The sequence below is a fragment of the Paraburkholderia sp. GV068 genome (assembly GCF_003058125.1).
Taxonomy (GTDB): Bacteria; Pseudomonadota; Gammaproteobacteria; order Burkholderiales; family Burkholderiaceae; genus Paraburkholderia; species Paraburkholderia graminis.
On the sequence record NZ_QBUB01000018.1, the window covers coordinates 57,672 to 106,116 of the forward strand.

The window sequence follows — 48,445 nt, forward strand, 5'->3', positions numbered from 1 at the left end:
AATGGGCTCGTAGGTGAATGTCACGGGTACTGCAGGATGTTGATGATCGTACCGTCAGGGTCTCGAACCATCGTCGACCGCAAGCCGTCCGCAGAAAGAGGCTTGAGTTTCCATTCGAAGACTGCGCCTTCATTCTCGAGGTGCGAAGTGACAGCTTCGAGGCGCGATGTACGAAAAACGATCGCCTTCGCCCCGGTCCGGTCGATGTGCGGCCCCGGCACGATATTCGCGTCGGGATTGCGAACGGTCGTTGCACGCGAAAGAAGTTCGATTCGCATGTCGTCTCTTTCGAGTATCTGGAAGTCGGCCTCGAGTGGTTCTATGTAGGTCGAGTATCCTCGACGAAACCCGAAGAGGCGTCCGTACCACTCTGCGGATCGATTGATGTCAGTCACCGAGACAGCGACGTTATCGAATTCAATCAACTGCTGCGTCGGCAAGTTGGATTTGCTTAGGTCCGTCATTCGTGTTTCTCCACAGATCGTGCGACGCAATCACGCCTTGAAGGCGAGCCAACGCTCTGGCGGCTGCATCGCCACGTCGCGTCGCGTCACTCGCCGCCGCGCACGCTACGAGTCGGTGTGTTCGCGGTGGTCCTGGTTTTCGATTTCGTCGTTCGACCACTCGAGGGTTTGGCGACGCGGCCTTCAGGCTCCTTCGATCGTACTTTGGTACCTGTTTCGTTGCGGACCAACTCACGTATGCCCGCCGCCGCGAAGCGGACGAGGTCGGAATAGTGCGCCGTCGACTTCCTGGCGCGGTCCCGTGCGCCCAGTCGCATCGCCCGGCCATTGAGTGCATGGGCCTGCTGCCTCGCTCCCACAGAAAACAGATACGCCCATACCGCCTGCTCGCGTGCGATGCCAGGCACGACCGTATGCAGGGCGTCAATGAATCGCTCCGCGATCGGGTCATAGTAGGTTTCACGAATGCGCCGTGAACGCTCGTCGCTGCCGAGACTGACGGACGCAACGAGTTGCACGTAAAGCGCGAGATTCACAGCATCCTCGCCATGAAAAATCTCCGATAGTGGGGTGAAGGCGATCGTCAGCACGTCTTCGACGGTCGCGGTGCGTTCGCTCGCGAACAGGGCGTCGAGCAACTTGCCGCGGTGCTGATTGATTGCCGACGACCGTCGCTCGAACACGGCCTCGTAGAGCTTGTCCTTGGTCGCGTAGTGATAATGCACGAGCGCCTGCGCGACGCCCGCTGCCTCTGCGATGTTTCGCATGCTCGCGCCGGCGTAGCCGTGCTCGCCGAACACCCTTTCGGCCGCATTCAGGATCGCGGAGAGGCGGGTACCGGGCGCGTGGTCTAATTCCTGAGCACCGTTGCCCGTGCGTGCGGACGCCTTCTTTTCGCGTTCTGTCTTCATCTAAGCGACTCCCTCACCGTACTATTCGATCGATCAGTCAGTATATCGCGATCCTCATATGACGCGATATACCGGGCAGCGCACGCTGTTACCCCAGAAATTCCGGCTCGGGCAGTCCTTTCACGCCGGGACGTACCGCGAGCACATTGCCAGCGAGCGGTTGCTGCGCGAGTTCCTTTTCGCTCATGCGCCGGCGCGCCGTAGTGATAAAGAGGGTGTCGAGATCGGGACCGCCGAAGCACAGGCTGCTCACGCGCCGCACCGGGAGATTGATGACCATGTCGATTCGTCCGCGCGGGTCGTAGCGCGTGACGCACCAACCGTCCATGTTCGCGCTCCAGAAGCACCCGTCGGCATCGACGGTCGAGCCGTCGCAGATGCCACGTCCGAGCGGAACTTCGGCGAACTTGCGGCGGTTGTAGATGGCGCCGTCGACGGAGTCATAGTCGAACACGTCGATCTGGCAACTGAACGAGTCGGTCATGTACATCAGGCGGTTATCCGGGCTAAAGCTGAGCCCGTTGATGCATGTGATGCCTTCCATGATGAGTTTCGGCCTCAGATCGGGATCCAGCCGGAACAAACGTCCGCGCGGGGTGTAGGCGGCCGCTTCCACGGTGCCAGACCAGTAGCGGCCGTGCCTGTCGCACTTGCCGTCATTGAAACGGTTCTTCGGACGCTCGGCATCGGGACGCGCAACTTCGGTCAGCTCACCGGTTTCGGGCAAGAAGAAGTAGAAGCCCGAGCGCATGCCTACGATCAGGCCGCCTTTGGCGCGCAGGCCGATGCTGCCGATCTCTTCCTGCATCGGCCAGCTCTTCTTGACGCCGCTTGAAATGTCGAGGCGATGGATCGATTGACCGATCCCGTCCACCCACCAGAGAAGTTGCGTTTTCTCATCCCAGATGATCGACTCGCCGAGCACATCGGGCGTGGAATCGACCACATCGATGACCGAACCTACCATATCGATCGGTTTGGTAATACTGCTGACAGTCATGCTGCCTCCTTGATTTGTGAAGTGATGCAGATAAGAAGAGTCGGGTCCCGCTCAGGCGGCCACTTCTCTCATGCGGGCGATGCCTTCCAGCGCGAGTCCGTATCCGAGCACGTCGTGCAGTCGTGCTTTCAGTTCCTGGTTCAGGCAGGTGCGTGTATAGCGTCGCACGAGACGCGGCTGCTTGAGCATCAGCCTGGCGAGTTCGCGGGCGCGCGGCAAAAGCTCGGCCGACGGCAGCACTTCGTTCACTAATCCCATTTCAAGCGCCGCGCTTGCGGGAATGCTCTGACCTGTCAGAAGAAAGTAATGGCCGCGCGCGCGTCCCATCAGCAGCGGCATGATCAGATGCATGCCGTCGCCCGGCACCATGCCTCCCTGGAAGTGCGCGGTGTCCTGGATCGTCGCGGTGTCTGATGCGAGCACGATGTCGCCGAGCAGCGGAATCTCTGCATGCCGCACGGCCGGGCCGTTGATGACGCTGATCACCGGCGCTTCGATATTGAGCAGGTTGATGAGCAGATGCTTCGCTTCCCAGTAGATCGGGTCGTAGACCGTGGGCGTCATTGAATTGCGGTTCTGATGCATGCCGGGCGCAATGGACGGGCCGCTGAAGGCATCGCCCGTGCCGGTCATGATCACGACTTCGTTGTCTCGGTCGCGTCCCACATCGAGAAAAGCCTGCTCGAACTCGCGATGGGCTGTCAGATTCCATACCAGTGGCTCGCCGTGCGTGTGGAAGTGCATCTCCAGTACGCCATCGGTACGTGTCATGCGGATGGTCTCGAATTTGTCTGAGTACTCGTTGAAGGTGCTCACGGCTCTTTCCTCTGATGAAGGTTGAAAAAGTCCCTCGGACGCCTGTCGCAAACGTGTCGCTGTTCGCGAGGCGATCTGCTCAGCCGCCGATACTAGTCCTGACTGATCGATCAGTCAACAAGGGAAAGTCCCCGGCTGAATCGGCCGTGTTTCGGGTTGACCGGAAGTTGGCTCGTCGGCTACTGTGCTGACTGTTCGATCGATCAGTTTTCGGCGCGAACGTTCCGCCGCCTTCGGGTGCGCCCCCAAAAAGAGCAGAGGCCGCCGGACCATGTGCGCGCCGACAGGCTCAAGGAGACAGCCTCATGAAACGCTTTCCATCATTCACGTGCCGTTCCGTTCCACTTCATTGAGAGGGTCATCATGTCGCGCAAAATCGCTCTCGATGTACACGCCCCCGCTCAGGTAACGGCCCCGGAAGACGCGCAGCGCGCGCTTTACCTCAAAGTCGCGATGCGACTCGTGCCGCTTCTGATCGTGTGCTATGTGATCGCGTATCTGGACCGCATCAACGTCGGCTTCGCGAAGCTGCAGATGCAGGACGCGCTCGGCTTCAGCGATGCCGTGTACGGACTAGGCGCGGGAATATTCTTCATCGGCTATTTTCTGTTCGAGGTGCCGAGCAATCTGCTTCTGCAACGCATCGGCGCACGTAAGACCATCACGCGCATCATGGTTCTATGGGGTTTCACCGGCTGCGCAATGGCGACCGTATCGAGCCCGACCGCGTTCTACGTACTGCGCTTTCTGCTCGGCGTGTTCGAGGCGGGCTTTTTTCCCGGCGTCGTCTACTTCCTGAGTCAATGGTTCCCGCGCAACCGTCGCGGGCAGATTCTCGGTCTCTTCATGACCGGATTCCCGATCGCGGGGATGATCGGCGGCCCGGTGTCTGGTTGGGCGATGTCGCGGCTCGCGGGCGTTGCGGGTCTGGCGGGCTGGCAGTGGCTCTATATCGTGGAAGCGGCGCCGGCGGTGCTGCTCGGCATCGTGACCTGGTTCACCCTTTCGGACGACATCGAGCGAGCGAAATGGCTCACCGAACCGGAGCGCGACACCTTGCGCCACGCATTGCGCGACGACGGCCGCGAAGCCGGCGCGGAACACGCCGGGCAGTTGCGGCAGGTCATCGCCGACCCGAAGGTGTACGTGATCAGCTTCGCCTATTTCACCTTTATTTGCGGCACTTATGCGCTGAGCTTCTGGGTGCCGACGGTACTGAAGAGCGCAGGCGCGACGAGCGTGGAGCGCATTGGCTGGCTCTCGGCCATTCCGTACGGCATCGCCACGATCGGCATGGTGCTGATCTGCCGCAACTCGGACAGGCTTCTCGAACGTCGCTGGCACGGCGCACTGGCAGCCCTGGCAGGCGCGACCGCTCTTTCACTGCTACCGCTTCTGGCGCATGATCTGACTGCGACCATCGTGCTCCTGACGATCGCCTCGACCGCGGTGTTCGTCACGATTCCGCTGTTGTGGTCGCTCGCGTCCGACTATTTCGCCGGGTCACCCGCCGCTGCTCCGGCGATCGCATTCGTCAACAGCCTCGGTCTGCTTGGCGGTTTCGCCAGTCCGTTCGCGATGGGCTGGCTCAAGACGCTGAGCGGCACACTCAACAGCGGACTTTTTCTGATGACGACACTGCTGGCGCTCGGCGCATGCGCGATGATCTGCGTGCGTGTGGGACGCCAGGCGAGCCGATGAGCAACCAACGAACGGCGAGGTCCGGGCAATCGGGCCGTCGCGCGACAAACATGGAACAGACTTTCAAGGACGCGTCGCCGGGCAGCCTGCTCGGGGAGAGCGTGGCGCGTCTGGACGCAACGCGCTTCGTTTCGGGGCGGGTCGATTACAGTGCGGATTCCATTCCCGAAGGCGCGCTCCATCTTGCCATCCTGCGCAGCGCGCACGCGTGTGCGACGATCGTCTCCATCGAGCTGTCAGATGCGCTCGCCATGCCGGGTGTCGTCGCTGGCCTCACGGGGGAAGACGCCACGCGCATGAGCGACGCAATGCCGCCGGCAATGGATCTCCCCGCGCATGGTGCACGTGGTCCTCTACAGAGTCGGTGCCTTGCACTCAGACACGCGACGTATTTTGGCCAACCGGTCGCGGCGCTCGTGGCGACGTCGGTGCACGACGCGCAAGCCGCGCTCGCGAAGATTCGCGTCGAATACGAGGTGCAACCGGCAACCGCCGACGCGCGTGACGCCCTGCGCGAAGGTGCGCCGGTGGTTCAGCCCGGCTGGGATACGAACCTGTTCGTGCGCGACCGCATTCGTTCGGGGGACGCCGACGCCGCATTCGAGCGCGCGGCGCACATTGCACGAGGGGAACTGACGGTCGGCCCGTCGACCAGTGCACCAATGGAAACTCTGTGCTACGTCGCCCAGTGGGACCCGCGCGGCGAGCGGTACACGTTGACCGGCACGTTCCAGAACCCTCATACGAGCCGCTGGCTGATTGCAGCGGCCTTGCGCGTCAAGGAGTCGCAGGTCCGCGTCATCGCGCCGCGCATCGGCGGTACGTTCGGGCTGAAGATGGCTGGGCATCCCGAAGAAGTGCTGGTCGCGTTGTTCAGCCGGATCACGAAACGTCCGGTCGCCTGGGTCGAGGAACGGCGCGAAACACTGCTCGCCGGTGCGCGTTCGCAGCATCACAGCTATGAGATCGCGGTGGATGAGCAAGGCAGGCTCATCGGCTGGCGTGACCGCATCATGGTGGATGTCGGCATCATCGGCGCCGGTCATAGCTGGGCGATGGCGCTCGTCACGCCGGCCGTGTTTCCGACCGTCTATACGATTGAGCACTGCGACGTCGAGTGCTGTCTCGCGATCACCAATCGACCGCCCTGGCAGGCCATACGCGGTTACGGCAAAGAGATCGGCAACCTCGTGCTGGAACATGCAATCGATCGGCTGGCCCGGCAAACCGGCATGGATCCAGTCGAATTGCGCTGTCGCAATCTGGTCGCACGGGACGCCTTGCCGCGTTTGCTGCCGTCCGGGCTGAACGTGGATAGCGGCGACTATCCGGGCGGCCTTGAGCAGTTGCTGACGATCTTCGATTACGAGCAATGGCAGGAGCGGGCAAGCGCGGCGCGTACCAGCGAGCGTCGTATCGGTATTGGCATTGCGTTCGAACTGACGCCGGAAGGCGGCGCGCGGCCCGGTAACTTTCCCAATGGATACGAGACGTCCACCGTTCGCATGATGCCGTCGGGCGACGTGCAGGTGCTGACGGGCGTGACGTCTCCGGGCAGCGGCAGCGATACCGGCATTGCGCAGATGGTCGCCGGTGAGCTCGGCCTGCGCGCGGACCAGGTCAGCGTGATCGAAGGGGACACGGACGTGACGCCGCTCGGCACCGGCAACGCGAGCAGCCGTGCGCTGATGTACGGCGGGACCGCCGCGTATCTCGCCGCGCAGGAGTTGCGCGCGCGGCTCTCTCAGTGCGCCGCCAACCTGCTCGGCGGTGCGCCCGGAGACATTTCACTGCGCGACGGTCATGCGTGGCGCGAGTCGAACGGCAGGAGGATCGCAGTGGCCGAACTCGCGCTCGGGGCGCATCTGCGGCCATTCACCGTGGCAGCCGGCGTGACGCTGCCGCTCGAAGTGACGCGCAGCTTCGCGCCGCAGAATGTGCGCGTGGAGCCGGACGCGCAAGGCCGCATCGCCACGTACCCGACGTTCTCGTATTCCGTGCATGCCGTGGCGCTCGAGCTCGACATGGCGACCGGCAACAGCCGGCTCCTCGACTATGCCGTGGTGCACGACTGCGGCGCGATGATCAATCCGGCGCTCGTCGAAGCGCAGCTCAGGGGCGCGGTCGTGATGGGCATCGGTGTCGCGCTGTGGGAACTGATCAAGTTCGATGAACATCAACGCATGATTACCGATCGCTTCAAAAGTTATTTACTACCTCGCGCTAACGATCTTCCGTCCATTCGCGTCGGACATCGCGTGACGCTAAATCCGTTTCATCCGCTCGGCATGAAGGGCGCAGGCGAATCGGGGCTGGGCGGTGCGCTCTCGGCGGTGACCAACGCCGTGGCGAATGCACTCGGTGACGACGCGCGCCTGACGCACGTGCCGGCGACGCCGGCGCGCGTGATGGCGTCCCTCGAGGAGCGACGCGCGTGATCGGCCATTACTTCGATTTTCACCAACCGAGGGACCTCGACGAAGCGGCTGCCTTGCTAGCCGCCTTTCGCGAGGATGCCTCGGTGCTCGGTGGCGGCACGATGCTGGTGCCGTCGATGTCGGCGAATCTCGTGTGTCCCGGACATGTCATCAGTCTCGGTGCGCTCCGTCTGGATGAAATCGCGCTCGACGATACGCATCTGCACATCGGCGCGATGACGACCTATGCGCAATTGCTCGCTTCACCGCTCGTGGCACGCCATGCGCCGCTACTTGCGGCGATGGCCGCGCAGGTCACCGGTGGTGCATCGATCGTCAATCAGGGCACGCTCGGGGGGGCAGCAAGCTTCGCGAATCCTTCGTCCGACGCACCGGGATGTCTCGCGGCGCTCGAGGCAGAGTTCGAATTGCGCTCGTCGCAGGGCGTGCGTCATGTCGCTGCGCGAGAGTTTTTTATCGACGCCTTTTGCACCGCGCGCCGCGCAGACGAGTTTCTCATTGGCATACGCGTGCCGCGCGATACGACGCTCGTAGCCTGGGAGTATCAGAAGTACAAGGCGAGCGCGAGTTCGTGGCCCATCGTGACTGTCGCGTGTTCGCTGCATCGGGGCGAGCAGATCAGTGTGCGGCTTGCCGTCGGCGCGGCCGGCCGACGACCGGCCTATCGCCGCTTCGCGATCGACGAACAGGTTTTGCTCGCGCCCGATGCGTTTATCGAGCATGCGGCAACGAGTGCGCGAGATCTTGTCGGCGAAGGCTGGAGCGATGAACTGGTGGACGCGGACTATCGACGCGCTGTTGTGCCTGGCGTCGTGAAACGGCATTTACGCATCCTGCTCACGGGAACGAAGACATGAAAGGAACGATCGAGGTGCGGCTCACGCTTAATGGCGAGCCGCGTTCTGAACGAGTGGACTCGCGACTGTTGCTCGTCGAACTTATCCGCGATGCACTCGATGCGAAAGGCACGCGCATCGGATGCCTTACCGGCGATTGCGGCGCGTGCTCGGTGTTGATCGACGGCGAGGTAAGGAAGTCCTGTCTTGTCCTTGCCGCGTCGATATCTGGAAACGACGTGCGGACGATCGAAGGCCTCAGCGGAATCGAGGCGCTGCAGGAGGCGTTCATTGCGGAGAACGGGTTTCAATGCGGATTCTGCACGAGCGGCATGCTGATCGCGGCGGCGGACCTTCTGAGGCATAACTCGTCGCCGAGTCACGAAGAGATACGTCACGCGATCAGCGGCAATCTGTGCCGGTGCACCGGCTACGAGAGCATCGTCAATGCGATCCATCGCGCGGCGCACGGCGACAAGACGTGCGCCCCGGCCGACGACCCGGGCTAGCAGCGTTCTCGCGTTCTACATCACGATGCCGAGCGGTCCGCCGCGATAAACGGTGACGTCGCGAGACCCGCCTGAATCTGGTTTCGGCGCCCGCGCGCGGCATCACCGGTGCGATGCATCCGAATGATGCCAACTTTCACGCCTTAGTCACTGGAGAACAGCATGTCGAGAGATGCCAACGTCACGATCTATGTCACCTACGAAGGCGAGACCGGTGCGCGCTTCGATCGCGCGTATTACGTCGACCGTCATTTGCCCCTTGTGATGCATCACTGGTCACGCTACGGCCTTGTCGGGGTCGCGGCCTTTTTCCCGGCCGAGCAGCAGGCCGGAACGCTTGCGATCTGCGAATGCAGGTTTCGTGACGAAGCGTCGGTCGATGCGGCCTTTACGTCGCCTGAAGCGCCCGCCGTGATGGCCGACGTGACAGGCTTCACGCATGTTGCGCCGCGCCGTCTGCGTGCGACGGCGCTATAAAGAGGCACCTGCGAAGAAAGCTCAGACGCAGCGCGCACTTCTTTCCTCGAATGGCTCATCTGGCACTCTAGGCGACGCCAGACACGCGCATTGGCTAACACAGTTCATCTTAAATGCCGGAGAAACGACATGGAAATTGGCATCATCGGACTTGGCGTGATGGGACGCGCGATGGCTCGCAACCTGGCGCGCGCGGGACATGAGGTGAAAGCGTGGAATCGTTCAGGCGGATCGGTGGAAGGCGTCACGATGGTCGCATCGCCGATTGAGGCGGTCCAGGGCGAATGCCGTGCTCACAATGCTGTCCGACGACGACGCAATCCGCTCGACGCTCATCACGTCGGGCGTGCTCGGACGCCCCGACGTGGCGGCGAAGGGCGAACTCAATGTGCTCACGGCCGGCGCCCCTGAAGCCGTGGCAACGGTACGTCCGTTGCTCGAAGTGATTGGCGGACGCATCTGGGATATGGGCGATGAGGCGCCCACTGCAAATGCCGCCAAGATCGCGTCCAACATGATGATCACGATGGCGATCGAGGCGATGGCGGAAGCGGTCGTACTGACCGAAGCGAATGGCTTGCAACGCGAGCGCTTTTTCGACGTAATCTTGAACACGCTGTTCGGCAGTCGTAGAGCGAAGCGGGTAAGGACGCGCCGTTACCGGCGCGTCCTCCCCTAAGAACTGTACGTGCGAGTTTCCCCGCATACAGCTCAAGCCCCCGCGAACTGCACAAGCGTGCAGCCGGTCCGCTCAGCTTCAAACGAACCTACGCTTCGTTCAAAGTCGTTGTTCCGCGCAAAAGCGCAGAGGGCGCAGACACCGTTGCCGGTGCTCTCTCATGCTCTCCCTCAATGAACTCAGATCATGACTCTGCGTCCAGGGACCGAGCGGAAGTCTGCTCGCTTTCGCGCGAGGCAATGTTGCAGCCTCTATCCGTGCCATTACAGTACGGCCTTCGCTTTTTCCGCCTTCTCATACCCGCACGACCAACAGCGTCCCTTGCGGTTCGCCTGCCACGGGGGCAGTCGTTCGGGCTTACCACGTTCCCATTCCATCACACGACCGGTTCAGGGTTCGCCTTTTCGCCGGTGGACACATGCGACGACGTGCTCTGAATTACTAGCAGGGCAACCGTCCACCTACCTTTTGGTCAATGCCTATCAGCAGCTTTGGCATCTCTGACATGACGACGTTTATCAGCGATTCACCTACGTTACCCATGCCGGCCAGCCTAGCGTCTCAGCCCCATCGCTGCTCGGAGCGTCTATGCCACGTCTCGCGACGGGGCACACTTTCGGACTACGTTGTCGGAAGGGCTTCAACCAACGTCGTTACCAACGATGATTGCCTTCCTAGGCTACCGCTGGTCGTACAGCGGGTTCACTGTCATGCAAATCCTCCTGCATGATCGAACAATGATGCAATGAGCATGCACTGCGCTCGGCGACGCCGAGCCTCATGCTTCGTGTCGCACAGCAATGTTGTCACTGGCCCATGCCCGACACGACAGGGCCGGAAGGTCCACGGTGACGACATTACTTCGTTCGGCAGCGAAGTAATGTCGTCACCTCGCATCAGCGCGAAGTAGAACTGTCAATTCCCGTTCGGCCTCGACTTGTGGACACTGTCACATTTGTGCCCTCGGGAAGCATGGCGTCGCATTCATCAGGCCTCTATACGGTCAGGGTCGGACGGTTTCGGCGAATCTGGTGAAGGGAGCTTTTCACCACTATTCACATTGCACGGAAATGGGAGAAGCGACAGTAATTCCCTTGAAACAGTTGCTCGCTCATCCGCGCCTGTGGAGCAGACCACGGAACTCGCGGCACACTTCATCGCTTGCCTGCTGAGCAGCGTTGCAAACTTCAAACATCCCAAAAAATTGATGCAGCATGCTTGGGAAATCCAGTGTCTTGACGTCCACACCGGCCCCGGATAGTGCGTTTGCATACTGCAGTCCTTCCTCGTGTAGCGGGTCGTGCCCCGCAAGCGCCAAGATTGTTGGCGGGAGGTTGCTAAGATCAGGTGCCCTGGCTGGCGAGGGAGGACAAAGGTGAGCCTCGTTGTAGCGGTCGGCCAGATATAGATGGCCTATGTCTTCGAGGTCGTCGGGGGTAATCATCGGAAAATTTCGGCGGTGCGAGCGTATTGCATGGAGGTCGCGCGCAAAATCAACTCCGGGAACCACCAAAAGCTGAGCCCAAATAGGAATTTTCAGGCAGTTATCCCGTATGGCCTGGCTGGTAGAAGCGGCGAGCGTCGCGCCCGCGCTTTCGCCGGCCAATGCGAGCTTGTCTGGCAGGCCTCCTAGTGCACAGATGCTTCCCGCTGCCCACTCAGTGACTGCTAGCGCGTCGTCATGAGCACTTGGATATACATGTTCTGGCGCCAACCTGTAATCGGCAGACACGACCACCGATGTCGTGTCCCTACACAACTTCCGTGCGATATGGTCCATCGATTCAACATCGCCCATAACGAAGCCCCCACCATGAAAGAAGACTACTGTGGGTAGTGGCTTCTTATCGGACGGCCTATACACCCTAACCAGCACGTGGCCTTGACTGGTCGGAACCAACGCGTCTTCGATAGAACCAACAATTGGCAAAGTCGAGACATCTCTCGTCAGAACGGACTCTGCCAATTTGCTGCGGCCGCAAGCAATCATGTCTCTGAATCGGCGGCCTTGATCGGTCACGCGGCGTCGATCGGCCATGAGCGCCAATTGTGGGTCCAGACTTTCGTCGTCGATGAAGCGATGAGAGGTATTGTTCACGGGAGCTCAGAATGAGTGACGCATCGAGATATTGACAAGTTGCTGAGTCTGGGACGTCGACGGAGCCGGTGCAGCATAGAACTGAGGGTTCGTCCCAGCCGATCCACGAAGGAACCCATAGACCAAGGCAAGATCGGTGCGTTTCGACAACAGATAGTCGACGCCGAGCGATACCTCATTGAAGTGTGCGCCGTTGATCAAGTAATAGTTATACCCGCCCGAAAGGGTTATAGAAGGCGTCACGAACTTGGCAACGCCAAACTCGAGCATGCGGAGTGCCGCTGCCTGTCCGTTCTTTTTATAGTCTGTCAGCGACGCGATTGCATGCGTGTCGAAGCTTGCGACATTCGCCTCCACGCCCAGACCGACAATGTCGATGCGATCGAATATCTGGGCATTCGCTGACTTCCCAAAAACGTCCACTCCGATTCCAAACGCCTGGGTAGCGTTTCGCACGGTCGTGTACGCGGCGCTCACCTTTGCAATCGATGCCGTATAAGACACGGTGAAGCTCTCAGCGCTGTTCTGAGTGATTGATCCCGGAACTCCGCCAAACGAGTACATCGCGCCGAATTGAATTCCAGCAAGCAAAGGCGATACGTACTTCACGCTATTGGCCAACCGTTCACCAGCAATGCGGTCCGCGTCGCCCATCTTGAACGCGTAGCCGTTAAAGGTGGAAGTACCGTTCGCGACACCAACAAAATCGTCTCTCATGAAATCGTACTGGTAGCCTATGGTCAGCCCGCCCCAGAGGTTGTGCTGCAGCCCGACGTACGCCTGACGGCCGAAGAGGCGACCGCCTTGCCCAGCGGTTCCATCATTCACATTGAAGCCGTTTTCCAAACGAAACACAGCCTTCAGCCCACCGCCAAGGTCTTCTGAACCAAGAAAACCGAATCGGCTCGGTTGTGTGACGCCAGAGACCATTAGGTAATCTTTATTGCCAGACGCATTTGTGAGATAGGTAATGCCGGGATTGATGATTCCATAAAGCGTCACAGAAGATTGCGCCATTGCAGTTGTGCAAAGGCAAGCAATCGAAACACTGATGAACGAACGACAGACGCTCCGGGAGCCGAACTTCATTTGGGTTACTTTCATTTTCGTTTTCATATCGGGATTTATGTGCCTACGGCGATTGCTGTCGAGGTGCGGCATCAGGTTGCCGACCGTGGCTCCGAAAGGATCTCTCGCGTCTGAACACGTCTGCGGTTCCAAAGGCCGAGAATCACGAGCACCACCATTAAAGCCATTGCAACTGCTGCAAGGATGTAGCAGCCAAAGAAAGACCGGGTGGCTTCCAGCAACTTGCCACCGCCCATCAATGCGAGCATGCTGCCCGGAAGACCCATCGCGGTAATCAAGGCGATCGAGGCCGGCCGCGTGCAATCAGGGACAAGCAATGATGGAAGCGTCCAAAAAACACCGAGTGCCGCGTAGGTTCCTGCATATCCAATAGAGGTCGCTATTGTGATGAGCGCGACGTCACGGGAGTAGATCGCGGCCAGCCCCCATCCGAAAGCGGACACAGCGGTCGGAAGTAAGAGATGCCAGTAACGCTCTGCGCGGCGGTCTGAACGCGAGGCCCATGGAATGATGACAAGTGACGCAGCAGCCGATGGAACTGCCGCAAGCAGTCCTTCAGTCATGCCCGATTGGCCCGACGCGTGCAGTGAGAGCGGGATCCACGTCGTAGAGGCAAGGGGCACATTGAGGAGAAAATACAGACCTCCGAGCAGGTACACTGCCGGGTTCCGAAGGGCAACGGCCACGGAGCTGAGCTTCTGGGAGGTATGGCGATCCGCTTGCTCTGGCGTGCAGAGGGTGGTCAATTGTTGCCGCTCATCCGGCGCGAGCCATGTGGCTTTTTCAGGATAGTCGGTAAGTATGCGAAACAGAAGTACGCCGAAAATGACCGCTGGCACCCCCTCCACTAAAAACGCCCACTGCCAACCAGCCAAGTTCATGATGCCGTTCATCGACAAAAGCGCGGCGGTCACGACCGCCGTGATACTGCCACTCAGAGGGCCGATGAAAAGGGCCCACGCGCTGAATTTTCCAATGTCTGTTCTGGGTATCCAAAAACTAAGGTAGAGCATGACTCCCGGAATCAGGCCGGCTTCAGCAATGCCGAGAAAGAGCCGGAACGCATAGAAACTCTGCGTTCCCGATACGAACGCTCCAAGGCAGGAGACGAGTCCCCAGGTAATCATGATTCTCGCCAGCCAAATACGAGGTCCAAACCTCGCCATCAGAAGGTTACTCGGTACCTCGAATAGCAAGTAGCCGACGAAGAAGAGGCTTGCCCCAATCCCAATCTGGGTGGCAGTGATGTTCAGGTCACTTTTCATGTATGGCGCGACGAAGCCAAGATTTTGCCGATCCATGAAACCAATGAACATCACTGTCAACAAGACCCACTTCAGTCGACGACTAACCTTCGCGATCAGACCGCTGTAATCCAACGTCGTCGATGATTTCATGTTTCCGTCTCCTGTTTTGTTTATATGCATAACTAAAGTATCTACACGGTGCATTGGCTTACCTATGCAATGTTCCCGTTGCGCCGTCTCATTGCGGCCCTTAACGTCTCACACCCCGGAGGCTGCGAGGAGCCAATCTCTAGATTCACGCGCTCTTCGACGGACAGCGTCAAAGTCAACACCGACTAACGATCCGTCGCGCTTTCTGAATTCGCCTCGAACCAGCACTGATTCAACGTTGCCCGGATGTGCGGCGAGCACGATAGCTCCATAGGGATCTGTTACCGGGTGTAGATTCAAGTCATCGGCGCGCACAATGATGATGTCGGCGTCTTTGCCGGGGACCAGGCTCCCTGTTCTGTCCTGTAAACCGCATGCTTCGGCCCCACCGAGCGTTGCGTAATCGAGCACGTTTCGAACCATCACCTTCGGCACTGGGGTCGATACAAGCTTGTTGCCGGAGAGCAGTTTTTCGCACGAGAAGGCGAACTTCATCTGAGTAAAAAGGTCACCCGACCCTGCGGTTTCAGTATCACCGCTCAGACTCGGTCGAACGCCAGCGGCGAGCAGGCGGCCTAATGCCGGAATGCCTGCGCCGCTCATGTTCATTTCAACCTGTGGTCCGATGGATGCCGTTACGCCGTTATCTGCCATCATGCGAAGTTCGTCATCGCTGGACGCACAGACATGAATTAACGTCAAGTCGGGGCCAAGCAGTCGAGAGCCATTCATTTTCTCGATAGCTCGATATTTGTCAGCGAAAACTTTGACACCAGCATGCATGCTCATCCTGATGCCTAGCTCTCGGGCGAAGCGGAAGTCTGATTGCACTACCTCCATGCTCGTCATCTCGGGACCTCTGGCCGCCATTGCGAGCGTGACGAGTGCTGAGTCGGAGTGAAGCCGCTCCTTACGGATGCGCCCAATGTCTTCGGGATGGCCAAGCTGGCTGTTTTGAGTCCAGTTGCGATTGTCATTGCGCGACCACCCGTATGCGAACACCGCGCGTATGCGGGATCCCGCAAGAGCGTCAATAGCAGCGTCGGCATGACCAGGTGTGTTCAGGGCGTGAGACCAGTCAAGCAACGTGGTCGTTCCGGCGTCCAGGGCGGAAAGCGCGCCAAGAAGATTGCCGATGTAGATGTCCTCTGGTCGATACAGTGGTGCCATCCCGCGCAACATCGCGCAGCCATATCCCAGAAAGTCTTCGTCACCAAGACGGTGCCGCAGCGACGACTGCCAAGTATGGCGATGCGTATCGACGAGCCCCGGCATGACGATCCGGCCACGCGCATCAATCACCTCCGCATCCGGCGCATCGATAGACGGTGCGACTGCGGATATCTTGCCGCTCTCGATGAGTATGTCACCGCTGATGAAATCTCCGATCCTTGCATCCATCGTTATCACCAGTCCACCGCGCAGCAGGAGTGATCTATTTCCAGATTGCATGAGGGGCTCTTGAGTAAGTTCTAGACGATGTACCTCGAGGCCGCCGCTTGCTCGGCGAGCAAGCGGTACTCAAAGAATGTAGCGGTCCAGTTCGCGCGGCATTCCGGTTTCGCTCAGCGAAGATTCGCTTACCCACGCGGCGTGTCCATCAGGGCGAACGAGCAGCGCCTGGATACCGCTTAGCTTGCTCGCGGCGATCGGCGTTCCAGAGATGTACTCCACCACCCCATCAAAGCGTTCCGGAAGAGAGAATTGTGCCTCCCCCGTAAGGTCAAGAAGCACAAAGCGCTGACGCCTGAGAGTCAAGTGAAGCGAGATCTCATTGCCACGGACATTCATCAGAAAATCCCGCACCCGCCGCCCGACCAGTGGGTGATTCCCCGGTAGATCATATTTCGCAGCGAACCCCGCGAGATCGTTGGCGATGTGCAGATTCACGTTGGCCATCGGGATGAGATCTTTTTCAATGAATCTTTTAAGAGCCACCATGTCCTCAGAGTAGTTAAACTGGATGGCGGTCTGTGATCTCACGTTGTCGAGATGAGCCTGGACTGTAGGCCGACGCTCGTCTTCGTAGCTTTGGAGCAGCCAGTCGGGTGCACCCCGCTTCACCGCAACTGCCAGTTTCCAACCCAGGTTGAATGCGTCCTGCATGCAGAAATTCATGCCAACGCCTGATGCAGGGTAGTGAACTCGCACAGATTCGCCAACGAGAAATACTCTACCCTTTCGCATCCGGTCCGCGACGTACAGGGCGTCGTGGAAGCGTGCTGTCGACACCGTCTCAGTAAATTCGAAAGACCGCCCAAAAATGCGCTCGATGCTGCTCCTCGCCTCGTCCAGGTCGACCGGTGCGTCTTTCGGTTTCCGAAAGTGCAAAGAGTCGATAAGTCCGAAGCGTGTCACCCCATCGCGAAGCGGGTAGGCCATACCCCAGCCGTGAATGTTGTTCGTCACAACCAGCGGGGTCTCTGGCCATGGAAAATCGAGCTTGGCGTCGACGTTTATTGCGGTTCCTCGTGAGTCGTGTCCTTTCCATCCGATGTCACAAGCGGATCGAACGCGACTGCGAGCCCCATCCGCCCCGACTACGTATTGACACTCAATGGCATAGTTCCGACCGTCTTCGCCGCGGACCTCGACAATAACCGAGGCTTCCGAATCTATTACGTTCACAACTTCTGACTTGCGACGGATTTCGGCATTTAGCGCAATAGCCCGGGCGGCCAGGATCCTCTCAACCTCGATCTGTGAAAGCAGAAGGATGAAGGGATAAGGCGTATCGAGCCTGGTGTAGTCAATACCCTCGAACCCACCCCAAATTCCGCCAGTAATCTTTGGAAGCGTGTGCAGCTCGTGGGCACGCTTCAACACATCGTCAAGCAAGCCCCGGGAGTCGAAAATCTCCATGACGCGAGGCGCGATTACACCGGCTCTTGAGAGAGCTGGTTCCCCCCGTCGTTCCAAGACGAGCGTCCTCACTCCGGCAAGCGCGAGTTCGTTCGCAACCATCAGTCCCGAAGGGCCAGCGCCAACTACGACAACGTCAAACTTTTCGTGGTAAGTCATGACAATCCCGATTCCTATGCGATCGCTTCAGATTTGATATGGAACTACAGTCTGGGATATCTTCCCGAAGATCGACTGTCCTCGCTCCGAAGGAGTGACAGATGCGAGCCAGACGCAAATGCGCGCTTGGCGGGCACGCCGATCGTATTTTTGACGCGAATCTCAGAACCGGTGTCTGATACCAGCGAGCACAATTGCTTGCGTGTGCGTGCTTGACGGAGCGTTGAGCCAAATCGCCGCCGGCGCAAGGGAGAGAGGTCCGCTCGACCGCATGTAATCCGTAAAAACGTAGACATCCGTGCGCTTTGAAAGCGCATAGTCGGCGCTCACCTGCAAGGTGTGCCAGTGAGGATTCGCGTCGATTCCACCATAGTGGCCGTTCGTATATACATAAGCTACTGACAGCAGAGTTGCAGGCGTGAGACGGTACCCGACGGTGGTGTCGAAGTTCAACAAATGGAGGCTCGTCGCATCGAGATAGGAATATCTCACGTCGGTGAAGACCGCGTTTACGGTGAAGCTCCCGACCGTATAGCCACCGCCAACGCCGAACTGGCGCTGACGTTCAACGCCAACGTTCGCGCTCAACGGGCTTCTGTGGAAGAGCTGGAACGGAGCGCCAGCGTAGTCATCGCTTACCGCCCCGTTAGGATTGGCAACCCCTGGTCGATCGATGTTCAGGTAAGCGGCCGCAATATTGAAGGAGCTGTTGGCGTATTGAACCCCCGCGCTAACTGCTCTATTCTGAGAGAAATCACCCGCCTTATTGCTAAACGCGTAAAGCGCCTCGCCCTTTAGTCCTCTGTAAGTCGGACTGACATACTTCAAAGAATTGCTGTACCGAAATCCGCCAAAGATGTTGTCGTTGTCGCCAACCGAAATCGCTAACCCGTTCATTGCCGCTGGCACAAGCGGCAGATAAAAATCCCAAAACATATCGTATTGGCGACCTGCCGTGAGGGTGCCGTATGTTGCGCTGCTCAGTCCAACCCAGGCTTGCCGTCCAAATTCGCGGCTCCCTTGTTGGAACTTGCCCGTCATTAAATCAAAACCATTTTCCAACACGGCAACGGCAGACAGGCCCGCGCCGAGGTCCTCATTGATGCGCAACCCCCACCGTGAGTTTGAATTGGGGCCGCTGAGCATCTTGATGTTGTGGGATCCAGCTTCGTTCGAGACATACTCGACACCGGCCGAGATGATCCCGTACAACGTCACGCTGCTTTGCGCCCATGCTCCCACCGACGTGGTGGAAAGCGCGAGACATATTAATGTTTTCAGGCTTTTCATTGAAGTCTCCAATTCTGAATGTGTAGCAGTGCTTATTAGAATGTTTGGACCTGCTAAATTCGTAGGCATATTCTCAGCTAGCGGTATATGGGATACGCATGGAGTGGCCTGGCAGGGTACCGATGCTCCTGACTCTTGTCAGTTTCGTCTAATGTTCCCGACCTAAATTTCCAACTAGGGATTTGGTGCTGTTTTTGCCGGCGCGTGCGACCAGAGCGGCGAAGATCATCCCGCATGCAGCCATATACATTCCGCCTTGGTAAGTGCCGGTGAGCTCCTTCAGGTGTCCTGTAATGGTCGGCGCCGCGAAGCTGCCGATGAGGCCCACGCACGTCACCATTGCTATCCCAATCGGTCGCTCCTCGACGCGGAGGACGGTCGTCGGCAGCGTCCAGAAAACGACCAGAGACGCGTACATTCCGACGAGTGCCAGAACGACCCCGAACGAAAGCAACGACACATTGTCAGCCGCATAACCACATAAGAACCACCCCACAGTCGCCACAGCGGCGGAAACGAGCAAGTGGTTCGGTCGCTCGGCCGCTGCATCCGATTTTCTTCCCCACACGACCATGGCGCCTGCTGCCAATCCGTTCGCTCCTGCGAGCAATAATGCGACTTGCAACGAAGTTAAGTGCAGCGGTGCGAACAAGAGGGGGAGCCAAGGTTGAGCGCCGAGCGCCAGATTCATGAAGAAGTAAGCGCCAGCATATATCCAGGTCTTTCTATTTCGGAAAGCGGTCGTTGATCGGTGTTCGGACGTATCGGCTGCCGTGCGAACCCTCGCTTCAATCTCGGTCTTCTCGCTGTCGCTGAGCCAACGCGCATCGCCAGGACGGCTGGGCAGATAGACTAGTCCGTACAAGCCGAGCAGAACTGCAGGTGCGCCTTGCGTCAGAAAAATCCACTGCCAGCCAGCCAGACCAAGCCACCCATCGAGCTTCAGAACCAGCCCCGACAATAATGCCGTCACAGAGCCGGCGATCGGAATCATCAGCAACATGAGCGACGTAAAAGCCCCCAACTTACGGCCGGAAATCCAGTAACTCGCGTAGAGCATGACGCCCGGCAAAAAACCGGCCTCAGCGACGCCCAGTAGGAAGCGTAGACCGACGAAGGACATCGGTCCGACAGCAAGTGTCATGGCCATCGCAGCCAAGCCCCAGACAATCATGATTCTGGAAATCCAGAAGCGCGCGCCGACACGCGCCAACACCATGTTGCTGGGAATCTCGAACAGCAGATACCCAACGAAAAAGATTCCGGCGCCGAGACCGAAGGTCTTTGGATCGAGCGCAATAGCCTTGTTCATCGTAGGCGCCGCAAAGCTGATATTGATGCGGTCCATGAACGCAATCAACATCGCTGGCATAATGAACAGCAGCAGCTTTCTGAACACACGCGTCTCAAGTGCTATCGAGGCTGTTTTCACCTTCGTCTCCTGTTATATCTAAAATCCATTACTGCCGCTGTTTTATATAGAGCTCAAGTCGGCGGTTGATGAGTTTGCAGTCGGCTGCGCTCGCAGTCAGAACACACGGCGTCCTGACTGGTTCGAGCGCAATCGTCTCGTCAGACTGGTTCTTCTGCTTGTGATGATTGAGTGGGCCCGGCGTATTGTCGGACTTTCTGTTGAATCGCGCCGAACACACTTGCCCCGGAGGGATCAAGTACCTCGATGCGTACTTCATCGCCAAAACTAAGGAACGGCGTGGAGGGTTCACCGCCCGCAATGATCTCAAGCATTCGACGCTCTTGAAGACAGGACGAACCGGCGCCGGGATCCCTGTTTGACACGGTGCCCGAGCCAATGACAGTGCCAGCGCTCAGACTGCGCGTTTTAGCTGCGTGCTCAAGCAGCGTCGGAAAGTCGAAGTCCAGATCGATACCAGCGTGAGGTTGACCGAGAAGTTTTCCATTGATATGGCTGGTCACGCGCAGATTCAACTTCGCCCCGTCCCAATGAGTGCCCAGTTCGTCGGGTGTAACGGCGACCCCAGAAAACGCTGTTGACGGTTTTGAGTGAAAAAAGCCAAAACCCTTCGACAACTCATGGGGCATCAAATTTCGCAGGCTCACATCGTTGACGAGCATTATCAGCTTGATGTGCTTGACCGCGTCAGCTCTTCTGACGCCCATCGGGACATCGTCGGTGACGACGGCAATTTCGGCCTCAAGGTCGATTCCCCACGTGGCGTCGGCAATGACGATATCGTCCCGTGGGCCGATGAAGGTATCGGACGCGCCTTGATACATCAAAGGATCGTGATAGAGGAAGGATGGCATCTCGGCCTTGCGCGCCTTGCGAACCAGTTCGGCATGGCTCAGATAGGCAGAACCGTCGCACCACTGGAACGCCCTTGGCAACGGGGCCTCTGCCCGTTCAAACACGAACGGCATGATTCCGGGATGGTCACCACGGTTGAGGGCGTCGTAACGTTCCTGCAACGCAGCCTCAAGTGATGCCCAGTGATCCAGCAGCGCCTGCATCGTCGGAGCAAGGTCGCTAGCCAATACGTATGAGGAGAGGTCGCGACTGACTACAACCAGTTGTCCGTCGCGGGTGCCGTTTTTCAGAGTTGCAAGTTTCATAGAGATATAAGGACAGGAAGTTATTCGGGGACACCCATCAAGCGGGCCATCTCGCGACGCCATTCACTGCGCGGGCGAAACCCTCCGAGGGTTCGTGCATGGTCTTCTGCCCATGCCAATAGTTCGTCGGCGGGCAGATCAAATGGCGCGGGCACGCGGCACGGCTGGCTCACATACCACGGCGTATCAAAGTACAGTTCGATCCGGTTGCCCTCCGGATCTCTGAAATAGACGGACAACGCATTGCCGTGCGTCACAGGAGTAATCTCGGTCGCTTCAGTGTCTTGCAGCCTCCGGTAATAATCTTGCAACGTCGGCAGCGAGTCAGCTTTCAGCGAGATCTGGTTGATGACGTTGAATGAACGCTCCGAGGGGCGTCCCGACACCAACACGATCTGATGATGTTCATCGGGGTCGCGACTCAAGAATGCCAATTGATGACCGTCTGGGCCTTCAAGAAAGCCACGGTCTGTCACCGTAAATTCGAGAACGCTGCTGTAGAAATTCACCTCTCGATCGAGGTCGGTAACAAAGAAGCCAACGTGGCTGAATTTCAGGCCAGATTTGTGGCTCATAGTGATCTCCGTGGTGAGTCGTGCTGTGCGCGCGTGCCGATCAGCTGTGCGGCGAACCAGTCAGTCATGACGCTGTTACGTTCGAGGGAATGGTTGTAGAGACAGTGCGCACCTGTGGGCCAATATTCCAGGGTGGCCTCTGTGTCGCCGCGAAGCTCGACTAGACGATATGCCTCGTCATCGGCTACGAGGACGTCTTGGCCGCCTTGCAAACAAAGCAGCGATGCCCGCATGTTTGTGACGGCGTTCGGCACGTCCAGTTGATTGAGGAAATCCAGTGCGTCCATGTCAGCGACGGCATCTCCAAGCATCCGGGCAAAACGCTGCAGCACGCGTGGATACTTGATCAGACCGTTCTGCAATTGATACGACCCGCCGTTGCTGCAACAGGCCTTAATGCGATCGTCAGCCCCAGCGGCCGCCAAGGCGAGCGAGCCGCCCGCGCTATGGCCCACGACGCCTAAGCAGTCCTGGCCCGCCCCGCGGGCAATCAAAGCGTCGAGGACCGAGGACACTAGCTGTGTGAAATTTGCTCGAAGTGCGGAGCCATACCGCAAACGTGCGAGCCCCTGGCCCGGAAGTTCGAGCAAGCAGACAGAAAGACTCCTTTCGAGGTAAGAAAACACACTGGGATGGAATGCCTCGCACCAACCGTCGGCTCCGCCCCATACGACCACGGCGGGACCACCCGATTCAAGCCCTGGAGCGCGGAACAGCCATGCGCGATGCCTTACGCCGTCAAGGTCAACCGCAAACGCCTCAGTCGAGGCAGTTGACGTTGCATCGCTCATCGCGGTTTCGAAATACATCGCCTGGCGGTCGTAAGCCTGTAATCGTCGCAAAGGATCGTGTTCGAGTCCTGCTTGCGCGAGACGACAGCATGCGGCCGCGTGCAACAGGAATCGAGTCTCGACGCTCGTCTGGCCTCGCCCGGAAGCCTTTTCGGCCCGATATTCGTTATCGTCTGCCAGTTGCAGGGCTACGTCAGACCAACCGAAGCCCATATCTACACGTTGATGCAGTTTGAGCACATCGTCCAATGCGCAGCCGTAGTCCAACGAGCGTGCGATCGGATAAGCGCGTAGCATGGCCTGGTCGAGCGCCGCGTTCTCGCTGCGTGCGGGAGGCACGGTGATGAAGCTGTCGGTGTGGCTGGACTTGATCGGCATGTCAACCAAGCCTCACCGGTAGTTCGTCAAGAGTTGCCTGCAGTTGCGCGAGGTCCTGAATTGCCGCGTGCACATACCGATCCGGGCGAAGCAATAAGGCGGGCGCGTGATATCGATTTAATGCACTCTCGCTCTCTGCCGGAAGGACCACGACCTTTAGTCCCGCGAAGCGCTTCTGAAGCGCGGCAGGGTCGCCGTGTGAGCGAACGAAGTCTTCAGTGACGACCAACGCAAACGAGTGGCCAATGATATCGTCTACTAACCGCCCATCTACGAACGGTTGGACGAACTGCCGGCCAAGGCCCGCTTCGCCGTAACGGGGATTCAAGCCCGCGCCCAACGCTGGATTGGGCGGTGCATAAGCCTTCGGATTCGCGCGCATATCTCGCGCTCTTTCCGCGAGCGCTTCCGGATCGGCCATCTGCACGATCTGTCCCGCCTCAATGGCACCTTGCATAAACGCTCGCACATGAGGGACGCGTTCCGCTTCATAGGTGTCAAGTAATCCGTCGTCCGCTCGGCCTTGACAAACAGCGGCGAGTTTCCACGCCAGGTTCGCCGCGTCCCGTATTCCGGCACACATCCCTTGCCCCAGGAACGGAGGCATGCGATGCGCTGAATCGCCGGCCAGCAGCAAACGGCGATCGCGCCACTGACGCGCGATCAAAGACTCGAATGTATAGACGGCGGCTCGTGTGATTTCACCATCACCACGGTTGATCGGCCGAACAGAATTTTCGATGAAATCCCAGACCGCATTTTCTCGGGTGACGGTCGCTGTGTCGTCTTCAGGCCGGAGCATGATTTCCCAACGCAACATGCCATGCGCCGTGCAGCTCGCGTACATCGGACGCTGGGGATTGCAGTGCTGCGTGCTTACCCGTTCAAGGGCCAAGTCGCGCAATTCTTTGACGTCCACCACCAGCCAGCGCTGTTTGAAGCCCAGATTCTCGTGCTCTGATCCGATGGTGCGCCGGACCAGAGAACGCGCCCCTTCGCAACCGACGACATAGCGGCCGCGGAATTGAACGAGGCGTGCGTTTGCGGTGTCTTCCGCGTTTACTCTTACGAAGTCCTGTTCCTGTTCGATGGCGTATACATCGTGAAGAAGGAACGACTGCACCTTTTCCGCGCTGGCCAACTTTTTCCGCAGTGTGCGCTCCAGATCGGGTTGGTGAAACATGTAGTCGCTCACCCAGCCATGCGGCCCCTTCTCCCCGCCACGTTTCCACTCCATCAGGAGTGCGCCATCAGCATCCAGGAATCGCATGCCCAAGGTGATGCCGCTCTGTGACTCCACCTCGTCGGCCACGCCAATACCCTGCAACACCCGCATGACTTCGGCATCGAAATGGCCTGCGCGAGCGAGGTGATAGACGCCTGCTTCCCGCTCCACTACTGCTACGGACAGTCCGTAGGCCGCCAACAGATTTGCCAACGTCGCGCCTACCGGACCGTAACCGATAAGGACGACATCGTAGAGGTCGTCTTTCGGGTGATGTTTGATGATTGCGTCTGCCATGTCAGTGAGGTCGGAAAGATGTAAACGATCGGTATGCTGGATCGTACTAAAAATTTCCATTTTGCCAAATAGTGGCAAACCCGTAATTTGCAGGGGAGGCGCGACCATGCGGCGCCCGCGATTTCCGAGAATGTGAGAACACGAGTTTTGGATTCTGACGCGGGGAAAGCCGGATTTCGTTTGGCGGCAGCGATAGCCGCGGGGGCAGATTATTCGTGCCACCCTCAGCGCGAAAAAGGGACCAAGCAGGGGGCGACAGCGCGAGTCGAATCGACGCGCTCAAGCGACGGCGCCGGGGCGGGCCGCCGTGTGGTGGGATTTTCGTAGGAAGAAATTAGTGATCGGAAGGCTAGCGCCTGTTTGCCTTCGGCTGAAGCCGACTAAGCGTGCGCCGCATCATCCATTTCGGGCGTGGTGATTTCCTGAAGCGCCTTACTCATTTCGCGCGATGCGGCCTGCAGTTGTTCGACCAAGCCCTCGCGACTCAACACTCGGGCTCTGGCGCTCGAATACACAATCGTCAGGCTACCGACCAACGTTTCTCCTACAAACACCGGCACGCCAAGCCCATGAAGGCTTGGGTCAAGCTCCTCACGGCTTTCGCTAAATCCCTGTTGCTTCATCGTCTGCAATGTCCGCCAGAAGCTGAGCCAGTCCGTCCCGAGCTGCTCGTTCGCGATCGTTTTAGCATGGGATGCGTAAAGCTTTACCAGTAGCGGGCGACGCAGGAAGGGCAATATCGCTTTAGCTACTGCACCTCGAAACAGCGGGTGTTGTCTGCCGCGGACATATGTGAGGTTGAGGTCTTCAACTCCACGTTCGTGATGCATGTTAATGATGTGCAACCCGTGCAGGCTTGAGAGAAGGGCGTCGCATCCTGTGGAATTAGCGAGTGCCTTGAGTACAGGCTTGCCTACTTTGGCGATTGGGTCAGCCGTTCGCAATACGTATTCAAGTTCGGCGATTCGCACCCCTAGCGTATAGACCCCGCCCGTGAGTCTTGCGAGGAGGCCCGCGTCGCAAAGTTCTCTAAGGTATCGGTATCCGCTAGACGTCGAAAAATTGAGCCGCTGGCAAACAGCGTCCGCGGTCCAAGTTGGCGTGCTCTCGTCAAACAATTCCAGTATGCTCAACATCTTTGTCAGACTAGAAGACATAGGGAGGGCCACAGTTGTAGTGAGAGTCGATCGGCGAATTTCGATTCATTCGCCCGTCTATTGATCACGAATCCAATTTTCTCACATTAATGAAATTCCAGAAATCGACGATCGATCGTTGAAAGACGATATGGCGAAGCCGTAACCCTGATCGCGTCTGCCGCCGAGCTTGCCGAGCTCAGTCTCGCAGCGGCGAATCGCTGCGAACGCCGGTAATCTGGCCGGGTCTGGCTGGTTGCTGAAGTCGGCATTTGAAGCGCCGGCGATTCGCCAAGAGCCAAGGCAGCGGCTCCAAGTGCACACATTGGCGGCCTTCCACGAACGTAATTGAGAAGGCTCCGAGCGTCGGCACCATCGAGGAATTGACGTACGTTCTCGACCACGATGGGCGAAGCCCGCTTCGCATAGTCATCGCAGTTGGCGTCGACGTGCGGGGTGATAAGCAGGTTTGGACAGTCCCAGAGTTCACCACGTCAAGGCAGCTTTCACCGCCAGCGGCGCGAGCTATGGCAGCCGGCGTGTGATGCATGCAGTGCGGGAGAAAGGGCTACGTATTGGCCGTTACCGGGTGCGTACGCTGATGCGTGAAGCAGGCCTGCGCACGAGCTGGAAGCGCAAGTTCGTCTCCACGACCGACAGCAGGCATACGCTACCTGTGGCCGCAAACGTGCTCGACCGGCAGTTTGACGTGGACGAGCCTAATCGTGCGTGGGTTTCTGATATCACGTATATCCGCACGGCGCAGGGCTGGCTGTATCTGGCGGTCGTGCTGGACCTGTTCTCGCGCAAGGTAGTCGGCTGGTCTATGGCTCCACCATGCCGACCGGACTAGTCATGTCAGCACTGACCATGGCGCTGCAGCAGCGTCGGCCAGCGCGGGGACTGGTCCTGCATTCGGACAGGGGCAGCCAGTATGCGAGTGACGAGTACCAGGCGGTTCTGAAGCAACATCACGTGGTTTGCAGCATGAGTCGCAAGGGAAATTGCTGGGACAATTCAGTGATGGAGAGGTTCTTCCTGAACCTGAAAATGGAGCGCGTGTGGCAGCGCCAGTACGCCAACCACGACGAGGCACGGCGCGACATCAACCAGTACATCGTCGGCTTCTACAATGCCGTACGTCTACATTCGACCTTGGGCTATCTGTCGCCCGCCGCCTACGAGGCGAAACCGACAGCGAAAAAACCTATCTGCCTGTCCGAAATAACTTGACCACTACACACCAGTTGCAACGCGCGCGGCGCACGCCATGTGGCGACCCACATATAAAGCGTGAACCCGCCCCACAGGAACAGATACCAGCCGATGAACGCCGCAGGCACAGTACCGTGGAGGAACAGCACGAAGAGGGCGAACGACCACCAGAACGCACCATAGCTCAGAAAGGCCGTCGCGCCAAATGTATTGCCGCGCGGTATTTCCATGAGTCCGGCTAGCATCTGTACAGTGCCGCCATAAGCGAAAGCAACGGCGAGCACCATGCCCATCGCAGTGCCGCCGAACCAGCCGGCATTAATCATGCTCAGCAGCCAGGTCGTCAAGGCAAAACCGGCTAGGCCCAGTGCAGCCGGATTAGGGGCTTTGATATTCATGATGAATTCCTCATGCAGAAAGAAGTGCAGGTCGATTGCGCGGCTGTCCTTAAGACAGGCGCCGCGCATGGCCACAACAGGGTCGAGCGTCTGGACGCCGGAGTGCAGGAGAGGCGCACCGCCGGACCGTTCAGATTGAATCGGCGAACTGTGAAATCACAGCAGGATTTTCGACGGTCGACGTGTCTTGTGTAATCGATTCGCCTTTCGCGACTGAGCGCAACAAGCGGCGCACGACCTTGCCGGAGCGCGTCTTGGGCATGGCGTCGCCGAACCGGATGTCCTTCGGTTTCGCGATCGGACCGATTTCCTTGGCTACCCAGGCGCGCAATTCGTCCGCTATGCGCTTAGCCTCAGCACCGGTTGGCCGCGCCGTTTTCAGAACGACGAAGGCGACGATAGCCTCACCGAACGTTTCATCCGGACGCCCGACGACTGCAGCTTCGGCGACAAGTGGATTGGCCGCCAGTGCGGATTCGATTTCCATGGTGCCCATCCGGTGTCCGGACACATTCAGGACGTCATCGATACGACCGGTGATCGTGAAGTAGCCCGTATCCCGGTCGCGAATCGCGCCGTCGCCAGCGAGGTACAGCTTGCCGCCTAGGTCCTCCGGGTAGTAACCGTCGCGAAAGCGCTCAGGATTGCCCCAGATCGTGCGGATCATCGAAGGCCACGGCTTGCGGATGACGAGCACGCCGCCTTGACCGTTGGCCACTTCATGGCCGGTTTCATCGACGATCGCCGCGTCGATGCCCGGCATCGGCAGCGTGCACGATCCCGGCACGAGCGAGGTGGCGCCCGGCAGTGGCGAGATCATGTGGCCGCCCGTTTCCGTTTGCGAGAAAGTGTCGAGCACCGGACAGCGGCCGCCGCCGACATGTTCGGCATACCAGTCCCATGCGCTGGGGTTGATTGGTTCGCCGACCGTGCCGAGAATGCGCAGGCTACTCAGGTCGAAGCTGCCTGGATGCACGGCGGCGTTGGCGTCGGCGCTTTTGATGAGAGACCGGATGGCGGTCGGCGCCGTGTAGAAGATGCTGACCTTGTGGCGCTGGATCATGTCCCAGAAACGGCCCGCATTCGGATAGGTGGGGACGCCTTCGAAGATCACTTGGGTAGCGCCGACTGCGGTAGGGCCATAGCAGATGTACGTGTGACCGGTGATCCAGCCGATGTCGGCGGTACACCAGAAGACATCGACCGGCTTGATGTCGAAGGTCCATTTCATAGTTACGGCGGCCCACAGCAGATAACCGCCGGTGCTGTGCTGAACGCCCTTAGGCGCGCCAGTCGACCCTGATGTGTACAGCACGAACAGCGGGTGTTCCGCGCTGACCCATTCAGGTTCGCAGGTATCGGGTTGGTCCTGTTCGAGTTCATGCAGCCATGCGTCGCGTCCCGCGATCCAGGGAATCCGGCCCCCGGTACGGCGATAAATGCCGACCGTTTTAACGCCGTCGGTGCCGCCCATCGCAAGGGCTTCGTCGACGATGGTCTTGAGCGGCAGCGTCTTGCCGCCGCGCACCTGTTCGTCGGCGGTAATTACCGCCACCGCGCCGACATCGACCATGCGTTCATGCAGCGATTTCGCGGAGAAGCCGCCGAACACGACGGAGTGCGGCGCGCCGATGCGCGCACACGCCAGCATGGCCGCGACGCCTTCCACCGACATCGGCATATAGATCACCACCCGGTCGCCTTTCTTTACGCCGCGCGCGCGCAGCGCGTTGGCGATTCTGCACACGCGGTGATAGAGCGCCTGATAGGTGACGCGCGTGACCTTGCCGTCGTCTGCCTCGAACACGATGGCCGTTTTGTCGGCGAGTCCGTTGATCAGGTTTCGATCAAGGCAGTTGTACGAAGCGTTGAGTTCGCCGTTTTCGAACCATTGATAGAAAGGCGCGTTGGTATCGTTCAGCACTTTCGTGAATGGTCGTCGCCACTCGAGATGCTCTCTGGCAAGGCGCGCCCAGAACGCTTCGTGATCGCGTTCGGCCTCGGCCACGAGCGCGTGGTAAGCCTCCATGCCGTCGATGGTTGCGTGCTGAAGCGCGAGGATCCGCGGCGCCGTAGTGTTGGCTTGATTGAGTTCGACGGTAGACATGCGTAGCCTCCTGATCTGGATCATGGCGGCGATCACGCATCGAGAGCGTGGTCGCTTGTGGGATGGCTCTTGGCGGCCATAGTGCGTGCGCCGACGCGTCTGGAAATCTGGCGCGAGAATGGCGACGGCTGCAAGGCAAGCACGACAGAATCGAGGACTGCGATGAATCAGCGTGGGTATGTATGGAGACTATGATCGTTAAACGGACGACGTACTTGATACACATCAAGAGATGAGTTGCACCGCGAACGGGTCACATTTTTCGTGAAGAATTACCCGTCAATATTGCGAGGGCCGCTTGGATGAGAGGCGTCCGGGCTTTGATGCGCATCAATCAATCGCGATACCCGGCTGGGTCGATGATGAACGCGTCATTGGCGGCGCGCGAACTGCCGCGTCGATTCATGCGACGCGCCTTGAGACAGGAAATCATGGTCGGGTCATAACCCAGAATCATCTTTGCGGTTGTCGTCTTTATCGCGTCAGCAGGCTTGGCGGGAGGGCGCGATTGGGGACGTCGGTAATCTTAGGCGCTCTAAGTCGATTCGTCGGGGCATGGTGCAGAATGCGAAAAAAATCCGTAGGCGAAGCGCTGCTGTAGTTGGCCGAAGTGAGGAAAAGGAGAAAAGTCAACCTGTGCGGAGGCCGAGGGCCGGCATCACGAAACCAAATAAATCAGGGAATTTCGCAAGGATGTGTCGTCCGGTCATCAGCGCGAGCCTCGGGGCCAGGCGATGACAAATCACCAGACGATACCGCGGCGCGAGGCTACGACATCCGCGCGGCGCCGCTGTGCGTGGCGCAGCAAAGGCGAGCTTTTGAGCAATGCTCTGCGTCTCCCTATCGCATCGGCAGCGAGCTAGCGTATCGAATGCAGTGCCAGTGCCCGCATCGCTTGCCGTATCTGCGTCGTTCGACGCAGCTGTCTGCTCCTGAGATTGCGACTGGGTGCAACGCAACTTCGACAGATTGATCGTTGATCTGGCGCAAGTCGGTGCGACAGGGCACCACAGTTGCCCGACCCTCGCGGGAGTACCATGAATGCACCGATAACTCGAGCGCAGGAACATGAAGTCGCTTATGCGACGATGAGCAAAGCGCTCCGGTAACCAATGCTATTAATAAGGAGTATGAAATGTCGGCAACGTCCGTTTTGATTAGTATGGTCCCGATGTGGGGCATCGTGCTTATCGCATCCTGCTCTGCGGCGTACCTGGTCTTTTGGCGGAAGGTAATCAAATAAGTGCAGAGTACGGGTTGAAGTTTACGAGATCACGTACCCGTGTCACCGTGCTCGAGCAAGGTCGGCAATCATGAGTTCAAGTGAGCGGCCAGTAAGGATTACGTGTTGAGCCTCTCGCGCGCGAGTCACCGGGAGCCAAGCTGCATCCGTCAGCTCAGGCAGCGCGTTCACGCCTACACAAAGATGGCGACCGCTGGTGGGGCAACCACAACGCGGGGCGGAGGCGGGCGGTGTCCGCATTGCGACGACCTTGGCGGTGCGATTTCATCTACTTGCGCGACCGACGCTTGACGGGCTAACGGCCATGCGATTGGCCACATCGGAGAGCGGATCTTGGGGAAAACAAACGCAGGACTCGATTGTTCGCCGGCCAGCTCGGGGATGGAGGCAATCGCTCGCTTATCCCGTCACCGGTGGGCGGTCGCTAGCAGCAGCTAACGGTCGATGGACGCGTTAATGGCTCGGTTGCCAGCGCACAGCGGGTGGCTCGCGCCGGCTGGCATGACCGACGTGCCGGTGCACGCGAAATCCCAGCCGACGAAGCCCGAGCAGGACCGCTCATTACCGCAGTGGTAGGACAGGTGAATGCCGGCAGTTGTGGGCCGGTTTAGGCGCCGCGCGGCCCAAAGGATCGTAGTTCAAGACGCCGATGCCTTGGCTTGCAGCATTTTCTCTCGAGACGCTGGACGCCCTATATGCACTGTCTAACTAGAAGCACGTGGAGGGCGATTCGATATCCGGGAAATTCACCGGTTGCGGAAACATCGATAGTCCGTCGACCTCCAACGCCGACCAATCCTTGACACTCGTGAGTACTAGTCATAAGTGTGACGCAACGTAAACGCCGCACACCTCCACTAGCGCCGGCGCCAATTTTTAACTGTATGCGATGCGCAACGCTTTGCCGGCTCAGGATGCAAGCGCCGCCGCGTTGCAGGTTTCCCCCATCTGCCTGGACCTGTCCGCACAGCAGCCGGCGGCCGCCCTGACGCTGCGCAACGACGGTACGACGCCCCTGAACGCTCAGGTGCGCGTGTTCGCCTGGAGCCAGACGCCGGATGAAGACCGGCTTGAACGCACCGACCGGGTCGTAGCCAGTCCACCGATCGTACAGGTTGCGCCCGGTGCCGATCAGATCGTGCGGATTCTGCGTCCCAGCGGCGCACCGGTTGATACGGAAGAAACCTATCGTCTTCTCATCGATGAGATCCCGGACGGGACCGACGCACAGCTGACTGGCGTGGGTGTGCAGCTACGCTACTCGGTTCCCGTCTTTGTGGGCGCGCCGGCGAGTGCCACGCTTCCGGCTATCGACTTTGCACTCGAGCGCGGCACGGCAACGCCTGCCGTTGCCTCCGGCTCGTCCGGCGCCGCGGGGCACGCGCGGCTGCTGCTGCGAGCCGCGATGCGGGTCACGCGCAACTGAGCCAGGTGCATCTCGACTGGCCGGACGGCAAGTCGACGCAGCTTGCGCCCGGGCTGCTTGGCTACGCGTTGCCGCACGCGGTTCGCCGCTGGCCCGTCGGCGATGCGCCGGCCGGCGCATCGTGGGCGACCTTGCGCGCTGTGATCAACGGTCGCGCGGTCGCGCAAAAAATCGTTTTGCAACAGCAGACGACGGCGTCCGCGTCCGACGCGCCCACGCATTGACCGGTGCGGCATACGTGGCAGATGAGGCATACGCCGCATGCCCGGCATAGCCGTGTCGCTCTACGGGTCACACTCGCGTGCGCAGGCGTCGCGCTGCCTCTCGCTGCATGGTCCGTGTTCGCTGCACCTGGCGATGGCGCATCAGCGGGCGAAGTACCGCTTGCTACCAGTGCGCCGCAACTGGCACATGTGCCGCCGCCTCCGTTGCCAAGGCTGCCCGCATCGTTATCGCCGATTCCTGCCACGGCACCTGTGCGCGGGGAACTGTATCTTGACGTGACGATCAATGGCGCGGCGATGCAGCAGATCGCGCATTTCTTCGTAACAGACCAGATGATTTATACGACGCGCGACGAGTTGCGGGACTTGGGCATCCGCACCGACGACCCGAGTACCGATGCAAGCGGACGGATAGCGCTTGGCTCGGTTCCCGGCCTGCGGTACACGTACCGGCCAGAGCGACAGCGTCTCGATCTGGAAGTCGCCGATGCCCGGCGCATACCTGCCGCGCTTGCAAATGCGCAACCGAGACCGCCCCTATCCGCGAGCGGCACGGGCCTCGTCATCAACTACGATTTCACGGCCCAGACCAACTTACCGACGCAATACGGCCTGTACACGGAGCAGCGGCTTTTTTACCCCGGTGGCATCTTCGACAACACGGGCACCGCCTACTGGTATGCGAGCCAGCATCGTTATGTGCGGCTCGATACATCGTGGAGCCATTCGAGCCCCGATTCGCTCCTGACCACGCGCCTGGGCGATACGATCTCGTCGTCGCTGACATGGACGCGGCCGGTGCGGCGGGTGGCGCCCAGGTGTCGCGCGATTTCAGCTTGAGGCCGGATCTCATCACCTATCCGGTGCCGACACTCGCCGGCTCGTCAGCGGTGCCGAGCGCCGTGGATCTGTACGTGAACAACGTCCGTCAGTTCAGTGGCACGGCGCCCTCCGGTCCGTTCGCGATCAACGCTGTTCCGTCGATCAGAGGCGCCGGCGAAGCGGTCATCATCACGCGTGACGTACTTGGCCGCAGCGTGATGACAACGGTGCCGCTCTATATCGACTCCCGGCTGCTCGCGAGCGGGCTGACCGACTTTTCGGTCGAGGCGGGCTTCGTGCGCCGGGCCTATGCGCTGCGCTCGTTCGACTATGCGGGCGACCCGTCGCTGTCGGGCTCGCTGCGCTACGGCCTGACCGACCGGCTGACGCTCGAAGCGCACGGTGAGTTCACGCGCGGCGTATAACGCGGGGCTCGGCACACTGATGAAGGTCGGCAACCTCGGTGTGTTCAACTTAGCAGTCGCGGCTAGCGCCGACGATGGTGGAGCGAATGCGTTGTCACAACGGGTGTACGGCAACCACTTTGCCGGCATCGGCTCAATCGCGTTTTTGTAGCGCTTGCGGGCATCCCGGCGTCGATCCGCGGCGTGCTCTTCGACGAGCCGTCCTTTTTCGGTTATGGCGTTGCCGCTCTCGTTGGGCGTTGCGTGCTTCGTGCTGCTGCCCACTCCTACGCGCAGCGGCGACAGATGACTGCTCGGGGACCTACCGACCCCTCGCTAACGACTGCCGCGCCTGGAAGCCTCGCCGAGCCCAGCGATTCAAGCGCCGTCGCCGCCAGCGAACAGACCATGCTCTGGGGCTGTCTGCTCATGATCAATACATTGCACATGCCAGTTTCCAGTCATCAGCGTGCGTGCGCGCTTCGCGCACCATTGGGCGCTGCCTGTCTCGCCTTCAAAAGGACCGTCGCAACCGTTCAGGTCCAACCCTTCGAGAACGCATAGAGGGGTGGTGTCATTGGCGCTACACACGAGCGTATTGCCGCAATCCATGTGGAGGAGACCCCATTCCGGCAGGTCCAGCCCGAGGTGACCCTCGCGCGACCATTGCCGGGAGTCCTTGTCGAGCCAGAGGATGGCAAAAGCCATCGGATGTTCACAATTGAATGTGTCGAGATGAATTGTGAGGCGCATGACAATCTCCGAACGTAACTGCGGTCAACTGATCCGGGGACCCGCAGGTCGAGGTCCCACGGGCGATCACTGACTGAGTACCCAGTGCACCAGCGTGTGTGCGTCCTCCGCCGATATTGGGCCGCCGCGATCGGCTGGCAACGGCATTGCCATGTCTCCCCAATGAGCTTTGCCGCCCAGCCGCAACTTGTGCTCAAGCATGTACTGCGCGTTGGGCACATCGCGGTAGCGGGCGGCGATTTGCTCGAACGATGGTGCGAGGAACGCTGCGTCGCGCGTATGACAGAACATGCAGCGATGCTGATCCACCAGTGCGGCCGGTTCGGGTTCGGCCTGCGCGGCGAGGGCAAACAGCACGAACGCAACACATGCCAGAAGGCTATTGCGGCTCAAGGCGTTCATTGGCGCGCAGTCCTGTGCGAGGGAATGAGTTCAGTGTACGGTCGGGCTTCGATCTCAGGTTGACCTCGATCAACCAGAGAACAGCGAACGAATTTTACTGGCTGTGGATAGGTGCTGGTGACGGGCGCGCGGCGCACAGACTGCGTACCCCATACGATCAGGTGACTGTCATGAAGATCCATTTTCCCGATGAATGCCCTGAATACTGCGCGCGCGATTTGGTCGTCGCGTTCTCTGCGGAAGTGGGCGACCCCCGCGTACAGTGCGCGAAGAGGATTTGCTCACCGCGTTCAAATCGACTTCCTATTGAGCGCGCGACAAGAAATATCCTCAACGAGATCGGAGCAAAGCTGGTACTCATGCACAGCGGTTACTTCCGCTTTTGTGACTGAGTTAGTCGGACTTCTGCAACGACACGGGGCGTCGGTGAAAGCCAGGGGGAATGTCTATGCGCGCAATAGTGTTCGACGGTGACTCATCGACCCTTCGCGAAGACGACCTGCCCGGATCGCAGGCCCGGTATTGGGCAGATATTGATCGATGTCCACGGGTGCGGCGTGTGCCGCACGGACCTTCACCAGGTCGACCGCGAGCTTGTTCGTCCCGAGCGGTTCAGTGCTGCGGCGCATACGCTGCGCGGTGGCGGTTCATCACCAGCGCACAGTCTACGCAATCACACGACCCGGCGGTCGCGCGGCGCAGCAACTCGCGCTGCGGCTGGGCGCCGTGTTGCTGTTTGCGCGGGTCGGTGCGCTCGTTCCCCAAGCTTTGAAAGCAGTCGTGAAAGGTGGCGTGGTGATCTGCGGTGCGATCCACATGAGCGATATCCCGTCGTTCCGCTTTTCACTTCTGTGGGGCGAACGGCGGATGGGCTCGGTAGGGAACCCCACCTGCGGCGATGGACTGGCTTTCATACGCATCGCGGGCGAGACGCAGCTCACGCTCTAAACCACGACTTAAGGGGGAGGATGCTAACCGCGCGCGCCGATCTGCGTGATGGCCGCATGACAGGCGCCGCAGTGCTGGCCATCAAACCCGGGAAAGGGCGTCGTGATCGAGGATGCGGATGTCCTTGCCGTGCGCGTCGAGTAAGCCATCGCGCTGGAAGCGCGACAACATCCGGCTCACCGTCTCGAGCTTGATCCCGAGATAGCTGCCAATTTCCTCTCGTGTCATGCGCAGGTGAAATTCCGCCGGCGAATAGCCGCGCTTTCTGAGGCGCTCCGAGAGATTCAGCAGGAACGTCGCCACGCGTTGTTCCGCCGACATCGTGCCGAGCAGCATCATCTGCGACGATTCGCGCACGATCTCGCTGCCCATCAGGCGGTGCACGTGCAGCTGAACCGCCTTCACTTCGCGGCACATCGTCTCGAGCATATGAAACGGAATGATGCAGACCTTGCTGTCTTCGAGCGCGACCGCATCGCAGCTATGATGACCTGAGCACACGCCGTCGAGTCCGAGCGAATCGCCGGCGAGATGAAAGCCCGTCACATGCGCGCGGCCGTCGCGGTGCATGACGACGGTCTTGAACGATCCCGCGCGCACCGCATAGATGCTGTGAAACGAATCGTTCGCGCGGAAGATCGTCTCGCCCTGCCTGATGGTCCGCGACGGACAAATGAGCGCTTCGATCCTCTGTAATTCCTCGGGCGTCAGGCCCTGCGGCATGCACATGGGGCGCATGGAGCACGACGAGCAGCGCATGGCGTCCTTGCGCGGGGCGCGGTCAGTAGTAGCTTCTTGTGCCGGCCTCAATGCAGTTTGCAGCGGGATGAATGTGCGCGAACTGACCGGACAAGCGGCAACGTCAGACATGATGTGCTCCTGATGGAAGAAAGGCGCGTTCGTGATGTTCGATGGCGATCCGCTGAATCGCACTTCTCGCAAGTTCGAATTCGCGAGTCTTGTCGAAAAAATAGTGCGCGCCGCTTGTCAGGCATGCGCGCCGGAACCAGGCGCCCGAACGGTTGGTCAGCACCATCGCGATCACGTGCGGCATGCGTTGGGCGAGCAAGGCCAGCAACTCCATGCCGGTGCCACCGTTCAGGTGCAACTCCGTCACTACCAGATGAGCTGCGGCGGCCTCGATGCCCGCGAAGGCCGCACCGGGCTCCTCGGCTTGGCCGACGATTTCCACGCCGTCGAGCGCGCCGAACAACGCGGCCATACGGCGCCGTACGGGGAAGGCATCGTCGACGAGAAAAACACGCAGGGCGGGGCGATTGAGGCTTGAGTTCATGCCTCGAAGTATTGGCCGCGCCATCTCAAAATGAAATCGGCGCTGAGCTAACTTCGTGTAGGCGAGTGGGAAGGTCTGTAGGGCGTTTCCTACATCAGGCGTCGCGGCCCGCCAGTGGGGCGGCGGAGGCGGTCAGATATTGTCCTGTTCGTCATCGACCAGCTTGTGACGCATCGCATAGCGCACCAGCGCCGCTTCGTGCGGCATCTGCATTTTCTCGAGGATGCGGGTTTTGTAGGTGCTGATGGTCTTCGCGCTGACGCACAACTCGGCCGCGATTTCCGTGATGGTCTGGCCGGCGGCAATGCGCTTGAGGACGTCGAATTCGCGGTCCGACAGGCGCTGATGCGGTAGCAGGTCGGCGGGCTCGTTCAGACTCTGCGCGAAGCGCTCGGCCATCGCGAGGCTCACGTAGACGCCGCCCGCTGCCACCTTCGTCACGGCCGTCACCAGCTCCGCGCTCGCGCTTTCCTTGGTCAGATAGCCGGACGCGCCGGCCTTGAACGCGCGCACGGCGTATTGCTGCTCGGCGTGCATGGTCAGCACGAGGATACGCAGCGACGGCTTTTCGTCCTTGATCTGTTTTATCAGCTCGACGCCGTTGCGGCCCGGCATCGACAGGTCGAGCACCAGCACGTCCGCGGCGCTTGCACGCATCAGTGCGACGGTGCTCGCGCTGTCGCTCGCTTCGCCCACCACATCGAAGCCGCTTGCGCCCTTGAGAATGTGACGCAGACCGTCGCGAACGAGCGCATGATCGTCGGCGAGCAAGACCCGAGTCATGGTTGCAACTCCTGCATCTGCACCGCCTCCGCTGGAATGGTGACGCTCAACGCAAAGCCGTGGCCTTGCTCGGTTTGAATGTCGACGGCGCCGCCAAGCATATGGGCGCGTTCGCGAATGCCCAGCAGACCAAACGACTTGCCCGCCGGTTCGCGGTTACGGTACATGCCGTGGCCATTGTCGGCGATGCGCAGCACGACGCCCTCGCCGCCGGCGCGCAGGCTCAGTGTGACGAGCGTGGCGTCGGCATGTCGCGCAACGTTGGTCAGCGCTTCCTGCACGATACGGAACAGCGCGGTCGCACCCGCGGGGCTGAAACGTGCGTCGCCGGTTTCGATGTCGCGCTCGACGTCGATGCCATAGCGGTTCGTGAAGTCGTTCGCGAGCCATTCGACTGCGGGGATGAGTCCAAGGTCGTCGAGCATCACCGGCCGCAGATCGGCGGCAATGCGGCGAACCGACGCCACGGTCGCGTCGATAAGACGGCGCATGCCCTGCAAATGGTCGCGCACCAGTTCGCTTGCGGACCCGTTAAGCGCTTCTTCAACCGACGAGATGTCCATTTTCAGAGCGGTCAGTTGCTGGCCAAGATCGTCGTGCAGTTCGCGTGCGATGCGCGTCTTTTCATCTTCGCGGATTTTCTGCAGATTGGCGGACAGTTCGCGCAATTCCTCGCGGGCCTGCTGCTGCGCATGTTCGGCTTTCACGCGTTCGGTGACGTCACGCAGCATGACGGTGTAAAGCGTTGCGCCGCCGTCGCGAATCTGCGAGATGGAAGCCTCGATCGGGAATTCCTCGCCGTTTGCGCGCAAGCCGCAGAGCACGCGCTGCCGGCCCATCTGGCGGTCGGACACGCCTGTCACGCCGAACTGTTCGACATGCCGGGCGTGCGCCGCGCGAAACCGCTGGGGGATGAAGCGCGCGAGCGGCGCGCCGATCGCGTCCATGGCCGAGCATCCGAAAATCTGTTCGGCCATTGGATTGAAGAGCACGACACGCTGCTGTTCGTCGATGGTGATGATCGCTTCCATCGACGAACGGATGATCGCCATCATGCGCGCGTCGTTCACGCCGGACTGGTTGATCGCGGCGCTTGCCTCGCTGTGCGCGGAAGAAGCTTCGCGACGCGCGCGCAAGAGCATGAGCGTGCTTGTGGCGACGAGCAACGCCGCGGCGACGCAGATGAGCAGCGCCGGATCGAACCAGCGCCGCGCGGCCAGCATCACCGCCAGTGACGCGGCAAACGCTGTTGCTGCCGCGAGTGCGGGCCGCCCCGCCAACCAGCTCAACCGCTCGTTCGACACCGCATTGCGCGGCGTGGGCGTGCGACCGCTGACGGGCATGTGCGCCTCTTTGGAAAGACTGCAGAGAAGGATCGGTTGCGCTGCAAGATGCCGCCGACATCGCGGGGCTACGGGCAGGCGCCTCGGTTTGAGGGCGGCTTTGTAGCCGCGTGGACGGCGGACTACCCGCGCGCAAAGCCGATAGTTGCGCTCATTGTCCGTCAAACGCCTGGTTCATGCCAGTGCCGTGCGGCCGGTACCGGCGAATGCCTGCAGCTCAATGTGACATGAGCACCGGCACGGTCATCGACTTGAGGATCGTGCGCGTCGCGCCGCCCATCACCAGTTCGCGCCAGCGTGCATGACCGTATCCGCCCATTACCAGCAGGTCGGCTCCTGCGTCGGCCACCTGCGAGAGCAGCACCTCGCCGACCGAGCCATCGGCTCCTGTTTCGATGTCGACCACATCGACATGCACACCATGGCGCGCGATGACGGTGGCGATGTCCGCGCCGGGAATGCGAAGGCTTCCGCCGTCTCGCATGCCGTTGACGGTGAGAATCGTGGTGCTTTTTGCCGCGCGCATGAACGGCAACGCGTCATGCACGGCGCGCGTGGCTTCGCGGCTGCCGTCCCACGCCACCAGAATTCGGCTGCCCGTCGTCTGCTCATTGCGGGCATACGGCACGAGCAGCACCGGACGACCACTCGACAGAATCAGGTTCTCGGGGAACAGGTCGCCGACATACGATTCGGCGTCGCCAGGATTGTGCTGAGCGGCGACGATGAGATCCGCGCAGCGGCCAAGTCGCGGCACGGCAAAGCTCGCGGACTCGTCGACGGCAATCCATTCGCCCTCTACTTCCGCACGCCGGAGTTCCGCGTGGAATAGCCGCTGGAGCGCCGCGCTGCGCTCCGCGCGTCGCTCTTCATGCTCGCGGTAGTACTCGGCCGTACCGGCCATCACGTACAACGACCGTGGGTCGGGCGAGAACATTGCGAATACACCGGTCAGATGCGCGCCGAACTGTTTAGCGAGAGACAGTGCGGTTTCTAGCCGCGGATGGGCGGTTGGGCTCGTGTCGAGATGTACAACGATAGTCTTGTAGCTCATGGCGGGCGCTCCGGGAGAATGAGTAACGACGCTGGGACAGGTGAGCTTGAGTCTAGGAATGATCGCGCCCGCCTCGTTGATGCAGATCAACGGCGCCACAGGCGCCGTGCGTCGCGCGTGGGTTGACTTAGGTCATGAGCAGGTCTGCGCCGGCCTCTATCCTCAGGACATGCATGGCGCACGAGTGCGCGCCATTGCGCTTTCCATCAAAGGAGCGAGTCATGTCCGAGCCACGCGTTCTCGTCGTTTTTTTCTCGCGTACCGGTACCACCCGCAGGCTTGCTGGCGCGCTCGCAGGCATGTTGTCCGCCGACATCGAGGAAATCTGCGACTTCAGCGAGCGTCGCGGAGCGTTGGGGTATCTGCGCTGTGTTATCGACTCGTGGCGGAAGCGGCCGGCCGAAATCGTCCCGGCGGGGCTCGATCCGTCACAGTACGACCTTGTGCTCGTGGGTACGCCAGTCTGGGCGGGTGCGGTGTCGGCACCGGTCCGCGCGTACCTGCTGCAAAACCGATCGAGGTTCCGCCATGTCGGATTCTTTTGCACCTTCGGGGGCCTTGGCGCAGGCACGGCTTTCGACGAAATGCGCGCGCTCGCAGGCAAGGCGCCCGTCGCGCAATGCAAGGTGCGTGCTGGGCAGGTGCCGCAGGGCGTGGGGACCACGGCGCTCGAATCATTCGCGGGCGTACTGGAACGTCACCTCGCGCACTACGTGGCGCTGGAATGGAGTTGCTGATTGTTTGCGCCGCGCCGGCTTGTCTAGCGCGGCAGCAACATCATCAGCGCCGCCGCGCCCATCACCGCTGCCGCGACCCAGCCCAGCGCGATAAGCGGCCGGCTCGCGATGAAATCGCCCATCACCGCACGCCTTGTGACCAGCAGCAGAATCACAACCATCAGCGGTACGGCCACTACGCCGTTGATCACAGCACTAACGAGCAGCGCTTTCATCGGACTGATCGATGAAAACTGGATTGCGAGCGAGACCAGCACGCTCACGGCGATGATGCCGTAAAAGCCTCGCGCGTCGCGCAGCTTGCGCTCGAGCCCCTCTGGCCACCCGAGCGCCTCAGTCAACGCATAGGCGCCCGAACCGGCAAGCACTGGCACGCCGATAAATCCCACGCCGAGTATGCCGAGCGAGAAGAGCAGATAGGCGAAGTCGCCCGCAAGCGGCCGCAATGCGCTCGCGGCCTGCGCGGCCGTGGCGATGTCTGTGACGCCAGCGGCATGCAGCGTGACAGCAGTGGCGAGCATGATGAGCCAGGCCGTGACGTTCGAATAGAGCATGCCGCTCCAGGTGTCCCAACTGATACGCCGCAGTTCCGCAGGCGCCTCGCGCGCGTCGTCCACGAGCGGCGCGCTGTTCGGATGGGCGCGCATGTCCTCGACTTCTTCCGACGTCTGCCAGAAGAACAGATACGGGCTGATCGTCGTACCGAAGACGGCGACCACCATCGCCGCGGCATCCGCATTCACATCGAAGCGCGGCCAGAGGGTGCGCAGCGCCACCTCGCGCCACGGCACATGAACGACGAACAGCACCGCTGCGTAGGCAAGCAGCGAAACCGTCAGCCATTTTAAAAAAATCACGTAGCGATGATAGGGCACCAAGATCTGCAACAGCAGTGTCGCCAATACGAAGCACACGGTCATCACGTGACGGTCGATGCCACTGACGAGCTGCGCGACTTCGCCCATCGCGGCGACATCGGCGGCGATGTTGAGTGTGTTGGCCACGAGCAATAGCAGCACCACGCCATAAAGCACGACGGGCGGAAAAGCCTCCTTGATGTTGGCGGCGAGGCCCTTGCCGGTCACTCGGCCCAGGTTCGCGCACATCGACTGGACGGCCGCCATGAGCGGAAACGCAAGCGGCATGGTCCACAGCATGTTCAGCCCGAATTGCGCGCCGGCCTGCGAATAGGTGGCGATGCCGCTGGGGTCGTCGTCGGCGACACCGGTGATGAGGCCGGGCCCGACGCGCGCGAGCGGATGCTCCTTGAGCCGCGCCAATATCGTGCGCTGACGTTTCAGCGGTGTTGCGTCGAGTTCCAAAGCGTTCCCCTCGAGCAGGCGTTTGCTTCGTCGCGAGTCATGTCCGAGCCACGCGCTGCACAAACATCGGTCCCTTAGTGGCCGCGCAACGCGGAAGCCGCGCCGTACACCACGCGCGGATCGTGCTGACCTTTATACACAGCCGGAGCGGTCCGATCCAGGCCAAGCAGTGTGTAGACAGCGGTCTGAGCGGAGCGAACCGAATATTCGACGGTGAACACGACGTCGTTCGGCAACTCGCAAAACTGTCCGACGAATGCAAGGTTCGCCCAGCCCTCGGGCACGACCTGCGGCCGGTCGCCGCGTTTGCGGGGCAGGAACTGGCTCGTGATGAACGGCATCAGGCATGAAATGCAGATTGCGTCGTCGAGAATGCGCTGAGCCTGCGCCTCGATGTGCAAATGGCCGAGAAGCTCCGTCACGATCTCGCGGCCCGTGCATTCGGCCATCGGTTTGGCGACGAAATTGCCCGGCCGGTCGACGAAAAGCCCATAACCCCAGAACACTTGCACGTCCTTCGGCTGACCCATGAAATGCGGCTGATGCGGCAGCACGATCGACATGAGCCAGCTCGATTGCGGGAACGTAATCAGGCCGCCTTCGCCCGGCACATTGCCGGTCAGATCGCGGATCAGGCGAAATAACGCAGGATCGTGCAGTGTCGCGGTAAACGAAAGCCAGCGCGATTCGTCGACGTGATCGGCGAATACCGAAGGATGACCGAACTCGCTGCGTCCGGCCGCGATGGTTTTCCAGAGCGCCCAGGCGCCGCTGCTGTCGTGCTGATTGAACGCCGCAGCGCGATTGGTGGCGCCGAGGCTCGATCCTGCGGTCATCGAGCCCAGCGTGACGATGACCTTGTCGTTCTCGCCGACCGGAATTTCCGCGCGCCCGCTACCGTGTTCACAGACGATGCCGGCGACGCGGTTCAGTTCGCCACTTTCGTCACACCGCAGATCCAGCACTCGCGTGCCGGTGCGAAACTCCACGCCGTGTTCGTCCAGCCATTTGCGCAGCGGCCGCACCATGGAATCGTACTGGTTGTAGACCGTGCGCATGATGCCGTGCAACTGGTTGAAGCCCGGCGTCATATGCGCGAAGCGCAGCAGATAGCGGCGGAACTCGGCAGCGCTGTGCCAGGGCTGAAAGGCGAACGTCGTGCACCACATGATCCAGAAGTTCGTCTCGAAGAAATCGCGCTCGAAATGGTCCGAGATGCGACTGTCACCGAGCAGTGCTTCCGGTTCGAGCGCAAGACGGCCAAGCGTCAGCAGGTGTGTCTCGGCGAGCTCGTACGCAGGTGCGTCCTCACGTTTGCCATTGCGCACGAGCCGCGCTTTCGACGACGTGCGCAGCGTCTCGTTCCGGTCGAAGATTTCCTTCGTCACGCTGCTGCGACCGTCGAGCGTAGGAATCGAGTCGAACAGATCGTAGGTGCACAGGTACTTGCTTTCCAGCATGCGGCCGCCGCGCACGACGTAACCATCCTGTGGCGTCCCCGCGCCGTCGAGACTGCCGCCGGCCTTGCCGAGGGCTTCCAGAATCGTGATGCGGCAGTCGGGCACATCGGCGTCGCGGATCAGAAAGGCAGCGGCCGCAAGCGACGCAATGCCGCCGCCGACAAGATAGAAATGGCCGCGGCCAGTCGCTTCGTCGCGAGCCTGATGTGTCAGCGCACCCACATCGGAATGGTCGGATTGGTTCATTTGATGGTCCCGCAGGGTAATGGCTGTGAACGTATAGACCATAGCCGCGAAGTGCGGAGGCGAGTTGCGCTGGATCAACGGGGCGCACGGTGGCGCGGCCCTGTGAACTCGTTGACGCAGGTCAATCGTCAGATAGGGATACGCGCTCATGATCCTCTCATCGACTCGCTGGTCCACGGGGCTTTTGCTGCCGCAACGGTCGACGGAAAGTGCAGTTTGCGCGGAGGCGGTATGGGAATCGATATGCAGATCGTCTACCTCGGATTTGCGGGGTCCGCGCAGATTGAGTCCGAGGCGGCCGCGCAACTGGTGCGGCTCGGGCGGTTTGGCAGATGCATCTCCGGGTGCCATCTGGCGCTCGAGGCGATCCGCGAGCGCGCAGAGAACGACATAGCGGGCGCGCGCCGTAATCCGTCCGATCACGCCCCGAACCAACGCCTGTTCGATGCGCGCCTCGACCTCGTGCTGCGTACCGGAGAACTGGTGCCGATCGAGCATCGGCAGAGCTTCGATTCGGATGAAGCTGTGCGAGCGGCCTTCGATGCGGCAGAGTGGTTTCTCGAGCGCCATGTCGCCCGCGCCTGATTTGCAACGTCACTTTTAACATCACGATCAAGCTTTTTCAGGAGGCAGATATGTACGCGAATATTGTGGTTGCGCTCGACGGCAGCGATGCAGCGAAGCGCGCGCTCAGCGAAGCGATTCAGCTGGCGAAGCTCTCGCGCGGCAAGCTGACCGCCGTCTACGTGCTGGATCAGTCGGCGGCGTTCACCTACGCAGGTGCCTGCGATCCGCATCTTCTAACCGACGCTGCGCGGCAGGTCGGAACCACGCTGCTGCATGCCGCACTGGAGCAGATGCGCGAGCTGAACGTCGTGGGCGACACGGAGATCGTGGAGACGCAGGGCATCGCCGAAGACATCGCCGGCGCGTTGCTGCGTTGCGCGCAGCGGCGCGGCGCGGACCTTGTCGTGATTGGCACTCACGGACGGCGCGGATTGCGGCGCATGGTGATCGGCAGCGTTGCGGAGCGTTTCGTCCGCTGTGCGACGTGCCCGGTTCTGCTGGTTCGCGAGCCCGCTGACGCAAAGCGCGAGGCGTCAGTTTGATGTGAGCTAGCCGCTCGTCTCTCCGATCATTGGAGTCATTGCGTGAAGCACTGGTTTATCACGGTGCAGGGCGAAAATCGCTCGTATCGAAATGGCCGACGCTTTGCGCAAGGACTGGTACGCTGTCGCGCGACAGGCGCATCTCTGCGCCCAACGTGCTGCAGTTCAGCCAGCTTCTCGCCGCTACCGCCAATCCAGCAGCGGCACAAAACAGACAGACGTTCTGCACGATGGCGCCTGCGCTTGCGTACGCGAACGGCTCGCGCTGGGACGGCGCGATGTCCTGCATGCGGGCAAGGTCGGCGACATACACCAGCTCGACGGGCGCCTCGCCGACGAAATCCTGATAGCCGGTCAACGCACGCAGATCGGCTGCGATCACGAGGTCGAGGCAATGCTGCAACGGATCGTAGCGATACATGCCGCGTGCGAGCGCCACATAGACGTGGATTTCGTGGAGTGCGAGAACGGAAGGCGCGGTGCGTCTGTCGTTTCCCTCAGCATCTTTTCGGTTCACGCCGTTGGCGGCCCACAGCATCTGCCCGAGCGTTGCGTCGTCGAGCCCGGTCGCGGCGAACCGACGCGTCGTGCGCCGTTTCGAGAAGGCGTCCATGATGGGCATGCCGCCGCTCAGCGCGGGCTGCGGCAAGGCGATGCGCGGGGTGGCGTCGCCATGCACAGGGCGTGCCTCTGTCGCGTTGGGTGTTGTGGTGCCGAGTCTGAAATAATGCTTCATGGCAAGCCTCGTCGGACAGGCGTTTAACCTTCAGGACACGACGTCGGCAAGCGGCCGGCGCGGTGAATGAGCCGCAGAGCGTTTAGCGCGGCCGACGCGCAACACGAGCTGCGGCACAGCGTCCATCGCCAGCAGGGCGCGCAGTTGTTCGCGCAGCGCGCTCACCTCGACCGGCTGATTCAGATACGACGCTGTGATGCCCGCATTGGCTGCGACCAGCAACAGCCGCTCAAGCGCCTCGCCGGCTGCGAGCCACGCAGGCATGTCGTCCGTCGACGTCGCGAGGCAGACGAGAAGCGGCGACCCTTCAGCGAGTGCATGATGTGCCGCGGCAAGGCCGCCACCCAGGTCGAACGTGCGCACGACCGACGCAAGCAGCGGCGCTGCGAGATCGAGGAGGGCGGTCATGCCTGCCGACAGCGCGGGCATGCCGTCTTCCCGGCGTCGCGGGTGAATCCACGTGGCCAGTTCGCGACGGAAACGTGGGTCGTCGAACTGCATGCGGTCGGCCGCGGCGACGAGTCCGGCAACTTTCTCCCGCACCGGCGCGCTCGAGATGCAGACGGCATCCGCACCCTCGGCGTCGGCGGCGTCGACGACCTGTTGAAGGACGCCGGTGGCGTGTGACGCAGTTCATCGCAAAGCCTGTCGGTCATGTCACGGAATGAGCCATGAACCAGAACATGGCTAGCGCGGCCGCCGCCATCACAATCGTAGCCGTCCAGCCTGTGACCCGCAGATGTAGCGGAATCACGAAGCGCCCCATGATCTCTGGGTTCATCGCCATGAACATGATGAGGACCATGATCGGCACGGACACCACGCCATTGATCACGGCGCTCCAGTAAAGCGCTTTCAGCGGATCGATGCGTGTGAACCCGATCGCGAGACCGACCAGCGTCGATAGCACGATGATGCCGTAAAAGCGTTTTGCGAGCTGGGGTTTCAGAGCGAGGCTATTGCGCCAGTTGAAGGTCCCCGCCATTGCATAAGCTGCCGATCCAGCGAGTACTGGCAGCGCAAGAAGGCCGGTACCGACGATTCCCAGACTGAACAGCGTGAACGCGAACCTGCCCGCAAGGGGCTTGAGGGCAACGGCAGCTTGCGCGGAGGTCTGTATGTCCGTCACACCGTGCGCATTCAGCGTTGCCGCTGTCGTCAGGATGATAAAGAACGCGACGAGATTGGAAAATCCCATGCCAATCCAGGTGTCCATCCGGATGCGACGCAGGCTTGCCGGCCCCTGCCCCGGGGCATTCCTGAGCGCGTGCTGGCCGATTTCCGCCCGCATATCTTCAACCTCCTGCGAAGCCTGCCAGAAGAACAGGTACGGACTGATGGTCGTACCGAGTACCGCAACGACCGTCGTCAGGTAATCGCTCTTCCATGAAAGGCGGGGCGCGAACGTGCGAACAACGACGGTGTGCCACGGAATATCGACGACAAACACGGTGGCGACATAAGCAAACAGCGCGAGCGTCAGCCACTTGAGCACGCGAACATAGCTGCGATAAGGAACGAAAACCTGCAGCAGTACAGACAACGCACCCAGTGCCACGGTGTACACGCGCGTTGGACCGCCGGCGATGAGATTGACTGCCGCGCCCATCGCGGTCAGGTCGGCCGCAATGTTGATGGTATTGGCGATGAGAAGCAGCGCGACTGCTCCATACAGCAGCCATGCGGGATAGTGGCGCCGGATATTCGTTGCAAGACCATGACCGCTGACGCGCCCCAGACTGGCGCTGATGATCTGGATGGCCACCATCAGCGGATAGGTGATGACGATTATCCACAGCATGTTGAAACCGAACTGCGCACCCGCCTGCGAGTACGTCGCAATGCCGCTCGGGTCGTCGTCTGCGGCGCCGGTCACCAGCCCTGGGCCCAACTTCTGGAGCCACGACGTGACTTCGGAGTCCGGTTTGTCCGAGGGGTCAATGTCCATGTCCATGTTCGGCACCTTTGAAGCGAACAGGTAGTCGTCGGTGAGCGACGTCTGAGCGCGGCCGGCCTAAGTTTCAAGCAATCTCCAAACCAAGTCTAGCCCTCGACAACCCAAGTGAGCCCATTGTGGCGTGAGTCGTTGAAGCGCGAGGCTGTTGCTGATGAAACTCGTTCGTGTGAGCCAAAGCTTGCAGAACACATGCAGGTTGTTTCCAAAATGTAAGCGAGGACGTTGCGTTAGCGACGATCACGGCTACTCCCGCCTTTGAACCTTAAGAGAACCTGAAGCATGCCCCGCTATTACCTGGGAAAACGATAAGGACCGCTATGCAATGGAATGCCTAAGCTGTAGCAGCGTCCATTATTTCGTGGTGCGCGCCTGGTCAGACGTATTCCGACGACGACAATGGGAGGTATGCGATGCGGAAGTACAGGTGGGCGAATGCATTGGTCGCATCAGCGGCTGTCGTAATTGCAGGCTGTGGCGGGGATGATCTCAACAATGGCGGACCCCACCATGTGTCCGACATATCCATACCCAACGTCAAGGCGGGCGTGAACTTCTCATTCGATATCGGCGTCGTCCTGGGTAGCCGGTACTACTTCACGGACAGGAATAACGCATCGCTGGATCAGATCGACATACCGTCGAAAGCGTTCGTCAAGCTCATCCAGGGAAGCGGGCCGCTCGCGTTCACTGGCCTCGGTCCCGGACCGAATTCGCAGGCCGGTCCAGACGGCGCAACTCCGGT

General features: G+C 60.3%; 42 protein-coding genes and 7 pseudogenes (1 of these 49 running past the window's edge). 18 read left to right on the top strand and 31 right to left on the bottom strand.

Going from position 1 to position 48,445, the window contains the following annotated elements; all coding sequences use genetic code 11:
* On the top strand, nucleotides 1–13 hold the 3' portion of the coding sequence (locus C8K18_RS33875; protein ID WP_258230483.1) for a lysine N(6)-hydroxylase/L-ornithine N(5)-oxygenase family protein. 764 nt of this gene lie to the left of the window's left edge; only the last 13 of its 777 coding nucleotides appear in the window; the start codon falls outside the window, past its left edge; the stop codon is at nucleotides 11–13.
* Between the two features lie 7 nt (nucleotides 14–20).
* Here C8K18_RS33875 and C8K18_RS28165 read toward each other — a convergent pair whose 3' ends face one another.
* From C8K18_RS28165 to C8K18_RS28180, 4 genes are all read right to left on the bottom strand, one after another.
* On the bottom strand, nucleotides 21–464 hold the full coding sequence (locus C8K18_RS28165; protein ID WP_107710574.1) for a VOC family protein: 444 nt from the start codon (nucleotides 462–464) through the stop codon (nucleotides 21–23).
* An 86-nt stretch (nucleotides 465–550) separates the two neighbouring features.
* Nucleotides 551–1,375, bottom strand: a complete 825-nt coding sequence (locus C8K18_RS28170) for a TetR/AcrR family transcriptional regulator (protein ID WP_107710575.1) — start codon at nucleotides 1,373–1,375, stop codon at nucleotides 551–553.
* Between the two features lie 88 nt (nucleotides 1,376–1,463).
* Complete coding sequence (locus C8K18_RS28175; RefSeq protein ID WP_107710576.1) at nucleotides 1,464–2,375, bottom strand: SMP-30/gluconolactonase/LRE family protein; 912 nt, start codon at nucleotides 2,373–2,375, stop codon at nucleotides 1,464–1,466.
* 51 nt (nucleotides 2,376–2,426) lie between these two features.
* A complete protein-coding gene (locus C8K18_RS28180; RefSeq protein ID WP_107710577.1) occupies nucleotides 2,427–3,191 on the bottom strand; it encodes an enoyl-CoA hydratase/isomerase family protein in 765 nt (254 codons plus the stop codon).
* A 363-nt stretch (nucleotides 3,192–3,554) separates the two neighbouring features.
* On the opposite strand from C8K18_RS28180, the gene C8K18_RS28185 reads away from it, so the two are divergent.
* The 6 genes and pseudogenes from C8K18_RS28185 to C8K18_RS28210 form a co-directional block, all read left to right on the top strand.
* A complete protein-coding gene (locus C8K18_RS28185) occupies nucleotides 3,555–4,892 on the top strand; it encodes an MFS transporter (RefSeq protein ID WP_107710578.1) in 1,338 nt (445 codons plus the stop codon).
* A 50-nt stretch (nucleotides 4,893–4,942) separates the two neighbouring features.
* Nucleotides 4,943–7,330 carry a xanthine dehydrogenase family protein molybdopterin-binding subunit gene (locus tag C8K18_RS28190; RefSeq protein WP_107710579.1) on the top strand — a complete coding sequence of 796 codons (2,388 nt, stop codon included), beginning with the start codon at nucleotides 4,943–4,945 and terminating at the stop codon, nucleotides 7,328–7,330.
* Nucleotides 7,327–8,187, top strand: a complete 861-nt coding sequence (locus C8K18_RS28195) for a xanthine dehydrogenase family protein subunit M (RefSeq protein WP_107710580.1) — start codon at nucleotides 7,327–7,329, stop codon at nucleotides 8,185–8,187. The genes C8K18_RS28190 and C8K18_RS28195 overlap by 4 nt, the downstream gene beginning before the upstream one ends.
* Entirely contained in the window at nucleotides 8,184–8,675 is a 492-nt protein-coding gene (locus tag C8K18_RS28200) for a (2Fe-2S)-binding protein (RefSeq protein ID WP_107710581.1), read from the top strand. The genes C8K18_RS28195 and C8K18_RS28200 overlap by 4 nt, the downstream gene beginning before the upstream one ends.
* A 162-nt stretch (nucleotides 8,676–8,837) precedes the next feature.
* Nucleotides 8,838–9,152, top strand: coding sequence for an EthD family reductase (locus C8K18_RS28205; RefSeq protein WP_107710582.1), 315 nt, complete (start codon nucleotides 8,838–8,840; stop codon nucleotides 9,150–9,152).
* A gap of 129 nt (nucleotides 9,153–9,281) precedes the next feature.
* Nucleotides 9,282–9,783, top strand: a pseudogene (locus tag C8K18_RS28210) (NAD(P)-dependent oxidoreductase); the annotation flags it as partial.
* 1,159 nt (nucleotides 9,784–10,942) lie between these two features.
* Here C8K18_RS28210 and C8K18_RS28220 read toward each other — a convergent pair.
* From C8K18_RS28220 to C8K18_RS34185, 13 genes and pseudogenes are all read right to left on the bottom strand, one after another.
* Entirely contained in the window at nucleotides 10,943–11,929 is a 987-nt protein-coding gene (locus C8K18_RS28220; RefSeq protein ID WP_107710584.1) for an alpha/beta hydrolase, read from the bottom strand.
* A 6-nt stretch (nucleotides 11,930–11,935) separates the two neighbouring features.
* Nucleotides 11,936–13,033: a porin gene (locus C8K18_RS28225; protein WP_165919875.1), complete on the bottom strand. Its 1,098-nt coding sequence runs from the start codon at nucleotides 13,031–13,033 to the stop codon at nucleotides 11,936–11,938.
* A gap of 56 nt (nucleotides 13,034–13,089) precedes the next feature.
* Nucleotides 13,090–14,415: an MFS transporter gene (locus C8K18_RS28230; protein ID WP_165919876.1), complete on the bottom strand. Its 1,326-nt coding sequence runs from the start codon at nucleotides 14,413–14,415 to the stop codon at nucleotides 13,090–13,092.
* 108 nt (nucleotides 14,416–14,523) lie between these two features.
* A complete protein-coding gene (locus tag C8K18_RS28235; RefSeq protein WP_107710587.1) occupies nucleotides 14,524–15,867 on the bottom strand; it encodes an amidohydrolase family protein in 1,344 nt (447 codons plus the stop codon).
* A 69-nt stretch (nucleotides 15,868–15,936) separates the two neighbouring features.
* The gene (locus C8K18_RS28240) at nucleotides 15,937–17,436 is read right to left on the bottom strand and encodes an FAD-dependent monooxygenase (protein ID WP_107710588.1); all 1,500 of its coding nucleotides are present in this window, start codon (nucleotides 17,434–17,436) and stop codon (nucleotides 15,937–15,939) included.
* Between the two features lie 162 nt (nucleotides 17,437–17,598).
* The gene (locus C8K18_RS28245) at nucleotides 17,599–18,726 is read right to left on the bottom strand and encodes a porin (RefSeq protein WP_107710589.1); all 1,128 of its coding nucleotides are present in this window, start codon (nucleotides 18,724–18,726) and stop codon (nucleotides 17,599–17,601) included.
* Between the two features lie 148 nt (nucleotides 18,727–18,874).
* Nucleotides 18,875–20,158 (bottom strand): MFS transporter, encoded by a 1,284-nt coding sequence (locus C8K18_RS28250; RefSeq protein WP_107710590.1) that lies wholly within the window; start codon nucleotides 20,156–20,158, stop codon nucleotides 18,875–18,877.
* 140 nt (nucleotides 20,159–20,298) lie between these two features.
* Nucleotides 20,299–21,318, bottom strand: coding sequence for a fumarylacetoacetate hydrolase family protein (locus tag C8K18_RS28255; RefSeq protein WP_107710591.1), 1,020 nt, complete (start codon nucleotides 21,316–21,318; stop codon nucleotides 20,299–20,301).
* Between the two features lie 20 nt (nucleotides 21,319–21,338).
* Entirely contained in the window at nucleotides 21,339–21,893 is a 555-nt protein-coding gene (locus C8K18_RS28260; RefSeq protein ID WP_107710592.1) for a VOC family protein, read from the bottom strand.
* Nucleotides 21,890–23,062, bottom strand: a complete 1,173-nt coding sequence (locus C8K18_RS28265) for a S9 family peptidase (RefSeq protein ID WP_107710593.1) — start codon at nucleotides 23,060–23,062, stop codon at nucleotides 21,890–21,892. Before C8K18_RS28265 ends, C8K18_RS28260 begins: the two co-directional genes overlap by 4 nt.
* 1 nt (nucleotide 23,063) lies before the next feature.
* On the bottom strand, nucleotides 23,064–24,692 hold the full coding sequence (locus C8K18_RS28270) for a bifunctional 3-(3-hydroxy-phenyl)propionate/3-hydroxycinnamic acid hydroxylase (RefSeq protein WP_107710594.1): 1,629 nt from the start codon (nucleotides 24,690–24,692) through the stop codon (nucleotides 23,064–23,066).
* Nucleotides 24,693–24,964: 272 nt separating this feature from the next.
* Nucleotides 24,965–25,555: an IclR family transcriptional regulator C-terminal domain-containing protein gene (locus C8K18_RS28275; protein WP_258196208.1), complete on the bottom strand. Its 591-nt coding sequence runs from the start codon at nucleotides 25,553–25,555 to the stop codon at nucleotides 24,965–24,967.
* Nucleotides 25,556–25,594: 39 nt separating this feature from the next.
* Nucleotides 25,595–25,741 (bottom strand): annotated as a pseudogene (locus C8K18_RS34185) (helix-turn-helix domain-containing protein); the annotation flags it as partial.
* A 469-nt stretch (nucleotides 25,742–26,210) separates the two neighbouring features.
* Here C8K18_RS34185 and C8K18_RS33885 point away from each other — a divergent pair.
* Nucleotides 26,211–26,953 (top strand): annotated as a pseudogene (locus tag C8K18_RS33885) (IS3 family transposase); the annotation flags it as partial.
* Nucleotides 26,954–26,961: 8 nt separating this feature from the next.
* On the opposite strand, the pseudogene C8K18_RS28290 reads toward C8K18_RS33885, so the two are convergent.
* Together C8K18_RS28290 and acs are read right to left on the bottom strand one after the other, a co-directional pair.
* Nucleotides 26,962–27,333: pseudogene (locus tag C8K18_RS28290) on the bottom strand (acetate uptake transporter); the annotation flags it as partial.
* 130 nt (nucleotides 27,334–27,463) lie between these two features.
* Nucleotides 27,464–29,440: an acetate--CoA ligase gene (gene acs, locus C8K18_RS28295; RefSeq protein ID WP_107710598.1), complete on the bottom strand. Its 1,977-nt coding sequence runs from the start codon at nucleotides 29,438–29,440 to the stop codon at nucleotides 27,464–27,466.
* A gap of 2,132 nt (nucleotides 29,441–31,572) precedes the next feature.
* Here acs and C8K18_RS28300 point away from each other — a divergent pair.
* The 4 genes from C8K18_RS28300 (at nucleotide 31,573) to C8K18_RS28310 (ending at nucleotide 33,580) form a co-directional block, all read left to right on the top strand.
* Nucleotides 31,573–32,109: a molecular chaperone gene (locus C8K18_RS28300; RefSeq protein WP_258196209.1), complete on the top strand. Its 537-nt coding sequence runs from the start codon at nucleotides 31,573–31,575 to the stop codon at nucleotides 32,107–32,109.
* A 5-nt stretch (nucleotides 32,110–32,114) separates the two neighbouring features.
* Entirely contained in the window at nucleotides 32,115–32,333 is a 219-nt protein-coding gene (locus C8K18_RS33890; RefSeq protein ID WP_258196210.1) for a hypothetical protein, read from the top strand.
* Between the two features lie 114 nt (nucleotides 32,334–32,447).
* Nucleotides 32,448–33,173: a hypothetical protein gene (locus C8K18_RS28305; protein ID WP_132384631.1), complete on the top strand. Its 726-nt coding sequence runs from the start codon at nucleotides 32,448–32,450 to the stop codon at nucleotides 33,171–33,173.
* Nucleotides 33,170–33,580, top strand: a complete 411-nt coding sequence (locus C8K18_RS28310) for a hypothetical protein (protein WP_132384633.1) — start codon at nucleotides 33,170–33,172, stop codon at nucleotides 33,578–33,580. Before C8K18_RS28305 ends, C8K18_RS28310 begins: the two co-directional genes overlap by 4 nt.
* A gap of 357 nt (nucleotides 33,581–33,937) precedes the next feature.
* Here the strand turns inward: C8K18_RS28310 and C8K18_RS28320 are convergent, their stop codons facing one another.
* Together C8K18_RS28320 and C8K18_RS28325 are read right to left on the bottom strand one after the other, a co-directional pair.
* Entirely contained in the window at nucleotides 33,938–34,312 is a 375-nt protein-coding gene (locus C8K18_RS28320) for a DUF3564 domain-containing protein (protein WP_107710601.1), read from the bottom strand.
* A 66-nt stretch (nucleotides 34,313–34,378) separates the two neighbouring features.
* Entirely contained in the window at nucleotides 34,379–34,714 is a 336-nt protein-coding gene (locus C8K18_RS28325; protein WP_165919877.1) for a cytochrome C, read from the bottom strand.
* Between the two features lie 170 nt (nucleotides 34,715–34,884).
* Between C8K18_RS28325 and C8K18_RS28330 the strand changes: the two genes are divergently transcribed.
* Nucleotides 34,885–35,106, top strand: coding sequence for a DUF1488 family protein (locus tag C8K18_RS28330; protein WP_107710618.1), 222 nt, complete (start codon nucleotides 34,885–34,887; stop codon nucleotides 35,104–35,106).
* 56 nt (nucleotides 35,107–35,162) lie between these two features.
* Nucleotides 35,163–35,748 (top strand): annotated as a pseudogene (locus C8K18_RS28335) (alcohol dehydrogenase); the annotation flags it as partial.
* Here the strand turns inward: C8K18_RS28335 and fnr are convergent.
* From fnr to C8K18_RS28360, 5 genes are all read right to left on the bottom strand, one after another.
* The gene (gene fnr / locus C8K18_RS28340) at nucleotides 35,744–36,532 is read right to left on the bottom strand and encodes a fumarate/nitrate reduction transcriptional regulator Fnr (RefSeq protein ID WP_107710602.1); all 789 of its coding nucleotides are present in this window, start codon (nucleotides 36,530–36,532) and stop codon (nucleotides 35,744–35,746) included. The pseudogene C8K18_RS28335 and the gene fnr overlap by 5 nt on opposite strands.
* The gene (locus C8K18_RS28345; protein WP_107710603.1) at nucleotides 36,525–36,956 is read right to left on the bottom strand and encodes a response regulator; all 432 of its coding nucleotides are present in this window, start codon (nucleotides 36,954–36,956) and stop codon (nucleotides 36,525–36,527) included. Before C8K18_RS28345 ends, fnr begins: the two co-directional genes overlap by 8 nt.
* Before the next feature lie 132 nt (nucleotides 36,957–37,088).
* Nucleotides 37,089–37,739 (bottom strand): response regulator transcription factor, encoded by a 651-nt coding sequence (locus C8K18_RS28350; protein ID WP_107710604.1) that lies wholly within the window; start codon nucleotides 37,737–37,739, stop codon nucleotides 37,089–37,091.
* The gene (locus C8K18_RS28355; protein ID WP_107710605.1) at nucleotides 37,736–39,082 is read right to left on the bottom strand and encodes a PAS domain-containing sensor histidine kinase; all 1,347 of its coding nucleotides are present in this window, start codon (nucleotides 39,080–39,082) and stop codon (nucleotides 37,736–37,738) included. Before C8K18_RS28355 ends, C8K18_RS28350 begins: the two co-directional genes overlap by 4 nt.
* 217 nt (nucleotides 39,083–39,299) lie before the next feature.
* On the bottom strand, nucleotides 39,300–40,136 hold the full coding sequence (locus C8K18_RS28360) for a universal stress protein (protein WP_107710606.1): 837 nt from the start codon (nucleotides 40,134–40,136) through the stop codon (nucleotides 39,300–39,302).
* Nucleotides 40,137–40,357: 221 nt separating this feature from the next.
* Here C8K18_RS28360 and C8K18_RS28365 point away from each other — a divergent pair, with 221 nt between their 5' ends.
* The gene (locus tag C8K18_RS28365) at nucleotides 40,358–40,873 is read left to right on the top strand and encodes a flavodoxin (RefSeq protein WP_107710607.1); all 516 of its coding nucleotides are present in this window, start codon (nucleotides 40,358–40,360) and stop codon (nucleotides 40,871–40,873) included.
* Between the two features lie 23 nt (nucleotides 40,874–40,896).
* On the opposite strand, the gene C8K18_RS28370 is transcribed toward C8K18_RS28365, so the two are convergent.
* Together C8K18_RS28370 and C8K18_RS28375 are read right to left on the bottom strand one after the other, a co-directional pair.
* Nucleotides 40,897–42,195 (bottom strand): NRAMP family divalent metal transporter, encoded by a 1,299-nt coding sequence (locus C8K18_RS28370; protein WP_107710608.1) that lies wholly within the window; start codon nucleotides 42,193–42,195, stop codon nucleotides 40,897–40,899.
* Nucleotides 42,196–42,269: 74 nt separating this feature from the next.
* Complete coding sequence (locus tag C8K18_RS28375) at nucleotides 42,270–43,901, bottom strand: oleate hydratase (RefSeq protein ID WP_107710619.1); 1,632 nt, start codon at nucleotides 43,899–43,901, stop codon at nucleotides 42,270–42,272.
* Between the two features lie 231 nt (nucleotides 43,902–44,132).
* Between C8K18_RS28375 and C8K18_RS28380 the strand changes: the two genes are divergently transcribed.
* Nucleotides 44,133–44,486, top strand: coding sequence for a hypothetical protein (locus C8K18_RS28380; RefSeq protein WP_107710609.1), 354 nt, complete (start codon nucleotides 44,133–44,135; stop codon nucleotides 44,484–44,486).
* 50 nt (nucleotides 44,487–44,536) lie between these two features.
* On the top strand, nucleotides 44,537–45,010 hold the full coding sequence (locus C8K18_RS28385) for a universal stress protein (RefSeq protein WP_107710610.1): 474 nt from the start codon (nucleotides 44,537–44,539) through the stop codon (nucleotides 45,008–45,010).
* A 58-nt stretch (nucleotides 45,011–45,068) separates the two neighbouring features.
* On the opposite strand, the gene C8K18_RS28390 is transcribed toward C8K18_RS28385, so the two are convergent.
* The 3 genes and pseudogenes from C8K18_RS28390 to C8K18_RS28400 all read right to left on the bottom strand — a co-directional run bounded on the left by C8K18_RS28390 (nucleotide 45,069) and on the right by C8K18_RS28400 (nucleotide 47,700).
* The gene (locus C8K18_RS28390; protein WP_107710611.1) at nucleotides 45,069–45,746 is read right to left on the bottom strand and encodes a nitroreductase family protein; all 678 of its coding nucleotides are present in this window, start codon (nucleotides 45,744–45,746) and stop codon (nucleotides 45,069–45,071) included.
* A 30-nt stretch (nucleotides 45,747–45,776) separates the two neighbouring features.
* Nucleotides 45,777–46,346 (bottom strand): annotated as a pseudogene (locus C8K18_RS28395) (nitroreductase); the annotation flags it as partial.
* A gap of 52 nt (nucleotides 46,347–46,398) precedes the next feature.
* On the bottom strand, nucleotides 46,399–47,700 hold the full coding sequence (locus C8K18_RS28400) for an NRAMP family divalent metal transporter (RefSeq protein WP_207909697.1): 1,302 nt from the start codon (nucleotides 47,698–47,700) through the stop codon (nucleotides 46,399–46,401).
* A 512-nt stretch (nucleotides 47,701–48,212) separates the two neighbouring features.
* On the opposite strand from C8K18_RS28400, the pseudogene C8K18_RS28405 reads away from it, so the two are divergent.
* Nucleotides 48,213–48,445, top strand: a pseudogene (locus C8K18_RS28405) (hypothetical protein); the annotation flags it as partial.

What these genes read in the sequence shown, in the direction of transcription:
- C8K18_RS28185 (WP_107710578.1), top strand. Translation starts at nt 3,555, where the DNA reads ATGTCGCGCAAAATCGCTCTCGATGTACACGCCCCCGCTCAGGTAACG.
- C8K18_RS28235 (WP_107710587.1), bottom strand. Translation starts at nt 15,867, where the DNA reads ATGCAATCTGGAAATAGATCACTCCTGCTGCGCGGTGGACTGGTGATA.
- fnr (WP_107710602.1), bottom strand. Translation starts at nt 36,532, where the DNA reads ATGTCTGACGTTGCCGCTTGTCCGGTCAGTTCGCGCACATTCATCCCG.
- C8K18_RS28345 (WP_107710603.1), bottom strand. Translation starts at nt 36,956, where the DNA reads ATGAACTCAAGCCTCAATCGCCCCGCCCTGCGTGTTTTTCTCGTCGAC.
- C8K18_RS28300 (WP_258196209.1), top strand. Translation starts at nt 31,573, where the DNA reads ATGCGCAACGCTTTGCCGGCTCAGGATGCAAGCGCCGCCGCGTTGCAG.
- C8K18_RS28225 (WP_165919875.1), bottom strand. Translation starts at nt 13,033, where the DNA reads ATGAAAGTAACCCAAATGAAGTTCGGCTCCCGGAGCGTCTGTCGTTCG.
- C8K18_RS28355 (WP_107710605.1), bottom strand. Translation starts at nt 39,082, where the DNA reads ATGCCCGTCAGCGGTCGCACGCCCACGCCGCGCAATGCGGTGTCGAAC.
- C8K18_RS28380 (WP_107710609.1), top strand. Translation starts at nt 44,133, where the DNA reads ATGGGAATCGATATGCAGATCGTCTACCTCGGATTTGCGGGGTCCGCG.
- acs (WP_107710598.1), bottom strand. Translation starts at nt 29,440, where the DNA reads ATGTCTACCGTCGAACTCAATCAAGCCAACACTACGGCGCCGCGGATC.
- C8K18_RS28365 (WP_107710607.1), top strand. Translation starts at nt 40,358, where the DNA reads ATGTCCGAGCCACGCGTTCTCGTCGTTTTTTTCTCGCGTACCGGTACC.
- C8K18_RS28360 (WP_107710606.1), bottom strand. Translation starts at nt 40,136, where the DNA reads ATGAGCTACAAGACTATCGTTGTACATCTCGACACGAGCCCAACCGCC.
- C8K18_RS28190 (WP_107710579.1), top strand. Translation starts at nt 4,943, where the DNA reads ATGGAACAGACTTTCAAGGACGCGTCGCCGGGCAGCCTGCTCGGGGAG.
- C8K18_RS28270 (WP_107710594.1), bottom strand. Translation starts at nt 24,692, where the DNA reads ATGGTCGCGCCTCCCCTGCAAATTACGGGTTTGCCACTATTTGGCAAA.
- C8K18_RS28230 (WP_165919876.1), bottom strand. Translation starts at nt 14,415, where the DNA reads ATGAAATCATCGACGACGTTGGATTACAGCGGTCTGATCGCGAAGGTT.
- C8K18_RS28170 (WP_107710575.1), bottom strand. Translation starts at nt 1,375, where the DNA reads ATGAAGACAGAACGCGAAAAGAAGGCGTCCGCACGCACGGGCAACGGT.
- C8K18_RS28390 (WP_107710611.1), bottom strand. Translation starts at nt 45,746, where the DNA reads ATGAAGCATTATTTCAGACTCGGCACCACAACACCCAACGCGACAGAG.
- C8K18_RS28245 (WP_107710589.1), bottom strand. Translation starts at nt 18,726, where the DNA reads ATGAAAAGCCTGAAAACATTAATATGTCTCGCGCTTTCCACCACGTCG.
- C8K18_RS28330 (WP_107710618.1), top strand. Translation starts at nt 34,885, where the DNA reads ATGAAGATCCATTTTCCCGATGAATGCCCTGAATACTGCGCGCGCGAT.
- C8K18_RS28385 (WP_107710610.1), top strand. Translation starts at nt 44,537, where the DNA reads ATGTACGCGAATATTGTGGTTGCGCTCGACGGCAGCGATGCAGCGAAG.
- C8K18_RS28265 (WP_107710593.1), bottom strand. Translation starts at nt 23,062, where the DNA reads ATGCCGATCAAGTCCAGCCACACCGACAGCTTCATCACCGTGCCTCCC.
- C8K18_RS28325 (WP_165919877.1), bottom strand. Translation starts at nt 34,714, where the DNA reads ATGAACGCCTTGAGCCGCAATAGCCTTCTGGCATGTGTTGCGTTCGTG.
- C8K18_RS28260 (WP_107710592.1), bottom strand. Translation starts at nt 21,893, where the DNA reads ATGAGCCACAAATCTGGCCTGAAATTCAGCCACGTTGGCTTCTTTGTT.
- C8K18_RS28400 (WP_207909697.1), bottom strand. Translation starts at nt 47,700, where the DNA reads ATGGACATGGACATTGACCCCTCGGACAAACCGGACTCCGAAGTCACG.
- C8K18_RS28320 (WP_107710601.1), bottom strand. Translation starts at nt 34,312, where the DNA reads ATGCGCCTCACAATTCATCTCGACACATTCAATTGTGAACATCCGATG.
- C8K18_RS28255 (WP_107710591.1), bottom strand. Translation starts at nt 21,318, where the DNA reads ATGAAACTTGCAACTCTGAAAAACGGCACCCGCGACGGACAACTGGTT.
- C8K18_RS28240 (WP_107710588.1), bottom strand. Translation starts at nt 17,436, where the DNA reads ATGACTTACCACGAAAAGTTTGACGTTGTCGTAGTTGGCGCTGGCCCT.
- C8K18_RS28175 (WP_107710576.1), bottom strand. Translation starts at nt 2,375, where the DNA reads ATGACTGTCAGCAGTATTACCAAACCGATCGATATGGTAGGTTCGGTC.
- C8K18_RS28205 (WP_107710582.1), top strand. Translation starts at nt 8,838, where the DNA reads ATGTCGAGAGATGCCAACGTCACGATCTATGTCACCTACGAAGGCGAG.
- C8K18_RS28165 (WP_107710574.1), bottom strand. Translation starts at nt 464, where the DNA reads ATGACGGACCTAAGCAAATCCAACTTGCCGACGCAGCAGTTGATTGAA.
- C8K18_RS28200 (WP_107710581.1), top strand. Translation starts at nt 8,184, where the DNA reads ATGAAAGGAACGATCGAGGTGCGGCTCACGCTTAATGGCGAGCCGCGT.
- C8K18_RS28375 (WP_107710619.1), bottom strand. Translation starts at nt 43,901, where the DNA reads ATGAACCAATCCGACCATTCCGATGTGGGTGCGCTGACACATCAGGCT.
- C8K18_RS28350 (WP_107710604.1), bottom strand. Translation starts at nt 37,739, where the DNA reads ATGACTCGGGTCTTGCTCGCCGACGATCATGCGCTCGTTCGCGACGGT.